This window comes from Achromobacter sp. ACM02 (assembly GCF_014851605.1).
Lineage (GTDB): Bacteria > Pseudomonadota > Gammaproteobacteria > Burkholderiales > Burkholderiaceae_B > Achromobacter > Achromobacter aegrifaciens.
Genome location: NZ_JACUZY010000003.1, coordinates 681422 through 739092 on the forward strand (window position 1 = coordinate 681422; position 57671 = coordinate 739092).

Annotated in this window: 49 protein-coding genes (2 of these 49 running past the window's edge); 29 read left to right on the forward strand and 20 right to left on the reverse strand. The window is 67.0% G+C overall.

All coding sequences use genetic code 11. The annotated features are described in order from the left end of the window. The 9 genes from zapE to IB258_RS12035 form a co-directional block, all read left to right on the forward strand. Window positions 1–411, forward strand: partial view of a cell division protein ZapE gene (gene zapE, locus IB258_RS11995; protein ID WP_059374633.1) — the end only. It extends 681 nt beyond the left edge of the window; only the last 411 of its 1092 coding nucleotides appear in the window; its start codon lies off the left edge, out of view; its stop codon occupies window positions 409–411. A gap of 110 nt (window positions 412–521) precedes the next feature. Beyond that, window positions 522–1055: a sigma-70 family RNA polymerase sigma factor gene (locus IB258_RS12000; protein WP_082400675.1), complete on the forward strand. Its 534-nt coding sequence runs from the start codon at window positions 522–524 to the stop codon at window positions 1053–1055. Next, window positions 1048–2007, forward strand: a complete 960-nt coding sequence (locus IB258_RS12005; protein ID WP_175163666.1) for a FecR domain-containing protein — start codon at window positions 1048–1050, stop codon at window positions 2005–2007. The genes IB258_RS12000 and IB258_RS12005 overlap by 8 nt, the downstream gene beginning before the upstream one ends. A 139-nt stretch (window positions 2008–2146) precedes the next feature. Next, complete coding sequence (locus tag IB258_RS12010) at window positions 2147–4600, forward strand: TonB-dependent siderophore receptor (RefSeq protein ID WP_370539825.1); 2454 nt, start codon at window positions 2147–2149, stop codon at window positions 4598–4600. A gap of 104 nt (window positions 4601–4704) precedes the next feature. Continuing rightward, window positions 4705–5337, forward strand: coding sequence for a DUF4198 domain-containing protein (locus IB258_RS12015; protein WP_119450933.1), 633 nt, complete (start codon window positions 4705–4707; stop codon window positions 5335–5337). A gap of 23 nt (window positions 5338–5360) precedes the next feature. Further along, window positions 5361–5642 (forward strand): DUF3649 domain-containing protein, encoded by a 282-nt coding sequence (locus IB258_RS12020; RefSeq protein ID WP_054450781.1) that lies wholly within the window; start codon window positions 5361–5363, stop codon window positions 5640–5642. Further along, entirely contained in the window at window positions 5639–7267 is a 1629-nt protein-coding gene (locus tag IB258_RS12025) for a PepSY domain-containing protein (protein WP_192352617.1), read from the forward strand. Before IB258_RS12020 ends, IB258_RS12025 begins: the two co-directional genes overlap by 4 nt. Then, window positions 7264–7587, forward strand: coding sequence for a DUF3325 domain-containing protein (locus tag IB258_RS12030; RefSeq protein ID WP_054450784.1), 324 nt, complete (start codon window positions 7264–7266; stop codon window positions 7585–7587). The genes IB258_RS12025 and IB258_RS12030 overlap by 4 nt, the downstream gene beginning before the upstream one ends. Window positions 7588–7643: 56 nt before the next feature. Further along, window positions 7644–8996, forward strand: a complete 1353-nt coding sequence (locus IB258_RS12035) for a tryptophan--tRNA ligase (RefSeq protein ID WP_054450785.1) — start codon at window positions 7644–7646, stop codon at window positions 8994–8996. Window positions 8997–9030: 34 nt separating this feature from the next. On the opposite strand, the gene IB258_RS12040 is transcribed toward IB258_RS12035, so the two are convergent. Both IB258_RS12040 and tex read right to left on the reverse strand, forming a co-directional pair. Then, a complete protein-coding gene (locus IB258_RS12040; protein WP_192352618.1) occupies window positions 9031–9537 on the reverse strand; it encodes a hypothetical protein in 507 nt (168 codons plus the stop codon). Between the two features lie 278 nt (window positions 9538–9815). Then, the gene (gene tex / locus IB258_RS12045) at window positions 9816–12191 is read right to left on the reverse strand and encodes an RNA-binding transcriptional accessory protein Tex (protein WP_054450789.1); all 2376 of its coding nucleotides are present in this window, start codon (window positions 12189–12191) and stop codon (window positions 9816–9818) included. A gap of 205 nt (window positions 12192–12396) precedes the next feature. Here tex and IB258_RS12050 point away from each other — a divergent pair, with 205 nt between their 5' ends. Then, window positions 12397–14493 (forward strand): ATP-dependent DNA helicase, encoded by a 2097-nt coding sequence (locus IB258_RS12050; RefSeq protein WP_192352619.1) that lies wholly within the window; start codon window positions 12397–12399, stop codon window positions 14491–14493. Window positions 14494–14562: 69 nt separating this feature from the next. Here IB258_RS12050 and IB258_RS12055 read toward each other — a convergent pair whose 3' ends face one another. Beyond that, window positions 14563–15774, reverse strand: coding sequence for an MFS transporter (locus IB258_RS12055; protein WP_119450931.1), 1212 nt, complete (start codon window positions 15772–15774; stop codon window positions 14563–14565). Between the two features lie 85 nt (window positions 15775–15859). Here IB258_RS12055 and IB258_RS12060 point away from each other — a divergent pair, with 85 nt between their 5' ends. Continuing rightward, on the forward strand, window positions 15860–16801 hold the full coding sequence (locus IB258_RS12060) for a GlxA family transcriptional regulator (protein ID WP_054450795.1): 942 nt from the start codon (window positions 15860–15862) through the stop codon (window positions 16799–16801). A gap of 48 nt (window positions 16802–16849) precedes the next feature. On the opposite strand, the gene IB258_RS12065 is transcribed toward IB258_RS12060, so the two are convergent. Beyond that, window positions 16850–17608 (reverse strand): outer membrane protein assembly factor BamD, encoded by a 759-nt coding sequence (locus IB258_RS12065; RefSeq protein WP_233564578.1) that lies wholly within the window; start codon window positions 17606–17608, stop codon window positions 16850–16852. Window positions 17609–17745: 137 nt separating this feature from the next. Here IB258_RS12065 and IB258_RS12070 point away from each other — a divergent pair, with 137 nt between their 5' ends. The 11 genes from IB258_RS12070 (at window position 17746) to IB258_RS12120 (ending at window position 28277) form a co-directional block, all read left to right on the forward strand. Next, window positions 17746–18744 carry an RluA family pseudouridine synthase gene (locus tag IB258_RS12070; protein WP_054450799.1) on the forward strand — a complete coding sequence of 333 codons (999 nt, stop codon included), beginning with the start codon at window positions 17746–17748 and terminating at the stop codon, window positions 18742–18744. After that, window positions 18732–19496 (forward strand): peptidoglycan editing factor PgeF, encoded by a 765-nt coding sequence (pgeF, locus tag IB258_RS12075; RefSeq protein WP_054450801.1) that lies wholly within the window; start codon window positions 18732–18734, stop codon window positions 19494–19496. Before IB258_RS12070 ends, pgeF begins: the two co-directional genes overlap by 13 nt. Before the next feature lie 124 nt (window positions 19497–19620). Further along, window positions 19621–21255, forward strand: coding sequence for a class I poly(R)-hydroxyalkanoic acid synthase (gene phaC / locus IB258_RS12080; protein ID WP_054450803.1), 1635 nt, complete (start codon window positions 19621–19623; stop codon window positions 21253–21255). A 77-nt stretch (window positions 21256–21332) separates the two neighbouring features. Further along, window positions 21333–22070, forward strand: coding sequence for an acetoacetyl-CoA reductase (gene phbB / locus IB258_RS12085; protein WP_054450805.1), 738 nt, complete (start codon window positions 21333–21335; stop codon window positions 22068–22070). A gap of 117 nt (window positions 22071–22187) precedes the next feature. Beyond that, entirely contained in the window at window positions 22188–22754 is a 567-nt protein-coding gene (gene phaR / locus IB258_RS12090) for a polyhydroxyalkanoate synthesis repressor PhaR (protein WP_042792481.1), read from the forward strand. A gap of 201 nt (window positions 22755–22955) precedes the next feature. Then, entirely contained in the window at window positions 22956–23966 is a 1011-nt protein-coding gene (locus IB258_RS12095) for a linear amide C-N hydrolase (RefSeq protein WP_370539826.1), read from the forward strand. A 165-nt stretch (window positions 23967–24131) separates the two neighbouring features. Next, a complete protein-coding gene (locus tag IB258_RS12100) occupies window positions 24132–24668 on the forward strand; it encodes an iron transporter (RefSeq protein WP_013392347.1) in 537 nt (178 codons plus the stop codon). Window positions 24669–24670: 2 nt separating this feature from the next. Next, entirely contained in the window at window positions 24671–25024 is a 354-nt protein-coding gene (locus IB258_RS12105) for a cupredoxin domain-containing protein (RefSeq protein ID WP_054450809.1), read from the forward strand. A gap of 13 nt (window positions 25025–25037) precedes the next feature. After that, complete coding sequence (locus IB258_RS12110) at window positions 25038–25889, forward strand: FTR1 family protein (protein ID WP_054450811.1); 852 nt, start codon at window positions 25038–25040, stop codon at window positions 25887–25889. 39 nt (window positions 25890–25928) lie between these two features. Further along, window positions 25929–27326 carry a 4Fe-4S binding protein gene (locus IB258_RS12115; RefSeq protein ID WP_175164111.1) on the forward strand — a complete coding sequence of 466 codons (1398 nt, stop codon included), beginning with the start codon at window positions 25929–25931 and terminating at the stop codon, window positions 27324–27326. A gap of 78 nt (window positions 27327–27404) precedes the next feature. Beyond that, window positions 27405–28277 carry a PhzF family phenazine biosynthesis protein gene (locus tag IB258_RS12120; RefSeq protein WP_119450927.1) on the forward strand — a complete coding sequence of 291 codons (873 nt, stop codon included), beginning with the start codon at window positions 27405–27407 and terminating at the stop codon, window positions 28275–28277. Between the two features lie 103 nt (window positions 28278–28380). On the opposite strand, the gene IB258_RS12125 is transcribed toward IB258_RS12120, so the two are convergent. The 5 genes from IB258_RS12125 to cphA (IB258_RS12145) form a co-directional block, all read right to left on the reverse strand. Further along, window positions 28381–28719, reverse strand: coding sequence for a BON domain-containing protein (locus IB258_RS12125; protein ID WP_013392352.1), 339 nt, complete (start codon window positions 28717–28719; stop codon window positions 28381–28383). A gap of 69 nt (window positions 28720–28788) precedes the next feature. Next, window positions 28789–28953, reverse strand: a complete 165-nt coding sequence (locus tag IB258_RS12130) for a DUF1328 domain-containing protein (protein WP_006389411.1) — start codon at window positions 28951–28953, stop codon at window positions 28789–28791. A 27-nt stretch (window positions 28954–28980) separates the two neighbouring features. Further along, window positions 28981–29181 carry a CsbD family protein gene (locus IB258_RS12135; RefSeq protein WP_006389412.1) on the reverse strand — a complete coding sequence of 67 codons (201 nt, stop codon included), beginning with the start codon at window positions 29179–29181 and terminating at the stop codon, window positions 28981–28983. Window positions 29182–29776: 595 nt separating this feature from the next. Beyond that, window positions 29777–32347, reverse strand: a complete 2571-nt coding sequence (gene cphA / locus IB258_RS12140; RefSeq protein WP_175164107.1) for a cyanophycin synthetase — start codon at window positions 32345–32347, stop codon at window positions 29777–29779. 62 nt (window positions 32348–32409) lie between these two features. Then, window positions 32410–35025, reverse strand: coding sequence for a cyanophycin synthetase (cphA, locus tag IB258_RS12145; RefSeq protein ID WP_054450818.1), 2616 nt, complete (start codon window positions 35023–35025; stop codon window positions 32410–32412). A 262-nt stretch (window positions 35026–35287) separates the two neighbouring features. On the opposite strand from cphA (IB258_RS12145), the gene IB258_RS12150 reads away from it, so the two are divergent. Then, window positions 35288–37573, forward strand: coding sequence for an ABC transporter ATP-binding protein (locus IB258_RS12150; protein ID WP_192352621.1), 2286 nt, complete (start codon window positions 35288–35290; stop codon window positions 37571–37573). Between the two features lie 21 nt (window positions 37574–37594). Beyond that, the gene (locus IB258_RS12155) at window positions 37595–38065 is read left to right on the forward strand and encodes a DUF1854 domain-containing protein (RefSeq protein WP_192352622.1); all 471 of its coding nucleotides are present in this window, start codon (window positions 37595–37597) and stop codon (window positions 38063–38065) included. A gap of 3 nt (window positions 38066–38068) precedes the next feature. On the opposite strand, the gene IB258_RS12160 is transcribed toward IB258_RS12155, so the two are convergent. Further along, complete coding sequence (locus IB258_RS12160; RefSeq protein ID WP_192352623.1) at window positions 38069–39205, reverse strand: GNAT family N-acetyltransferase; 1137 nt, start codon at window positions 39203–39205, stop codon at window positions 38069–38071. 99 nt (window positions 39206–39304) lie between these two features. Here IB258_RS12160 and IB258_RS12165 point away from each other — a divergent pair, with 99 nt between their 5' ends. The 4 genes from IB258_RS12165 (at window position 39305) to IB258_RS12180 (ending at window position 42909) form a co-directional block, all read left to right on the forward strand. After that, entirely contained in the window at window positions 39305–40126 is an 822-nt protein-coding gene (locus IB258_RS12165) for a ferritin-like domain-containing protein (RefSeq protein WP_192352624.1), read from the forward strand. Between the two features lie 9 nt (window positions 40127–40135). Further along, window positions 40136–41380 carry a lytic murein transglycosylase gene (locus IB258_RS12170; protein ID WP_119450923.1) on the forward strand — a complete coding sequence of 415 codons (1245 nt, stop codon included), beginning with the start codon at window positions 40136–40138 and terminating at the stop codon, window positions 41378–41380. Window positions 41381–41461: 81 nt separating this feature from the next. Then, window positions 41462–41908 (forward strand): YidB family protein, encoded by a 447-nt coding sequence (locus tag IB258_RS12175; protein ID WP_225589308.1) that lies wholly within the window; start codon window positions 41462–41464, stop codon window positions 41906–41908. A gap of 20 nt (window positions 41909–41928) precedes the next feature. Further along, the gene (locus tag IB258_RS12180) at window positions 41929–42909 is read left to right on the forward strand and encodes a DUF4434 domain-containing protein (RefSeq protein WP_192352625.1); all 981 of its coding nucleotides are present in this window, start codon (window positions 41929–41931) and stop codon (window positions 42907–42909) included. A gap of 30 nt (window positions 42910–42939) precedes the next feature. Here the strand turns inward: IB258_RS12180 and IB258_RS12185 are convergent, their stop codons facing one another. The 8 genes from IB258_RS12185 to IB258_RS12220 form a co-directional block, all read right to left on the reverse strand. After that, window positions 42940–43290: a hypothetical protein gene (locus IB258_RS12185; RefSeq protein ID WP_225590357.1), complete on the reverse strand. Its 351-nt coding sequence runs from the start codon at window positions 43288–43290 to the stop codon at window positions 42940–42942. Window positions 43291–43425: 135 nt separating this feature from the next. Beyond that, complete coding sequence (locus tag IB258_RS12190) at window positions 43426–45756, reverse strand: hypothetical protein (RefSeq protein ID WP_175181955.1); 2331 nt, start codon at window positions 45754–45756, stop codon at window positions 43426–43428. Further along, window positions 45753–47456, reverse strand: coding sequence for a glycosyl transferase family protein (locus IB258_RS12195; RefSeq protein ID WP_054450835.1), 1704 nt, complete (start codon window positions 47454–47456; stop codon window positions 45753–45755). Before IB258_RS12195 ends, IB258_RS12190 begins: the two co-directional genes overlap by 4 nt. A 12-nt stretch (window positions 47457–47468) precedes the next feature. Then, window positions 47469–49682 (reverse strand): cellulose biosynthesis cyclic di-GMP-binding regulatory protein BcsB, encoded by a 2214-nt coding sequence (locus IB258_RS12200; protein WP_192352626.1) that lies wholly within the window; start codon window positions 49680–49682, stop codon window positions 47469–47471. Window positions 49683–49713: 31 nt separating this feature from the next. Then, the gene (gene wecB / locus IB258_RS12205) at window positions 49714–50868 is read right to left on the reverse strand and encodes a non-hydrolyzing UDP-N-acetylglucosamine 2-epimerase (protein ID WP_119450919.1); all 1155 of its coding nucleotides are present in this window, start codon (window positions 50866–50868) and stop codon (window positions 49714–49716) included. A gap of 146 nt (window positions 50869–51014) precedes the next feature. Further along, window positions 51015–51719 (reverse strand): SDR family NAD(P)-dependent oxidoreductase, encoded by a 705-nt coding sequence (locus tag IB258_RS12210; RefSeq protein WP_192352627.1) that lies wholly within the window; start codon window positions 51717–51719, stop codon window positions 51015–51017. A 30-nt stretch (window positions 51720–51749) separates the two neighbouring features. After that, the gene (locus IB258_RS12215) at window positions 51750–53075 is read right to left on the reverse strand and encodes an MFS transporter (protein ID WP_192329990.1); all 1326 of its coding nucleotides are present in this window, start codon (window positions 53073–53075) and stop codon (window positions 51750–51752) included. A gap of 89 nt (window positions 53076–53164) precedes the next feature. Next, window positions 53165–54778 carry an FAD-dependent monooxygenase gene (locus IB258_RS12220; RefSeq protein ID WP_233564575.1) on the reverse strand — a complete coding sequence of 538 codons (1614 nt, stop codon included), beginning with the start codon at window positions 54776–54778 and terminating at the stop codon, window positions 53165–53167. Window positions 54779–54894: 116 nt separating this feature from the next. Between IB258_RS12220 and IB258_RS12225 the strand changes: the two genes are divergently transcribed. Then, entirely contained in the window at window positions 54895–55791 is an 897-nt protein-coding gene (locus IB258_RS12225; RefSeq protein WP_054450843.1) for a LysR family transcriptional regulator, read from the forward strand. Here the strand turns inward: IB258_RS12225 and IB258_RS12230 are convergent. Together IB258_RS12230 and IB258_RS12235 are read right to left on the reverse strand one after the other, a co-directional pair. After that, complete coding sequence (locus IB258_RS12230; protein ID WP_054450846.1) at window positions 55788–56612, reverse strand: enoyl-CoA hydratase/isomerase family protein; 825 nt, start codon at window positions 56610–56612, stop codon at window positions 55788–55790. The genes IB258_RS12225 and IB258_RS12230 overlap by 4 nt on opposite strands. A gap of 62 nt (window positions 56613–56674) precedes the next feature. Beyond that, a protein-coding gene (locus IB258_RS12235; RefSeq protein ID WP_192352628.1) for a CaiB/BaiF CoA-transferase family protein crosses the window boundary here: on the reverse strand, window positions 56675–57671 show its 3' portion. It continues 134 nt past the right edge of the window; 997 of the gene's 1131 nt are visible here — the last part of the coding sequence; its start codon lies off the right edge, out of view — the gene reads right to left on this strand; the stop codon is at window positions 56675–56677.

Here is a 57671-nt window from a genome sequence, read left to right on the forward strand (position 1 = left end):
AGCCTGGCCGACACGCCGCCCCAGGATCCGGTGCTGCATATCGAGCACCGCGAGATCCGCGCGCTGGCGCTGGGCGGATCGGTGGTGTGGTTCGATTTCGCCACGCTTTGCGGCGGGCCGCGTTCGCAGAACGATTATCTGGAGTTGGCCAACCGCTTCCATGCGGTGATCCTGTCGGGCGTGCCGCGCATGGGACCGCGCCAGGCTTCGGAGGCGCGCCGCTTTACCTGGCTGATCGACGTGTTCTATGACCACCGCGTCAAGCTCATCATGTCCGCCGAGTGCGAACCCGAGGAGATCTACACGGAAGGCGCGCTGGCCAATGAATTCCACCGCACGGTCTCGCGCATCCTGGAAATGCAGTCGCGCGAGTACCTGGAATCGGAACGCCGCCACACCGTGTCGTTGTAGTCGCGCCGCATCTGTCCGAATTTTCCGGGCAGATCGCGGTTGAAATTGGTAATACAAGTCATTATCAATTAAGATTTGGAGACTTCTGGTCCAGCACCGCAGTTTCCAACGTGTCTTCCACCCTCTTGTCCGCATCGGCCGCGCGCACCGACCCTTCCGCCGCGCCCGTCGATGGCCTGTACCGCGATCACCGCCCCTGGCTGTTCGGCTGGCTGCGCCGCAGGCTTGGCTGCGAGCACCGGGCCGAAGACCTGGCGCAAGACGTGTTTCTGCGCGTGATCCAGGGCCGCAAGGCGGTGCGCGCCGGCGAAGCACGCGGACTGCTGACCACCATTGCCAAGGGCCTGGTGGTGGACCACCAGCGGCATGCGGCATTGGAACGGGCCTATCTCGCCTACCTGGCCGCCATACCCGAGGCTTATGCGCCGTCCCCCGAAGAGCAGACCGAGCAACTGCAATCGCTGGCGCGGCTGGACCGTCTGCTGGACGGCTTGCCGCCCAAGGCGCGTTCCGCGTTCCTGCTGTCGCAGCTCGACGGGCTGACCTATCCCGAGATCGCCCAGCGGCTTGAAGTCTCCTTGAGTTCGGTGCAGCAATACATGGTGCGCGCCATGACCGCGTGCTACGCGGCCTTTGATGACTAGCGCCGCGGACCCCGTCGCCGACCAGGCGATCGCCTGGTGGGTGCGGCTGCAATCCGGCCTGGCCGGTGCGGCAGAGCGGCAGTCCTGCGAGGCATGGCTGGCGCAGGATCCCGCGCATCGCTGCGCGTGGGATCGCTTGCAGCGCATCAGTCAGGATGCGCGGCGCGTGCCGGCGGCGTTGGCGCATGACGCGCTGACGCGTTCTGCATCGTCCTCGCCCCGATCGGCCGGCCGTCGCACGGTATTGCGCGGATTGCTGGCTGTTGGCGGCACGGCTTTTACCGGTTGGGCGGGCTACCGGCATACGCCGTGGCAGCGACTGGCGGCGGACCTCAGCACCGGCACAGGCGAACGGCTGGCCGTTGCGGTGGCTGATGGATTGCACATCACCTTGAACAGCGACAGCGCGGTGCGCCTGCACTTGCAGGACGATGCCCGCGGCCTGGACCTGTTGCGCGGCGAAGTGCTGGTGCGGACCGAAATGCGGCCCGCCATGGCGGCTCTGCGCGTGGATACCGGGCATGGCGAACTGCGCGCCGAACGGGCGCGCTTTGACCTGCGGCGCACCGCCGAAGGCGCGCGCTTGGGCGTGTACGAAGGCAGCGTGACGCTACTGCGCGGCGGCGTGGCTACGCATGCGGAAGCCGGGGAGCGCCTGGAATTCTCCGAGCATGGCGAAGTCGGCCGTCTTGCCTCCGATCCCGACCGGCTGGCCTGGACCGACGGGCTGGTGGTGGCCAAGGACTGGCGCCTGGACTACTTCGCGCAATACCTGGCTCGCCAGCGCCTGGGCATGATCCGGGTGGATCCGGCGGTGGCCGGTCTGCGGCTGTCGGGCGTATTTCCGCTGGATGACGCCGAGCGTGCGCTCAAGGCACTGGAGCCCGCCTTGCCCATCCGCGTGACGCGGCATACGCAGTATTGGCTGCAGGTCGGTCCGCGCGAGGCCTGAGTGTTACAAATTTTTTTGCCTGCGGCTTGCAGGTTTTCCGATCCCGTACGGAAGGCAGGGATAGATACCACCGTACAGGGAGAGTTTTGTGTCCGCTTCATCTCACTCGCGCTTGCGCGCCCCCTTGTCTGCCGGCCGCATGGCCCTGCTGGCCGCCATGTGCGCGGGCGGGCTTGCCGCCGGCATGCCGCAGGCCTGGGCGCAGCCGGCGCCCGCTACCGCGAACGCGCCGCGCAGCTACCAGATCGCTGCCGGCTCCTTGGCCGATGCCCTGACGCAGTTCGCGCGCAGCGCTGGCGTGGTCCTGTCGTTCGATCCGGCGCTGGTGCGGGGACGCCGCTCGGACGGGTTGGACGGCGCCTACTCGGTGGGCGCGGGATTCGCCCGCATCCTGTCGGGCAGCGGTTTGCAGGCGCGTGCGCAGTCGGGCAATACCTGGACGCTGGTGCAGGTTGCCGCACCCGCGGGCGACACGCCCACGCTGGCGCCGGTGACCGTGTCGGGCATGTCCGACAGCGCAATCACGACGGTGGGCTACGTGGCTACGGTGAGCGCCAGCGCCACCAAGACCGACACGCCGCTGATCGAAACGCCGCAGTCGGTATCGGTTGTCACGCGCGAGCAGATCACGGAGCAGGGCGCGCAGACACTGAACCAGGTGCTGCGCTACACCGCGGGCGTGGCCACCGAATCGCGCGGCGCCACCGCCACGCGCCTGGACCAGTTCAGCGTGCGCGGCTTTCAGGCTTCGTCCTACCTGGACGGCTTGCGAGTATTCGGCGGGCGCGACGCCTTGCCGCAGGTGGACACCTATCGCCTGGAGCGCGTGGATGTGCTGAAGGGACCGGCCTCCGTCATGTACGGGCAGGGCGGTCCGGGCGGCGTGGTCAACCAGGTCAGCAAGCGCCCGCTGGAAGAGACGCTGCGCGAGGTCGAGGTGCAGGTCGGCAACTATGACTATCGTCGCGCCAACTTCGATTTCGGCGGTCCGGTCGATGAAGGCGGCAAGTTCCTGTACCGCCTGGTCGGTTCGGGCTACATGTCCGACGGCCAGGTCAAGGACACCAAGGAACGCCGCTACTTCGTGTCGCCGGCCTTTACCTGGAAGCCCAGCAGCGACACGACGCTGACGGTGCTGACCAACTTCCAGCGCGATCCCGACATGGGTTCCTATGGCAGCGTGCCGGCCATGCGCACGCTGCTTTCCGCGCCCGACGGCATCCGCCTGCCGGCCGATTACTACGACGGCGACGCCAATTTCGAAAAGAGCGACCGCAAGAGCTATTCGCTGGGCTATGTGCTGGAGCACCGCTTCAATGACAACATCAAGGCATCGCAAAGCCTGCGCTGGACGCGCGCGGAAGCGCAGTACCGCAGCATCTACGGCGCGATGACCAATAACTACGGCTATACCGACAAGACCTACCGCTACCAGCAGCGCGCGTCGATCGCGACTGATGTGGACGTGGGCGCGCTGGTGCTGGACAACAATGTGCAGGCGCGCTTCAACACCGGCCCCTTCGCCCACACCACGCTGCTGGGCTTTGACTATCAGCACGTCAAGACCGACACGCTGTCCGGCTTTGGCACCGCGCCCGCGCTGGATGTGCTGAACCCGAACAATCATCAGAACATCCCGGCTCCGGCGTTCTCGACGGATGCGACCAACAAGCAGTACCAGACCGGCCTGTACTTCCAGGACCAGATCAAGATCGATCGCCTCTCGGTGTTGCTGGGTGGCCGCTACGACTGGTCGCGCACCGTGGGCGAGACCACCACGATCGCCACCGGACGGGTCGCGCCGTCCTCGCTGAATGCGGAGAAGTTCACGGGCCGCCTGGGTGCGATCTACAACTTCGACAACGGCGTGGCGCCGTACTTCAGCTATTCGGAATCGTTCGAGCCGCAGTCCGGCACGGGCTGGCAGAACAAGCCGTTCAAGCCGATCGAAGGCAACCAGTACGAGGTCGGCATCAAGTACCAGCCGCCGGGCAGCGCCACGCTGCTGTCGTTTGCGGCGTTCGACATCCGCCGCGAGAACATGACCACCACCGATCCGGATCCGACCCACATCTGCGGCACGGCGGGCGGACGCTGCTCGATCCAGGCGGGCGAGCTGCGCACGCAGGGCATCGAGCTCGAAGCCAAGACCGAGCCCCTGCGCGGCCTGACGCTGGTGGCTGCTTACTCCTTGATGGACAACGAGTACTCCAAGGGCTATCCCAACGCCGCGGGCATGAACCTGAAGGGCAAGACGCCGGTGGGCGTGCCTTCGCAACAGGCGTCCGCCTGGGCCCGCTACCAGTTGCAGGACGGTCCGCTGGCGGGCGTGGGGGTGGGTGGCGGCGTGCGCTACATCGGTTCCTCGTATGCCAACGAGACCAACACCCTGAAGGTGCCGTCGGTCACGCTGTTCGACCTGATGCTGGACTACGACCTGGGCCGCGCGTCGCCGTCGCTCAAGGGCATGCAGGTGGCGCTGAACGTGCAGAACCTGTTCGACAAGGAATACATCGCGTCGTGCTCGGGCGATTCCTGGTGCTGGTACGGCTACCAGCGCTCCATCAAGGCCAGCCTGCGCTATCGCTGGTAAGTCTTGCTGCTAGTTCGAAGTGAGAATGGTTATAATTTAAAACCCTCCGAATCGGGCTTGGGCCGCGGGGCTGGTCCGATCCGGTCCTCTAAAGGAAATCAATAATGACATTCGCAAGAACCTTGGCCGCCATTGCCCTGTTGGGCACGGCGGGCGCCGCGCAGGCGCATTTCGTTTGGTTGGAACGCAGCGCCGAGGGACCGGCCAAGGCGTATTTCGGGGAATGGGCGGATGACGTGCGCGAAAAGCGTGACGGCCTGCTCGGCAAGATCATGGTCGCGCCCGTCGTTACGGGCGCCGATGGCAAGCCGCTGAAGGCCTCGGGCGAAGGCGCCGACTTCCTCGAATTCGCGGCGGCGGGCAAGGGCGACGTGCGCTTGCGCCAGGCCTACCAGTTCAAGGACACCCTGGTGCAGTACGGCGCCAAGGCCGGCCGCGCGGACACCGAGGGCAAGCTGGACCTGGAACTCGTGCCGGTCGCGGCGGGGACCAACGCCTTCGTGCTGCAGTTCAAGGGCAAGCCGCTGGCGAAGACGGAAGTCACCGTATTCGGCCCGCCCAAGTGGGAGAAGCGCTTCCACAGCGATGAGAACGGCCGCATCGAAATCACCACCCCGTGGCCCGGCCAGTACGTGCTCGAAGCCGCCCACGTCGAAGACAAGGCGGGCGAGGCCGACGGCAAGGCATACGCCAAGATCCGCTACGTTTCCACTACTACCTTCAACGTGTCCCAGTGAAAGCTCCCGCTGCCGGCGCAGGCATGATGCGCTACCGTCTGGCCGTCTTTTCTAGGGCGGCGGCCGCCATCCTGGGCGGCTATGTTCTGGCGTCGGCGGCAGCCGCCTGCCTGGCGATCTGGCTGCCCATGCGGCGGCCGGACGCCGTGGTCACGGCGCAGATGCTGTCCTTTGTGTTCTACGCCTGCGGCGTGATCTGGGTTTTTGCCACGCGCAATGCCTGGCGCGCCTGGGCCGGCGTGCTGGCGCCCGCCGCGCTCCTGGGCGGGCTGTTCGCGATCGGCCGCGCGATGGGGGCGGCATGAAGGCGAAAGTGGAAAAGGCGCCGGGCGAGGAAGGCCTGCGCCAATCCATGTCCTGGCTGCACACCTGGTCGGGACTGATCTTCGGCTGGGTGCTGTTCGCGATGTTCCTGACCGGCACGCTGGCGTTCTTCCGCCCCGAGATCACGGCCTGGATGCAGCCCGAGATCCAGACGCGGCCCGCGCCTGCGGCGCAGTCCGTGACTGCTGCACAGAACTACCTGGCGGAACATGCGCCCGACGCCACGCGCTGGTTCATCACGCCGCCGTCCGACCGCGAACCGCTCATCCAACTGCTCTACCAAGTGCCCAAGCCCAAGCCGGGCGAACGCGGTTTCGTGCGCGTGAAGCTGGACCCCGCCACCGGCCAGGCCCTGACCGCGCGCGAGACGCGTGGCGGCGACTTCTTCTACCGCTTCCATTTCGAACTGGAAACCGCGTTTCCCTGGGGGCGCTGGCTGGCCAGCATCGCCGGCATGTTCATGCTGGTGGCCATCATCAGCGGCATCATCACCCACAAGAAGATATTCACCGACTTCTTCACGTTCCGGCCCGGGAAAGGCGGGCAGCGCGCCTGGATGGACGGCCACAACGCCTTGTCCGTGCTGGGGCTGCCGTTCCACCTGATGATCACGTTCAGCGGGCTGGTGCTGTTCATGGCCATGCTGATGCCGGCCGGCACACTGGCCGTCTACGAGAGCCCCAGGCAGTATTCCGACGAGGTCTTCAAGTCCTTCAGGATCACTCCCGCGCGCAACGAGCCCGCGCCGCTGACCGCGCTGGCGCCGCTGGTGGAGCAGGCGCAGCAGCACTGGCAAGGCGGCCGGGTGGGGCGCATTACCGTCAATCATCCCGGCGATGCCGGCGCGACCGTGACCCTGGTGCGCGACGCCGCGGATGGCGTGTCGTTCGGCAAGCTGGCGCCCTACATGCGTTTTGACGGCGTCACGGGCGCATTCCAGGAAGGCGAGGACGAGCTCGGCGCCACGGCGCGTACGGCGGGCGTCATCGTCGGCCTGCACCTGGGATTGTTTGCCGAACCGTTTTTGCGCTGGCTCTATTTCCTGGTCAGCATGGCGGGCACGGCGATGGTGGGCACGGGCCTGGTCCTGTGGATCGCCAAGCGGCGGCAGAAGGCGCGTCCGGGGGCGCGCGAAGCGTTTTCGTTGCGCCTGGTCGACGCGCTCAACGCCGGCACGGTCGCTGGCCTGTTCATCTCGATCGCCGCCTTTTTTTGGGCCAACCGCCTCCTGCCGATCGACCTGGCGGGCAGGCAGTTCTGGGAATCGCGCGCCTTCTTCGCCGTCTGGGGCTTGTCGCTGGTCTACGCCTTCCTGTTCCAGCGCAGCAAGTGGCGCGACCTGTTGGCCGCGGCCGCGGCCTCCCTGGCGCTGGTGCCGGTGGTCAACGCCCTGACGACCTCGCGCCATCTCGGGGTGTCGCTGCCTGCGGGCGATTGGGTCATGGCTGGTTTTGACCTGACCTGCCTGGCCGGGGCGCTGCTGCTGGCCTGGATGGCGCGCAAGGCGGCCCGCGCCAGCAAAGCGGGCGCCAAGGCGCCCGCCAAGGGCCGCGCCGCATCCAAGCCGTCCCAGCCCGCCTACGAACCTAGAGGTGATACGCCATGACGCTAGCTGCCTTCTGCCTGGCCTACGCGGGCTTTTCCGCCCTGTGCCTGGGCATGGACCGCCACTACGAAGACCTGTTCGACCGCGCGCTGCCGCGGCGTCACAGGTTGCCTTTGCGCCTGTTCGGCTGGGGGGCGCTGGCTTTGTCCTTGTGCGCCTCGGCGGCGGTCTGGGGCTGGAGCTACGGCACGGTGGAATGGATCGGCATTCTGAGCATCGCCGGGCTGCTCCTGATCTGGTTCCTGACGTTCCGGCCGCGCGCCGCGCTGACCGCGGGCGGGCTGTGCGCGCTGGCGGCGCCAGTGTTGGCCGTCCTGTAGCCGCGCGCCCGGCAAGTTACACTGGGCGTTTCCCCCAGCAAACGCCTCTTCGCCTCATGAATACCCGCGTCCTCACCGGCATCACCACCTCTGGAACTCCCCACCTCGGCAACTACGCGGGCGCGATCCGTCCCGCCGTTCAGGCCAGCGCGCAGCCCGGCGTGGACGCATTCTTCTTCATGGCGGATTACCACGCCCTCATCAAGTGCGACGACCCTGCCCGCGTGGCGCGCTCGCGCCTTGAAATCGCCGCGACCTGGCTGGCGGTGGGCCTGGACCACGAGCGCGTGACCTTCTACCGCCAGTCGGACATCCCCGAGATCCCCGAGCTGACCTGGCTGTTGAACTGCGTCACGGCCAAGGGCCTGATGAACCGGGCGCACGCCTATAAGGCGTCGGTGGACCAGAACACGGAAAAGGGTCTGGAACCGGACGATGGCGTGACCATGGGCCTGTTCTCGTACCCGGTGCTGATGGCCGCTGACATCGTCATGTTCAACGCCAACAAGGTGCCGGTGGGCCGTGACCAGATCCAGCATCTGGAAATGGCGCGCGACATCGCCCAGCGCTTCAACCACCTGTACGGCCGCGACTATTTCACGCTGCCGGAAGTGGTGATCGAAGAAGACGTGGCGACCTTGCCGGGCCTGGACGGCCGCAAGATGTCCAAGAGCTACAACAACACCATTCCGCTGTTCGAGGGCGGCGCCAGCGCGCTGCGCGCGGCGGTGATGCGCATCGTGACCGATTCGCGCGCGCCGGGCGAACCCAAGGACGCCGAGAACTCGCACCTGTACACCATCTACCGCGCCTTCGCCACGCACGAACAGGCTGCCGCGCTGCGCAAGCAGCTCGAAGAAGGCATGGGCTGGGGCGAAGCCAAGCAGGCGCTGTACGACCACCTGGAAAACCTGCTGGCGCCCATGCGCGAGAAGTATTTCGACCTGATGGCCAACCCTGGCCGCATCGAAGACATCCTGCAGGCCGGCGCCGCCAAGGCGCGCAAGCTGGCCACGCCTTTCATGCAGGAACTGCGCCAGGCCGTGGGCCTGCGCAACCTGGAAGCCGGCTCGGGCGCCAAGGCCGCGCAGCCCAAGAAGGAAAAGGGCAAGGGCGCGCGCTTCGTCAGCTTCCGCGACGAGGACGGCAGCTTCCGTTTCCGCCTGCTGGCAGCGGATGGCGAGGAACTGCTGTTGTCGCAGCGTTTCGCCGATCCGAAGGAAGCCGGCGCGTTGATGCGCCGTCTGCAAGCGGAACCGGCCGATGCGGTGCTGAAGGCCGATGGGCAAGGCTATGCCGCGATGATCGACGGCGTGGCCGTGGCCACCGCGCCGGCTGGCGCGCAAGACGAATCCGGCGCCTTGCTGGAACGCGCGCGCGCCGCGCTGTCGTCTTTGTCGCAGGAATAAACCCAAGGGGCCGGCGCGCAGCCGGCCCGGCGGTTCAGGCCGCGCGGGCGCTGGCTACGATGCGCCCGTCGCGCACCTCGAAGCGCTGGGCGCTGCCCTGTCCGGCGATTTCCAGCATGTCGCCTTCCGTGTAGCCCGTGACATTCGGGCAGTCCAGCCATTCGGGGTTGATGAACGGGAAGTACTTGAGCGTGCCGCTGCCCTGGCTGGCAAAATCGAAGGTGGTGTTGGCGACCACTTCCGGATCCCATTGGCTGGCATCGAAAGTCAGCGCGCAACCCGCGCCGATACGGTAGGTGATGCTGGCGCCCATGCTGGCGAATCCCAGTGCGCCGACGTGCAACTGCGCCCCATTGCTCAATTCGATGATGCGGCTGCCCAGCCGCTCCAGCGTGATGTGCTTGAAACTGACTTCGGCGCCATCGACAAGCAGGTGCGAATACTGGCCCAGGGTGATTTCGCTGTAGACGCCGCTGGCGTTGGCTTCCTTGGCGGTGAGGGTTGCCGTTTCATTGGCGGCAAGCGTGATGGTATGGGACATGGCTGGGCGGATCTCCGGTCGTTCGGGGCAGGGCGCTGTTGTTCTTGTGCTGCTCCCCGGCAGGCGCTATGCGCCTTGGCTCGCCTGCTCGCGGGGGGCTTGTGCCGCCTTGCGGCCTGGCGCCGCCGGGTTTTATTATTTGGACACAATTAGATATTTTCTATCATTTTTGATAGGTTTGGCTTGAGAGAAAACAAGTAACCCGCCTCTTTACGGGTAAGCCCTAGGTAAAAAAAACCGGCGCATCAGGCGCCGGTTTTCCGTGGGGCGGGTCTCGCTCAACGCTTGAGCTTGGCGAACGCGTCCGCCATGGCGCTGTTCATGCCGGCGCCGGCCCCGGCGCCGCCGCGGCTGCCGTCGCCCTGCGGACGGCGGTTGCGGTCGCCGCCCTTGGGGGCGTCGCCGCTGCGGCGGGCGGGAGCTGCGGTGTCGTTCAGGCGCATGGTCAACGCGACGCGCTTGCGCGCCACGTCCACTTCCAGCACCTTCACGCTGACCGTCTGGCCCACCCGCACGACGTCGCGCGGATCCTTCACGAACTTTTCGGCAAGGGCCGAGATGTGGACCAGGCCGTCCTGGTGCACGCCGATGTCCACGAACGCGCCGAAGTTCGCCACGTTGGTCACAACGCCTTCCAGCACCATGCCCGGGTACAGGTCGTTCAGGGTTTCGACGCCTTCCTTGAACTGCGCCGTCTTGAACTCCGGACGCGGATCGCGGCCGGGCTTTTCCAGTTCGGCGAAGATGTCGCGCACCGTCGGCAGGCCGAAGCGCTCGTCGGTGAAGTCGGACGGCGACACGCCCTTGAGCGCTTCGCGCTGGCCGATGATCTGCTTCACCTCGGCCTTGATCTTGGCGACGATGCGTTCGACCACCGGATAGGCTTCGGGGTGGACCGACGAGGCGTCCAGCGGGTTGTCGCCGTTGGGAATGCGCAGGAAGCCCGCGGCTTGTTCGAATGCCTTGTCGCCAAAGCGCGGCACCTTGCGCAGGATCTCGCGGGTCGGGAAGGCGCCGTTCTCGTCGCGCCAGGCGACGATGTTCTTGGCCAGCAGCGAATTCAGGCCGGACACGCGGGCCAGCAGGGCGGCCGACGCGGTGTTCACGTCCACGCCCACGGCGTTCACGCAATCCTCGACCACGGCGTCCAGCGAACGCGCCAGCTCGCGCTGGTTGACGTCGTGCTGGTACTGGCCCACGCCGATGGCCTTGGGATCGATCTTGACCAGTTCGGCCAGCGGATCCTGCAGGCGGCGGGCGATGGATACGGCGCCGCGCAGCGTCACGTCCAGGTCGGGGAATTCCTGGGCCGCGGTTTCAGACGCCGAATAGACGGAAGCGCCGGCCTCGGAGACCACCACGCGGGTGACCTTCAGGTCCGGGAAGCGTTCCATCATGTCGCCCACCAGCTTCTCGCTTTCGCGCGAGGCGGTGCCGTTGCCGATGGCGATCAGGTCGACCTTGTGGCGCGCCACAAGGGCGGCCAGCGTGTTGATGGTGCCGTCGCGGTCGCGGCGCGGTTCGAACGGGTAGACGGTGGTGGTGTCCACGACCTTGCCGGTCTGGTCGATCACGGCGACCTTGCAACCGGTGCGGATGCCGGGGTCCAGGCCCAGCACGGCCTTGGGGCCGGCGGGCGCGGCCAGCAGCAGGTCCTTCAGGTTGGCGGCGAACACCCGGATGGCTTCGGCTTCGCCGCTTTCGCGCAGGCGGCCGATCAGCTCGCTTTCGAACGCCGTCAGCAGCTTCACGCGCCAGGTCCAGCGGCAGACTTCGCCCAGCCAGCGCGCGCGCGGCGTGGCGTCCAGCGCGAACAGGCCGTTGCCCAGCTTGAGGAAGCCGGCGATGCGGGCCACGCAGGGATGCGGCGTCTGCGCTTCCAGTTCGGCTTCCAGGCCCAGGCGCAGTTCCAGCACGCCTTGCTGGCGGCCGCGCAGCAGCGCCAGGATACGGTGCGAGGGCAGGGTGCGCAGCGGTTCGTTGAAGTCGAACCAGTCGCGGAAATTGGCGCCCTCGGTTTCCTTGCCGTCGACCACCTTGGAATGGATCAGGCCGGTGGACCACAGGTGCTCGCGCATGTCGGCCAGCAGATCCGCGTTTTCCGCGTAGCGCTCGGCCAGGATGTCGCGCGCGCCGTCGAGCGCGGCCTTGGCGTCGTTGATGGACGCTTCGGGATTCAGGTATTGCGCGGCGAGCGCGGCGGGGTCGCAGGCGGGATCGGCGAGGATGCCGTCGGCCAGCGGCTCCAGGCCCGCTTCGCGGGCGATCTGGGCGCGGGTGCGGCGCTTGGGCTTGTACGGCGCGTACAAGTCTTCCAGGCGCTGCTTGGTGTCGGCCGTGGCGATTTCCTGCTGCAGCGCTTGCGTGAGCTTGCCCTGTTGCGAGATGGATTCAAGAATGGAGCCGCGGCGCTCTTCGAGTTCGCGCAGATAGCCCAGGCGCACTTCGAGATTGCGCAGCACGGTATCGTCCAGGCCGCCCGTGGCTTCCTTGCGATAGCGGGCGATGAAGGGCACGGTGGCGCCATCGTCCAGGAGTTCCACCGCCGAAGCGATCTGGGAGGCGCGCGTGCCCAGCTCGGTGGCGAGCTGCGCGACGATGCGGGCGTTGTCGACGCCGGCGGCGACGTACGTGATAGCGGAAGTTTCAGACATCTCGATACGACGACAAAAAGGAAAAACAAGGGGCGGATTGTGCCATAAGCCGCTGTTACAAAACGTGCCAGGGTGGACGGATATGTCCCCCTCGCGACGGCCTGGCGGCCAATCCGCGGCCCGGCAGCGGGTATCATTTGGTCCTTTCCCACCCAAGTGTCTGGCGCCCGAACCGCAACCGGCACCGGTTCACCGTTGACTCGCTATGCTGGACCTGGATATCTCCGAATTCTTCGACGCCGACGGGCCTTTGGCCACGGCTTTGCCCGGCTACAAGCCCCGGCCTTCACAGGTCGAACTCTCGCAGGCCATAGGGCAGGCCATCCAGGACCGCGCCACCTTGGTGGCGGAGGCAGGCACCGGCATCGGCAAAACCTGGGCCTATCTTGTACCCGCCTTCATCCAGGGCGGCAAGGTGCTGATTTCCACGGGTACGCGCACCCTGCAGGACCAGCTTTTCGCCCGTGACCTGCCGCGCGTGCGCGCGGCGTTGGCCGCGCCGGTGACGGCCGCGCTGCTCAAGGGCCGCGGCAACTACGTCTGTCATTACCACCTGGACCGCCTGCAGGGCGACGAGCGCGCGCTGAAGTCGCGCACCGAAATCCAGCAGTTGCGCCAGATCCAGGTGTTCGCGGGCATTTCCAAGACGGGCGACCGCGGCGACCTGGCGCAGGTACCGGAAGACGCCGACATCTGGCAGCGCGTGACCTCCACGCGCGAGAACTGCCTGGGCCAGGAATGCCCGCGCATCCGCGACTGCTTCGTGGTGAAGGCGCGCCGCCAGGCGCAGGAAGCCGACGTGGTGGTCGTGAACCATGCCCTGTTCATGGCCGACCTGGTGCTGCGCGAAGAGGGCGTGACCGACCTGCTGCCCGAAGCGGACACCGTGATCTTCGACGAAGCGCACCAGTTGCCGGACACGGCCACCCGCTTTCTGGGCAGCAGCGTGTCCACGCACCAGTTGCTGGATTTCGGCCGCGCGCTGGAAGCGGCCGGCCTGGCCTACGCGCGCGAAGCCGCCAAATGGAGCGACGTCAGCCGCCATGTGGAAACGGCGGCGCGCGAGCTGCGCCTGGTCTGTGCGCCGCTGGACCGTATGCCCGGCCGCAAGGCGACTTTCGAGGTCATCCCCAATCCCGAGGAATTCGACGAAGCGCTGTTGGCGCTGCGCGAGGCCGTGGACGGCGCGGCCAAGGCGCTGGGCGCGGTGGCCGAAAAGCACCCGGACCTGATGGCGGCCGCGCGCAGCGGCGCCGAGATTTCGGTGCGGCTGAAGCGCTGGGCCACGCCGGGCCGGGCGGGCGCAGACCATTCCGACGAAGGCTGGGGCCGCGACGACCAGGCGTCCGAACCCGTCGTGCAACCGGCGCTGGGCGATGGACTGCCCACGCCTGCCGCCATCCTGGAGGGCGCGGCCGCGGCGGAACAATGGACCGGCCCGGCGGTGCGCTGGGTCGAACACGGGCAGCACCACGTGCGCCTGCATTCGGCGCCGCTGTCGGTGGCCCAGGCTTTTTCCAAGTACCGCAAGCCGGGCCAGGCCTGGATCATGACCTCGGCCACGCTGTCCGTGAACGGCGAGTTCACGCACTTCACCAGCCAGCTGGGGCTGGAGAAGGCGCGCACGGGCAAATGGGAATCGCCCTTCGACTATCCCGAACAGGCCTTGCTGTTCGTGCCGCGCGGCATGCCCGAACCGCAATCGCCGCAGTTCCTCGACCGCTTCGTGCAGACCCTGCTGCCGCTGCTGGAGGCCAGCCCTGGCGGCACGCTGGTGCTGTGCACGACGCTGCGCGCGGTGGACAAGGTCGCCAACCTGCTGGCCGACGCCTTCGACGATGCCGGCCATGAATGGCCATTGCTCAAGCAGGGCGAGGGCACGCGCCGCGATCTGCTGGACCGCTTCTGCAAACTGGAGCATCCGGTGCTGGTGGGCAGCGCCAGTTTCTGGGAAGGCATAGACCTGCCCGGCGACGTGCTGACCCTGGTGGCGATCGACAAGCTGCCGTTCGCGCCGCCCGACGATCCGGTCATCGAGGCGCGCCTGCGCGCCTGCCGTGCGCATGGCGGCAATCCCTTTGCGGAATACCAACTGCCCGAAGCCGCGATCTCGCTCAAGCAGGGCGCGGGCCGTCTGATCCGTACGGAATCGGACTGGGGAGTGCTCATGGTGGGCGACGCGCGCCTGGTCGAAAAGCCTTATGGCAAGCGCCTGTGGCGCGGTCTGCCGCCGTTCGCGCGGACGCGCGAACTGGAAGAAGTACTGGCGTTCTACCGGCGCAAGCAGGAACCGCAGGACTAGCGGCCGTTCACGCCACAATCAGCCAGCCCTGGGGGCTGCCCGCGCCAGCGGGCCCCCCTGCCAGCCGCCTCAGGCCGCGACCCGTTCCGTCCGCCGCGACATCGCCCACCACCCGGTCATGACCGCGGCCAGGCCCACGATGGGCAGCATGGCGGCGTTCAACGTTTCCCAGCCCATGCGCACGAGGGCCGGACCCGCGGCCAGCGTGGCCAGGGCGGTGGTGGCGTAGCGCAGCATTTCGGCGGCTCCTTGTACGCGCGCCCGTTCGGCGGGACGGTAGGACTGCGCCAGCAGCGTGGTGCCGCCGACGAACATGAAGTTCCAGCCCACGCCCAGGCAGAACAATGCCGCGTGGAAGGCCGTGAGCGAAGTCGATTGCATCGCGATCAGCGAGCAGGCCGCGTTCAACGCCATGCCCATGCCAAGCACGCGGGGCAGCCCCAGCCGGTTGATCAGCGCGCCGGCGAAGAAGGCCGGGGCGTACATGCCGATCAGGTGCCACTGCATGATGCTGGCGCCATCGGCGATGCTGTGCTGGCAGGCGACCGCGGCCAGCGGCGCGGCCGTCATGACAAACATCATCGACACCGAACCCACGACATTGTTGGCCAGGGCCGCCACGAAAATCGGCTGCCGCATGACCTCGCCCAAAGGACGGGCCGGCAGGCCTGCGGCCTGCGTGTCGGCGGGCTGGCCGCCTTCGCCTTCCTGGTCGCGGTAGGCGATGAGCAGCAGCGCGCTGGCGGCTCCCAGCAGCGCCACCATCAGATAGGCGCCGGAGAAGATCGCGGCGGGAAAGATGTCCTTGGCCCAGGCCGCCAGCGCCGGCCCCGCGATGGCGGCGATGACGCCGCCCGTCAGGACCACGGATATGGCGCGGCTCTTGGCCTCGGCGGGTACCGCGTCGGCGGCGGCCAGGCGGTAGTACTGCGCAAACGCCTGGAACACGCCGACCAGCGCCGTGCCCAGGCAGAAGAGCCAGAAGTCGCTGGCGAACACCGCGGCCACGGAAATCAGCCCGCCGGCCGCGCCCGCCAGCGATCCCAGCATGAAGCCCGCACGGCGGCCGATGCGCTGCATGAGCAGCGATGCATACCAGGTGACCGCGGCGCCCGCCACGGTGATCAGCGCGAACGGCAGCGTGGCCAGGGCCGGATGCGGCGCCAGCATCTGGCCGGTCAGCGCCGTCAGGGTCAGGTCGATGGAGATCGCCGCGATGTACAGGCCCTGGCAGACGGCGAGGATACGGGCATTGCGCAGGCCGCGCGTGGAGGAGGTCATGGCTGTGGGAGTCCGGAGGATTGACAGGCCCCACTCTAGCGCCGGAAACTATGGCAAGAATGACTATTTTCCCTCATTTCATGCCATGACCCATCGCGTTTGCATCCTGCCCGTACCCAACTTCCAGCTGCTCGACATGGCAGGCCCGCTGTCGGTCTTCCAGATCGCTGCCGAACTGGTGCCGGGCGCCTACGAAGTGGCCGTGGCGTCGGCCGAAGGCGGCCTGGTCCGCTGTTCGGCCGGCGTGCCCGTGCTGACGCGGCCCTGGCGCGGTCTGCGCGCCGACACCGTGCTGGTGCCGGGCGGCCAGGGCGCGCGCGAACCCCAGGCGGCCCCGGCCATGCTGGCCTATCTGCGCGCCGCGCATGCGCGCGGCCGGCGCGTGGCCAGCGTCTGCACCGGCGCGTTCGTGCTGGCGCAGGCCGGCATCCTGCAAGGGCGCCGCGTGACCACCCACTGGCGTCATGCCGCCGAACTGCAGCAGCGCCATCCTGCGCTTGCGGTGGAAGCGGACCGCATCTACGTCGAGGACCGCGCGGTCTGGACCTCGGCGGGCATCACGGCCGGCATCGACCTGGCGCTGGCCATGGTGCAGGCGGACCACGGCGAGGCGGTCGCCCGCGCCACCGCCCGCGAGATGGTGGTCTATCACCGGCGCACGGGAGGGCAGTCGCAGTTCTCTGCATTGCAGGACCTGGCGCCAGCCAGCGGACGCATGCGCGAGGTGCTGGCCCATGTGGGCCAGCACCTGGACGAAGTCCTGGACATCGAGCGCCTGGCCGGCGTGGCCTGCCTGAGTCCGCGCCAGTTCTGCCGCCAGTTCAAGCTGGAAACCGGGCAGACCCCGGCCAAGGCCGTGGAGCGCGTGCGCGCCGAGGCTGCGCGTGAACTGGTCGAGGAAGGCGAGGCCGGCATGGATGCCATCGCGCGCCGGGTGGGCTTCGGCGATACGGAGCGCATGCGCCGCGCCTTCATCCGCATCTACGGGCAGCCGCCGCAAGCGCTGCGGCGCGGCGCGCCGGCATGAAAAAGCCCCTGCGTGGCAGGGGCTTTGCTTGGTGCGGCGGGCGTTACGTCAGTTGAACGGGTTCCACCAGCTCTTGTCGGCCTTCAGGCCCTTGGTCTTGAATTCGCTGTTGGGGAAGTTCTTGTCGTACACGCGCTGCGAGTCGTTCTTCAGTTCGGTCAGGCCGAGCTTGTCGTAGGACTCGACCATCAGATAGAGCGCTTCCTCGGTGGCGGGGGCGCCTTCGAAGTCGGTGATGACGGTCTGCGCACGGTTGGCCGCGGCCACGTAGGCGCCGCGCTCGTAGTAGTAGCGGGCGACGTGCACTTCGTTCATGGCGATGGTGTTGACCAGCCAGGCGACGCGCTTCTCGGCATCCACCGTGTACTTGCTGTCCGGGTAGCGCTTGATCAGCTCGTTGAACGCGTCGTAGGACGCGCGCAGGCCCTTGGGATCGCGCTCGGCGGGATCCTGGCCGGTGATGCTGCTCATGAAGGCGCTGGCCGGGGTGAAGTTGATCAGGCCCTTCAGGTAAAGGGCGTAGTCGGTGCCGGGGTGATTGGGGTAGAGCTGCTGGAAGCGGTCGATGGCGGCCAGGGCCTGCTCGTTTTCGCCGTCCTTCCAGTTGACGTAGGCAAGCTCAAGCAGGGCTTGCTGGGCGTAGACGCCGAAGGGGTAGCGGCTTTCGATCGCGGTCAGGCGTTCGCGCGCTTCTTTCCAGCCGCCCGAGGCCATTTCCGCCTTGGCGTCTGCGTAGAGCTGTTCGGCGCTCCAGTTGGTGGTCTTGTCGTACTTGCTGTTGCTCGAGCCGCAACCGGCGATGACCATCACGGCGAGCAGCGCGATAACCACGCGCAAGACCGGCCCGCTTCGGGAGGCGGGATTCGAGGGAGCTGCGGAGTGGTGAATCACGAGAATCGTATCCTTGGTGTTAGCATGCAAGGCTGATTATATGATTTGTCTCCATGTCTGATACAGCCTCCGGCGCGGATCTCGTTTCCGACGACGAACTCCTGGGTATTTCCGAAGAAAACCCGCAGGGGGAACCGCAATTTGTAACAGTGCCTTCCGGCACGCGCGCCGACCGGTTGGACAAGGTGCTCGCGGGGCTGATGCCCGAGCATTCCCGCAGCCGGCTGCAGGGCTGGATCGAGGCCGGCAACGTCCACGTGAACGGCAAGCCCGGCAAGATCCGCCAGACGGTCGGACCCGACGACGAACTCACCGTCTGGCCCCAGCCCGCGCCCGAAACCCTGGCCTTCGCGCCCGAACCCGTGGAGTTCGCGGTCGTGGCCGAAAGCCCCGACTGGATCGTGGTGAACAAGCCCGCCGGCCTGGTGACGCATCCTGGCGCCGGCAACTGGAGCGGCACGCTGCTCAACGGCCTGCTGTACCGCTATCCCGAACTGGCGCAGGTGGCGCGCGCCGGCATCGTGCACCGCCTGGACAAGGACACCTCCGGCCTGATGGTCGTGGCGCGCAACGAAACCGCCCAGACCCACCTGGTGCGCCAATTGCAGGCGCGCAGCATGGGCCGCGAGTACGTGGCGCTGGTCCACGGCTGGCTGGCCGCGGCCGGCAAGGTCGATCGTCCCATCGGCCGCGATGCGCGCGTGCCGGTCCGCATGAGCGTGGAGCGCCCGGTGGCGCCCAAGCCCGCCATCACCCATTACATGCCCGCCCGCCGCGGCGAGGCTGATCCCGGCGGCCGCGTCACCGAAGTGGTGTGCCGCCTGGAAACCGGCCGCACCCATCAGATCCGCGTGCACATGGCCAGCCTGGGGCATCCGCTGCTGGCCGATACCATCTACGGCGGCAAGAACATTGCGGGCGCGCAGCGGCAGATGCTGCATGCGCGCGCGCTGCATTTCGAAGATCCGGGCGGTCGCGGCGAAGTCGACTTCACCGCGGCCGTGCCTCCCGACATGAGCTTGGTCCAGGAAGAGATTGCATGGAACGCGTAGTGGCAGGCTTGCCGGTGGTGACGGGCCCGCAATGGCCGGGCGTGAACTACTTCTGCACGACCCGGGCAGGGGGCGTGGGCGTCGCGCCGCACGACACCTTGAATCTGGGCCGCCGCGCCGGGGACGATCCGGACACGGTGACTGAGAACCGGCGCCGCGTGCGCGCTGCGCTGCCGGCCGAACCCCTGTGGCTGCGTCAGGTCCATGGCAGCGTAGTGGTGGATGCCGATCAGGCCGACCTGCCGGACGAGCCGGCGGTCGACGCCAGCGTCACGGCGCAGCCCGGCCGCGTGCTGGCCGTGATGGTTGCCGATTGCCTGCCCGTGGTCATCGCCGATGCGCAAGGCACGGTGCTGGGCGCGGCGCATGCCGGCTGGCGCGGCTTGTCGGGCGGCGTGCTGGAGAACACGCTCGCGGCCATGCGCGCCAAGGCGCCGCAGGCCTCGGGCTGGCGCGCCTGGGTCGGCCCCGGCATCGGCCCGCAGGCGTTCGAGGTCGGGCAGGACGTACTGGACGCGTTCACCAAGGACGATCCGGCAACCCTGCGCTACTTCACGCCGCGGCCGGGCATTTCCGGAAAATGGCTGGCCGACCTCGCCGGATTGGCTGATTTCCGCCTGCGCCGCGCCGGAGTACAAGAAGTGTCCTTGAGCGGGATGTGCACGGTGGCCGGGGCGGACCGGTTCTTCTCGTACCGCCGCGACGGCGAAACCGGACGCATGGCTTTGCTGGCCTGGCTAGGCCCGGTTTGATCTGGCGCAAGGCCCGCAGCCGGCCTTGCGTCATACCCTGTCAGGCCTCCTTGTATACCCGCATTGACAGTCCCGGACCCGGAATGCAACATCAATCGCGTAGTTTCGATAACAAGGTGTCGAAGTGAATGCCAATCTCTCCGCAGGGCCCATTCCGGTGAGCGTGGCACCGGAAGTCCTGGCCGACATTCAGGCCGAATTCTCCCGCGAGTGGCAGCGCCTTTGCGATGACGCCCGCCGTGGCGCGCTTGCGCCGCCGCCAGACCGCCGTTTTTCGGGTGATGCCTGGGCCTCCAATCATTCGCACCTGCTGCTGGCGCATACCTATCTGCTGTCGGCCCGCGCCATGTCGCGCATGGTCGACGCGGCCCAGGTCAGCGAGCCCATGCGCGATCGCCTGCGCTTTTCCATCATGCAATGGGTCGACGCGTTGTCGCCGTCGAACTTCCTGGCGTTGAACCCGGATGCCCAGCAATCCATCGTCGAAAGCGCCGGACGCGCGCTCAACGAAGGGCTGGCCAATCTGCTGGGGGACGTCAAGAAAGGCCGCATCACGCAGACCGACGAATCGCAGTTCGAGATCGGCCGCAACGTCGCCGTGACGCCGGGCGAAGTGGTGTTTGAAAACCGGTTGTTCCAGCTCATCCAGTACGCGCCGTCGACCGCCACCGTGCACGAACGGCCGCTGGTCATCGTGCCGCCGAACATCAACAAGTTCTACATCCTGGACCTGCAGCCCGAAAATTCCTTCGTGCGGCACGCGGTGGACCAGGGCTATACGGTATTCCTGATTTCCTGGCGCAATCCGGTGTCCAGCGACACCGATGGCGTGGACCGCGCGACTTGGTCCGATTATCTGGACGACGCGGTGCTGCAGGCGCTGCGCGTGGCCAGCGACATCACCAAACAGCCGCAGGTCAATGCGCTGGGCTTCTGCGTGGGCGGCACGATGCTGGCTTCCGCGCTGGCCCTGGCCGAGGCGCGCGGCGAGCATCCGGTCGCGTCGCTGACCCTGTTGACCTCGCTGCTGGATTTCCACGATACCGGCATCCTCAACGTCTTCGTCGACGAAGCGCACGCGCTGCTGCGCGACCACCAGTTGGGGCAGGGCGGGCTGATGCCCGGGCGCGATCTCGCCACCACGTTCTCGTTCCTGCGGCCCAACGAGCTGGTCTGGAACTATGTGGTCGGCAACTACCTGAAAGGCCAGAAGCCGCCCGCGTTCGACCTGCTGTTCTGGAATGGCGACAGCACCAATCTGCCCGGCCCGTTCTTCTCCTGGTATTTCCGCAATACCTATCTGGAGAACAACCTCAAGGTGCCGGGCCGCGCGCAGGCCGCGGGCCTGCCGCTGGACCTGACGCGCCTGGAAATGCCGGCGTACATCTTCGGGTCACGCGAGGACCATATCGTGCCCTGGGTTTCGGCGTATGCGTCGACCCAGGTGCTGCGCGGACCGCAGCGCTTCGTGCTGGGGGCGTCCGGCCACATCGCCGGCGTGGTGAACCCTCCGGCGAAGAAGCGCCGCAGCTACTGGGCTGCTGACAAGCTTGAACAGTCAGGCCATCATCTGCCTGGCGACCCGAACACCTGGTTCGCGCAAGCGGTCGAGACGCCGGGCAGCTGGTGGCCCGATTGGGCCGGCTGGCTGTCGGGCCATTCCGGCAAGCAGGTCAAGGCGCGTGAAAAATTGGGCAATGCCAAGTACCGGCCGATAGAGCCGGCGCCTGGCAGATATGTGAAAGTCCGGGCAGCCTGAAGCCGCGACCAGCGGTTAGGCCCAGACGAGAAGAAGGTTAATCAACGAGGCGTCCGTCGCACACAGGAGGAAGTCCAATGAGCGGAAAACTGGCTTACGTTACAGGCGGGATGGGCGGTATCGGCACCTCTATTTGCCAGCGCTTGGCCAAGGATGGCTTTCGCGTGGTGGCAGGTTGCGGCCCCAGCCGCAACTACCAGCAGTGGCTGGATGAGCAGGCAGCGCAGGGCTACACGTTCTACGCGTCCGTGGGCAACGTGTCCGATTGGGACTCCACGGTAGAAGCCTTCGAACGGGTCACGAAGGAGCTGGGCCCGGTCGACGTGCTGGTCAACAACGCGGGCATCACTCGCGATGGCCTGTTCCGCAAGATGAGCGCGGACGATTGGCGCGCGGTCATCGACACCAACCTGAACAGCTTGTTCAATGTGACCAAACAGGTGATCGACGGCATGGTCGAACGCCAGTGGGGGCGCATCATCAACATCAGCTCGGTGAACGGGCAGAAAGGCCAGTTCGGCCAGACGAACTATTCGACCGCCAAGGCCGGCATCCATGGCTTCACCATGGCGTTGGCCCAGGAAGTCGCCAGCAAGGGCGTCACCGTCAACACGATTTCGCCCGGCTACATCGGCACCGACATGGTCCGCGCCATCCGTCCCGACGTGCTGGAAAAGATCGTCGCCACCATCCCGGTGCGCCGCCTTGGCACGCCGGAAGAAATCGCGTCCATGACGTCGTGGTTGGCCTCGGACGAGTCCGGCTTTTCGACGGGCGCGGACTTCTCGCTCAATGGCGGCCTGCACATGGGCTGACCCATCGCGGGCCGCCAGCGGGCGGCCCGTCGGCGCCGGAGGGCCTCGGGGAGAGGGCCCTCCGGATTACACTAACCCTATCCGAAGCCTTAGAGATCGCCCGATCCGGGGACAACCATGACGCAAGCACAAACCGGCGCCAGCCTGCGCCTGATTAAAAAGTACCCCAACCGTCGCCTGTACGACACCCGGACCAGCACCTACATCACCCTGGCAGATGTCAAGCAACTGGTCCTGGCAAACGAAGAATTCCAGGTCGTCGATGCCAAGAGCAGCGAAGACCTGACGCGCAGCATCCTGCTGCAGATCATCCTTGAAGAGGAAAGCGGCGGCATGCCCATGTTCTCCTCGAACATGCTGTCGCAGATCATCCGTTTCTATGGCCATGCCATGCAGGGCATCATGGGTTCCTACCTGGAAAAGAACATCCAGGCCTTCATGGAAATCCAGCAACGCATGGCGGAGCAATCCAAGGGCCTGTACGGCAGCCAGTTCGGCCCCGAGGCCTGGGCCCAGTTCATGAACGTGCAGACGCCCATGCTGCAGAACATGATGAACAACTACATCGACCAGAGCAAGAATCTGTTCGTGCAGATGCAGGACCAGATGCAGGATCAGACCCGCGCCATGTTCTCGACCTTCCCGTTCACGCCTGGCGGCACGCAAGGTCCCGGCCGCAAGTAATGGTGGGGCCGTGCCTGGCGCGGCCTCATCGATCAGCACCCCAAAAGCCGGACAGAGATCTGGTTCTTGGGGTGTTTTTTCATCACCGCGTGCAGGTTCTGCTCGCGCGGCAAGCAAGTACAGATACCTCGGAGAGCAAGCATGAGACTGAACAAGGCGTTTTCCCGCCTGGCCTGCGCGGCACTGGCAGGCTTGACGGCCATGTCCGCGTCGCCCTCCGCTTGGGCTTGCACACGCGTGGTCTTCCATGGCGCCAACCAGCAGGTGGTTACCGCACGCTCCATGGACTGGAAGAACGACATCACCAGCAACCTGTGGGTATTGCCGCGCGGCATGGCGCGCAGCGGCGAGGCCGGCCCGAACTCCCTGCGCTGGACTTCGCGCTACGGCAGCGTGGTCACGTCCGGCTATGACGTCTCCACCACCGATGGCGTGAACGAGGCGGGCCTGAGCGCCAATCTGCTGTGGCTGGCCGAATCGCAGTACCCGCAATTCGATGCGAAGAGCAAGCCCGGCCTGACCATCGCGGCGTGGGCGCAATACGTGCTGGACAACTACGCCACCGTCAAGGAGGCCGTGGCGGCGCTGGAGCAGGAACCCTACACCATCGTCTCGGACAACGTGCCGGGCGAGGACCGCCTGACGACGCTGCACCTGTCGATCTCGGACGCCAGCGGCGACAGCGCCATCATCGAATACATCGGCGGACGCCAGGTGATCCACCATAGCCGCGACTACCAGGTGATGACCAACTCGCCTCAGTTCGAGCAGCAGCTTGCGCTCGATGCCTACTGGCAGCAGATCGGCGGCACCACCATGCTGCCGGGCACCAACCGCGCAGCCGACCGTTTCGTGCGCGCATCGTTCTACATCAACGCCATCCCCAAGGATCCCGATCCCAACAAGGCGCTGGCCAGCGTCTTCAGCGTGATACGCAACGTCTCCGTACCCTATGGCATCAGCACGCCCGGACAGCCCAATATCTCGTCCACCCGCTGGCGCACCGTCTTCGACCACCAGCGCAAGCTGTACTTCTTCGAATCGGCCCTGACGCCCAACACGTTCTGGGTGGACCTGAAGGCCCTGGACTTCAGTCCGGAAACCGGCAAGGTGCTGAAGCTGGACCTGGGGCCGGATCAGCGCCACACGTTTGCGGGCGACGCCACGCGCGACTTCCAGCCCGCGGCGCCGTTCAAGTTTCTCGGGCTCTGAAAAAAGGTCAGGGCCTTTTTCGCCGCTTGATCAAACGCAATGATCCGCAGATTTTCCTGATCCGAGGTTCAGGGTTCTGTCAGTTGATTTGGTTACATTAATGAAAACGGTTCTTGTTTGTATTTTAGGAGCCGTCGTCTCATTTGTGTCTCAAGGATTATGCACATGATCAAGAAAGCCTTGGCCCTGGCCATTGTCGCCCTGAGCGTTTCCGCCGCGAACGCGGCCGAATACCCCATCGGCAAACCGGTGGAAAAGGGCGGCATGGAAATCGGCGCGGTGTATCTGCAGCCGATCGAAATGGACCCCCCGGGCATGATGCGCCCGGCCAAGGATTCGGATGTGCACCTTGAGGCCGACATTCACGCCACCGCCGGCAACAAGACGGGCTTCCCCGAAGGCGAGTGGGTGCCTTACCTGGTCGTGAAGTACGAAATCCAGAAGGTCGGCAGCCAGAACGTGCAGAAGGGCACCTTCATGCCGATGGTCGCCAACGACGGTCCGCACTACGGCGAGAACGTCAAGCTGGAAGGTCCGGGCAAGTACAAGCTGAAGTACTCCATCCTGCCGCCGACCGCGGACAAGATGAGTCACTTCGGCCGTCACGTCGACAAGGAAACCGGCGTGGGGCCGTGGTTCGAGCCCTTCGACCTCGAATATGAATTCGTCTACGCCGGCACCGGCAAGAAGGGCGGTTACTGATCGTGCGCAGCCTGCTTCGCGTTGCCGCCGCATTGCTGATCGGCCTGGCCGGCCTGGCCGGCGGGGCGCCCGCGCAGGCTGACGAACTACCCACGTTCACGCTGACCTTCAAGCCGAACGGTACGTTCGAGCCCGCCACGCTGGAAGTGCCGGCGGGCCGCTTCAAGATCGAGCTCATCAACGAGAGCAACGAGCCGGTGGAATTCGAAAGCATTCCGCTGCGCAAGGAAAAAGTCCTGGGGCCGGGTGTGAAGTCTTTCGTGGTGATCACCATTTCCCGCCCCGGCGAGTATCCATTTTTTGATGACTTTCACCAGAGCGTGAAAGGCACCTTGGTCGTCAAACCCAAGGAATAAGCGGTAGCAATATATGGAACAGGTCCTCTTTATCGTCTGGCGTGAAAGCGTCGAAGCCATGCTGGTGGTGGGCATACTCTACACCTGGCTGCGCTCCACGCCGGAGGGCAAGCGCGGCCTGAACTACCTGTGGGGTGGCGTCGCGGCAGGCCTGGCGCTGGCCGTGGCCCTGGCGCTGGTGCTGCTGGGCGTCTCCTCCTGGCTCAGCGACGAAGGCCAGGAATGGTTCCAGGCCATCATGTCGCTGGCCGCGTGCGCGCTGGTGGTGCAGATGGTCGTGTGGATGAAGAAGCACGGCCGCACGCTCAAGGGCGAACTCGAAGGCGGGGCCCGCGCTTCCGTCGCCAGCGACAACTGGTGGGGCCTGTTCGTGCTGGTGGCCATTGCCGTGGCGCGCGAAGGCAGCGAAACCGTGGTGTTCCTGTACGGCACCGTGTCGGCGGGCGAGGGCGGCAGCGACATGCTGATGCTGGCGCTGGCTGGCGTGGCCGGTTTTGTGGTGGCGTTGCTGACGTTCTGGCTGTTGCAATTGGGCGGCAAGCTCATCACCTGGCGCCGCTTCTTCCGCGTGACCGAAATCCTGTTGCTGCTGTTGGCCGGCTCGCTGCTGGTGGGCGGCCTGGATCACCTGATTTCGCTGGACGTGCTGCCGACCATCGTGGATCCGGTCTGGGACAGCTCGTGGCTCTTGAGCGACAGCACCGGCGTGGGCAAGGTCCTGGCCGACTTCGCCGGCTACCGCGCGCTGCCTGCGTTGATCTCGGTGCTGTTGTGGGTGGCTTACTGGATCATTGTGTGGGCGCTGCTGCGCTGGGTGGGGAGCAAGCCTGCAGGCGCTGCCACCGCCGCCCGCAGCGCCACCTGAACCCGACTGTTGCCGGACTGAATATTTGAAGGTTTGACCATGGCAGCTGCACTCGGGAGGGCGACCTCCCGTATCGCCGACTTTCTCCGTGACCATGCCCCGCTGTTGCGCAAGCTGCAGTGGGGCATTGTTGCGATATACGCGTTCCTTTTGATCGTGCCCGCGATCCTGCCCTTGCCGGACAACGCGGCCTCGGTCTTCAACAATCTGACCATCGTCGCTCAGTTCGCGTTCTGGGGCGTGTGGTGGCCGTTCGTGCTGATTTCCATGCCCATCCTGGGCCGGGCCTGGTGCGGCTGGCTCTGTCCCGAGGGCATGCTGACCGAATGGGCCAGCGAGCGCGGCCAGGGCCATGCGATTCCGAAATGGATGCGTTGGGGCGGCTGGCCTTTCGTCGCGTTCGCGTTGACGACCGTCTACGGTCAACTGGTCAGCGTCTATCAATATCCGCTGGCGGTGCTGGCGGTGTTGGGCGGGTCCACGGTGGCGGCCATGATCGTCGGCTGGCGCTACGGCCGCAGCAAGCGCGTGTGGTGCAAGTACCTGTGCCCGGTCAACGGCGTCTTCAACCTGTTGGCCAAGCTGGCTCCCTGGCACTTCAAGGTCGACGAAGAGAAGTGGCGTCATCCTGTCATCCGCATCGAGCCCATCAACTGTGCGCCGCTGGTACCGCTGCGCCACATGAAGGGCGCGGGCGACTGCCATGTCTGCGGACGCTGCAGCGGCTATCGCGGTGCGATCGAGCTGACGCCGCGTTCGCCCGAAGAAGAAATCGTGCATGTCACCCATGGCGATCCATGGCAGACGGCGCTGCTGTGCTTCGGCCTGATGGGCATCGCGATCGGCGCCTTCCTCTGGAGCGCCAGCCCCTGGTACGTGACCGCCAAGCAGTGGGCCGCGACCTGGCTGGTCGAACACGACATCATGTGGCCGCTGCTGGACAACGCGCCCTGGTTCATCCTGACGCATTACCCGGAAGTGAACGACAGCTTCTCGTGGCTGGACGGCGCCGGCATCCTGATGTTCGTCGTCGGCGCCACGATCTGTGTCGGCGGCGCTTCCTTCCTGTCGTTGTGGATCGCCGACCGCCTGGCGCCCGCCGCGCCGGTGGAAGGCGAACCCGCGACGCGCTGGGGCCGTCCTGGCCTGCACAAACTGGCGCAGGCCCTGATTCCTTCCGCCGGCATCGGCGTGTTCCTGGGCCTGTCGGCCACCACCGTAAATCTGCTCAAGCACGAAGGGATGCAGGCCGCCTGGGCCGCGCCGGTGCGGTTCACGCTGCTAAGCCTGGCGGTGCTGTGGACGCTGCGCCTGTATGCGCGCCTGCTCAAGCCGCGCGCGGCAAGCGGTTGGCGCAAGGGGCTGGCCTGGCTGGTGCTGGCAGCCGGCCTGGCGCCGTTCTGCCTGGCATGGGTGTTGTTCTTCGCGGTCTGGTAGTCCGGGCCCGAGGCTTGCGATAAAGTAGGGAACGCGCCGGCTCAAGCCGGCGCAATGTTTTCAACTATCGCTACCGCCATGGCCACCTACGCTTTCCGCCTGCTCAACGTTTTCGCTTCCTCCACCTTCAGCGGCAACCAGCTCTGCGTGTTCGAAGACGCGCGCGGCATGGACGACGCCACGATGCTGAATCTGGCGGCGCAATTCAATCTGTCCGAAACGACCTTCATCCTGCCCTCCGACAAGGCGGCAGCGCGCGTGCGCATCTTCACGCCGGGCTTCGAGATGAAGTTCGCGGGCCATCCCACCATAGGCACCTCGCAGGTCGTGCGTGACTTGCGGCAGACGGGCGATGCATTGACCCTGGAGTTCGCTGCCGGCGTGGTGCCGGTGACGGCGCGCGGCGATGCCTGGACCTTTACCGCGCCGTGCCCGGATGGCGTGCGCACCGCCGCGCCCGCGCTGGAGCGAGGCGAAATCGCCAGCCTGCTGGGTCTGGATGCGAGCGATCTGCTGGACGATCCGATCTGGCTGGACACCGGCGCCGATCAACTGCTGGTGCCGCTGGCCAGCGTGGACGCGGTACGCCGCGTTGCGCCCGATGCCTCGCGGCTGGACCGTTGGCAGGCCAACAGCCTGGGCCGCAAGGTCATGTATGCCTACGCTTTCGACGACAGCCGCCAGCAGGATGGGCGCCAGGTGGTGGTGGCGCGCTATTTCTACGCCAAGGCGGGCGGCGGCGTGAACGAAGACGCCGGCACGGGTTCGGCCTGCGCCAATCTGGGCGGCTGGCTTTTGCATCAAAAGCGACCCTTGCCCGCCAGCATCCTGGTGGAGCAGGGCGACCAGATGGGCAGGCCCTGCCGGTTGTTGCTGGACGTCCAGGCCGATGGCCGGATCCAGGTGGGCGGACGCGCCCTGGAGATAGGCCGGGGCGTAGTGGACGTCTGATCAGGACCGCCGCGCGGGACGCGGCGCAAAAGCAAGGCGGCGCCTGTGTCGGACACAGGCGCCGCCTTGTTTTCAAGACCGGGCCGAAGCGGCCCGGTCGGGCTTACTTCTTGTTCTTGGCCGGGTCGACCTTGATGTTGTTCATCACCTGCTTGACGCCTTCGACGCCGCGCGCCACGGTGGCGGCATGATCGGCTTCGGCTGCGGTGCCGACGGTACCCGTCAGCTTGGTGACGCCCGCATTGGTCTCCACGGCGATGTCCAGCGCGCTCAGCTGCTTGTCGGCCACGATGGCAGCCTTGACCTTGGTGGTCACGGTGGCGTCGGACGCGTACTCACCCACGGACTGTTTCGGCTTGCCGTCATCGGCGGCAAAAGCCATGGAAGTGAAGACGGCGCCCGTGCCCAGTGCAGCGGCGGCGATCAGCTTGCGGAATTCCATAGTCATGCTCCTTGTTAGTGGTTCAGCGCGTCGGGACGCGAGGATTGTGTGGTGTCTTGGGTCCGAGTTCTATTTTTTGCGGAAAGCGCCGCCGAGGATGGACAGCAGCGCCAGTACCAGGAAGACGAAGAACAGGATCTTGGCGATGCCGGCAGCGCCGGCGGCGATGCCGCCGAAGCCCAGGACAGCCGCGATGATGGCGATGACGAAGAAAACTACGGCGTAGTGCAACATGTCAGCTTCTCCTGGTGGTTTATCGGATCAAGGATTGCGGTCGAAGAAGTCGCGGACTTCTTTTTCAGCTTGTTCCTTGGTCTTGCCATAACGCTCCTGGATCAGGCCCGCCAGACGTTCGGCGTTGCCTTCGGTGCGGGTCAGCTCGTCGTCGGTGAGCTCACCCCAGGCGGCCTTGGCCTTGCCCGTCAGTTGCTTCCATTTGCCAGCGATGATGTCGTTGTTCATGGTGACCTCTCCTGTTGCTAGCGGCATCCGGTTTGCGGCCTGTAAACCGGGTTGTCGCGGTTGAGTGGGACACTGATCAGCTAGGGCCTGCCGGTTCAAGAAGTTGCCGTGCAGGCCATGTACTTACCGTACGAGCCTGCGGCATGGCCGTCAAACCTGGCTGTGGGCAAATGTAACGGCCTGGCGGCGGCAAAATGGCCTGGTTTCCGGCGGGAGGAGATTGCAGGCGCACTAGGTGCCGCAGTTACATTCCGGCAATGTCTTGTCCCCTTTTGAGGGAGGCTGGTAACTGGATCTGCAAGTCTGGATGCGGGCATGCGCGCTTGGCTTGCCGACGCGCGCGCCGGTATAGTGTCCGCGGAACCCGCAAGCAGGTTCGGCCACAGAATATGGAAAGAGGAACTCGCATGACGCAACGACTTTGCCGCGCTATCTTGCTGACGCTGGCCGCGATGGCCGCGCTCGGATGCACGCACGTGACGGACCGTTATCAGGCCGCTGCGCCTGTGGTGTCGTCCAGCAGCTGATCGGCGCGCGCCGAAGCAAACGGGGCGCCCTTGGGCGCCCCGTTTGCACTTCAGGAACCGCGTACGGCTCAGGCTTGCGCGATGCGGCGCGCGATGTGATCCAGCGCCTCTTCGACCTGGTCGACCAGGATCAGGCACAGGTCGCCTGCGCCCAGGCGCGCCAGCGCCGTGTCGATGGCGAGAAACTCGCCGTGGATCTCTTCGACGTGCTTGCTGCGCGTGGCGTTGGCCAGGCCTTGTTGCAGCAGGGCCAACACTTCGCCGTCGGCGCGGCCGCGCTGGCATTGGTCCTGGTAAAGCAGCACGTCGTCGAAGGCTTCGCCGAGGATCTCGGTCTGCATCCGGATGTCTTCGTCGCGCCGGTCGCCCGCGCCGCTGATGACCACGGAACGGCGCTTGGCCGGCATGGCGTCCACCGCGCGCACCAGGGCCAGGATGGCATCGGGATTGTGGCCGTAGTCGGCGATCACCGTGGCGCCGCGGTAGTCGAACACGTTGAAGCGTCCGGGCGCTGTCTGGGCGTCGTTGACGAAGCTGGCCAGGCCGCGGCGGATGATGTCCGTGTCCAGACCCAGCGCCCAGGCCGCGGCGATTGACGCCATGGCGTTTTCCACCTGGAAGGTGATCGTGCCGTTGCGCGTGAGCGGAATGGCGGCCAGCGGGTAACGGGTTTCTTCGCCGCCCTGCGCGGTGACGATGGAGTCGCCGTCGCGGTACACGCAGCGCAGGCCTTGCGCGCGATGCGTGGCCAGCACGGGATGATTGCGGTCTTCGGCGAAGTAGGTGATGGAACCCGGGCAGCTCGCCGCCATTTCAGCCACGATGGGATCGGCCGCGTTCAGCACCGCGGTGCCGCTGGGGTGCACGTGCTGCACGATCACGCGCTTGACCACGGCCAGGTCCTCGACCGTGCTGATGTAGCCCAGGCCCAGGTGGTCGCCCATGCCGATGTTGGTGACGATGGCCACATTGCAGCGGTCGAAGGCCAGGCCTTCGCGCAGGATGCCGCCGCGCGCGGTTTCGAACACGGCCGCGTCGACGTCCGGGTGCATGAGCACGCTGCGGGCGCTGCGCGGGCCGCTGCAATCGCCGGTGTCGATGCGCAGGTTGTCGACGTAGACGCCGTCGGAATTCGTCATGCCGACGCGGTTGCCGGCGACGCCCAGGATGTGGGCGGTCAGGCGCACGGTGGTGGTCTTGCCGTTGGTGCCGGCCACGGCCACGACCGGGATGCGGCCGTCGTCGCCGTCCGCGTACATGTTGGCGATGATGGCCTCGCCCACGGCGCGGCCCTTGCCGAAGGACGGATTCAAGTGCATGCGCAGGCCGGGGGCGGCGTTCACTTCCACCACGCCGCCGTTCTGGTCTTCAAGCGGGTAGAGCACGCTTTCGGCGACCACGTCCACACCGCAGATGTCCAGCCCGATCATGCGGGCCGCCGACACCGCGCGCGCGGCCATTTCCGGATGCACTTCGTCGGTCACGTCGGTGGCCGAGCCGCCGGTGCTCAGGTTGGCGTTGTTGCGCAGGAAGATCAGGGTGCCGGACGGCGGCACGGAGTCGGCCTCGAAACCCTGCTTCTTGAGAGTCGCCAGGGCAATGTCGTCGAAGCGGATCTTGGTCAGCGAGGTCGCGTGGCCGTCGCCGCGCAGCGGGTCGGCGTTGACCTGGTCCACCAGTTGGCGGATGGTCTGTACCCCATCGCCCGTGACCTGCGGCGGGTCGCGGCGCGAGGCCGCGACCAGTGCGCCGCCGACCACCAGCAGGCGGAAGTCGTGGCCGGGGATGTAGCGCTCGACGATGACCTCGGAGCTGATTTCCTCGGCCACTTCAAAGGCCTGGATCACGCGCTCGCGGGATTCGATGTTGACGGCGACGCCGCGGCCCTGGCTGCCGTCGCGCGGCTTGACCACGACCGGGCCGCCCAGTTCCTCGGCGGCGGCCCAGGCTTCCTCGGCGGTGGTCACCGAACGGCCCATGGGCACCGGCACGCCGGCGGCGTCCAGCAGCATCTTGGTCAGGTCCTTGTCCTGCGCGATTGACTCGGAGATGGCGCTGGTCAGGTCGGTTTCGGCGGCCTGGATGCGGCGCTGCTTGCTGCCCCAGCCGAACTGCACCATGCTGCCCTGGGTCAGGCGGCGGTAGGGGATGTTGCGGGCGGTGGCGGCATTGACGATGGAGCCGGTGCTGGGCCCCAGGCGCACGTCTTCGTCCAGTTCGCGCAGGCGCTTCAAGGCGTCGGCGAGATCGAAGGGGGTGTCGTCCAGCGCGGCGCGCACCAGCACTTGCGCCAGTTCCATCGCCAGCTTGCCGACTTCTTCCTCGCTGTACTCGACCACCACCTGGAACACGCCAGGCTCGATGGTGGAGGCGGTGCGGCCGAACGTGACGGGGCAGCCGGCATGAGCCTGCATCGTCAGGGCCACGATCTGCAGCACGTGCGCGATGGAGACCGCGCCCTGATGGCCTTCCGGACGCAGCAGCCCGGTCTGCGGCAGGCGCGCGCGCAGGCGCGCTTCGAAATCAGGCAGGTTGTCGATGGAGCATTCGGCGTCGGCGCAGGAAACGATGGCCTCGATCGCGGTGTTCTTGCTCCACAGATTGGGGCCGCGCAGTGCTCGGATACGGGAAACTTCCATGGCAGGTATTCCTGTCTAGCTCACGCGCGCCCGCGCTAGTGCGAGGGCGCGCGCAGATATTGTCAGTATTGCTGAATCCAGCGGCGGACCAGGTCGATGGTGGGACCGGAGAAGGCTTCGTCGGACTGCAGCAGGACGAAGTCGCCTGCGGCGATGGCGTCGAGCTGGCTCTGGATGGCCTTGCCGTGGTCGGGTTCGTCCTGGATGTCCTTGACGCGGGAGCCTTGCGCCAGGCCCTGGCGCAACAGCGCGCGCGCCTCGCCTTCGGGACGCTTGCTGCGCACGGTCAGGTCGTCGTAGAGCACCACGCGGTCGAAGGCGTCGCCCAGCAGCTTGCCCTGTTCGATCAGGTCCGCGTCGCGGCGGTCGGCGCCGGCCGAGTAGACGGCGGCGCGCGTGGTCGACGGGAACTGGTCGATGGCGGCGATCAGGGGGCGCAACGCCGAGGCGTTGTGCACGTCGTCGACCACCACGGTGCTGCCGTTGCGTTCGAACAGCGTGAACTGCCAGGGAGCGTCGGCCTGGTCGATGTCGAAGGTCTCGATGCCGGCGCGGATCAGCTCCACGGGTATGTCCAGCGCCCAGGCCGCGCCCACTGCGGCCAGCACGTTCTCGACCTGGAAGGCCACGCGGCCGCCATGGGTCAGCGGGATCGAGGCCACCGTGGCCAGGCGCTCCTCGCGGGTGCCATGCGCCAGCACGATGCCGCCGTCGCGCACGAACACGGCGCGGCCGTCTTGTTGCAGGTGAGCGACGATGGCGGGCAGGGCGGGATCGATGCCGAAGAAGATCACGGCGCCGTCGGATAGCTCGGCCATTTCCACCACGCGCGGATCGCGCGCGTTCAGCACGGTGGAGCCGCCGGGCAGCACCACGTCCACCTGCGTGCGGAACACGTTGAACATGCGCTCCGTTTCATTGATGTCGAAGTCGCCCAGGTGGTCGGCGTCGTCGATGTTGGTGACCACGCCAACCTGGCAGCGGTCGTAGGCCAGGCCTTGGCCCAGGATCACGCCGCTGTCGTTCTCGATGACGGCGGCATCCACGTTGCGGTTCATCAGCAGGCGCGTACCGGAAGCGAAATCGGCGCGGTCGCCCTTTTGCACCAGGCGGCGGTCCAGGTACAGGCCTTCACTGCAGGCCAGGCCGGTGCGCTTGCCGGACAGGCTCAGCAGGCGGGCCACCAGGCGCGCCACCACGGTTTTGCCGTTGGTGCCGGTAACGCCGACGATGGGGATGCGGCCCGCATCGCCTTCAGGGAACAGGTGGTCGACGATGGCGCGGCCGACCGGACGGGGCGTGCCGTCGGCAGGCTTCAGATGCATCAGCAGGCCGGGGCCGGCGTTGACTTCGACGATGGCGCCGCGCTGTTCTTCCAGCGGGCGCGAGATGTCCTCGGCCACCAGGTCCACACCGGCGATGTCCAGGCCGACGATGCGCGCGGCCAGGGTCACGGTGGCGGCGATGCTGGGATGCACACGGTCGGTGACGTCGAAGGCGACGTTGCCGCTGCGTTGCACCAGCACGCGCTGGCCTTCGGGCGGAACGCTGTCTTCCGACAGGCCCTGGCGGGCGATTTCCAGCCGCGCGGCGGAATCGAGGCGCACCGGGTTCAGCGGGTGGTTCTCGGTGCGGCCGCGGCGCGGGTCGGTATTGATCTGGCTGTCGATGAGTTCGGTGATGGTGGACTTGCCGTCGCCCGTCACCCAGGCCGGTTCGCCGGCGGCGGCGGCCACCATGCGGTCCCCCACGACCAGCAGGCGGTGTTCGTTGCCCAGCACGAAGCGTTCGACGATGACGCCGCTGCCTTCGTCCACGGCCACGCGGTAGGCCGACACCACTTCCTCGCGCGTCGTCAGATTGGTGAACACGCCGCGGCCGTGGTTGCCGTCATAGGGCTTCACGACCACCGGCAGGCCGATGTCCTCGGCAGCTTCCCAGGCGTCGTCCTCGCTGCGTACGAGGCGGCCTTCGGGCACGGGCACGCCGCAGGTCGACAGCAGTTCCTTGGTCAGGTCCTTGTCGCGCGAAATGCCTTCGGCGATGGCGCTGGTGCGGTCGGTCTCGGCAGTCCAGATGCGGCGCTGGGCCGAGCCGTAGCCGAACTGCACGAGGTTGCCCTCGAACAGGCGGATGTAGGGAATGTCGCGGTCGTCGGCGGCATCCACGATGCAGGCGGTGCTGGGGCCGAGACAGTGCTTGTCGATCAGGCTGCGCAGCTTGGCGATGGCGGCGGGCACGTCGAAGGGGCGGTCTTCGATGCCGGCCATGACCAGGTCGCGGGCTTCGTTCAGGGCGGTGCGGGTGACCTGTTCCTGCCAGGCGCGCACGACGACCTTGTAGACGCCGCGGGTGGAGGTTTCCCGGGCCTTGCCGAAACCGCCGCGCAAGCCGGCCAGGTTCTGCAGTTCCAGGGTGACATGTTCAAGTATGTGGCCGGGCCAGGTGCCTTCTTTCAGGCGCGACAGGAAACCGCCCCGGACTCCCGGACTGCAGCGGTGCTCGATCAGCGTCGGCAGCCATTCCGTCAGGCGTTCGTAAAAGCCGGGAATGGTGTTGGAGGGATAATCCTCCAGTTCACCGATATCCACCCACGCTTCGAGTACCGGACGGTACGTCCAAATGTTCGGGCCGCGCAAAGCCACGACATCGAGAAATTCAATGTCTTTCTTTTTCATGTTTTAATTTACGAGAGAAGCAGGTTGGCACGCGCGGACGCCCCTATGCAAGACCGCGAATTTATTGGGGTTGCGCCTTTAGAATAATGCCAACGAGTGGGGGATCCCAGATATTCCTAATTAGAAAAATCGGCTGCTACTATACGACGCCTTCAAGGCGTGAAATCGTTATGTTGTAAGGAAGGGACACGTTTGCCGCCAGTCCTGGTTGCGAACCGGTTGCCGCCTAGTAGGGCAGAGTCCTGGCCCGGCATGCGTACCAATGAAAAAACCAAACCTGCTTTCCGGCCTTGCCGAAGCCTTTCCTGCCCGCTGGCGCGATGAAATCAGCGCCGAACTGGCGGACGGCGAAACCTTGTTGGCCTGGGTTGAAATAGACCTGGATCAGCGCCTGAAGTTCCGTCCGGGGCTTATCGCCGCCACCGACCGCCGGCTGTTGGCGCGCCATCCCGACGAACCGCGCTGGGAATCCTGGGCATATGGCCCCCAATTAAAACTGAGCCTCACCGACCACGCTGGCGCCGCGCTGCTGGAATTGCACGACGACGGCTCCCGCCTGGGCGCGTGGCGCTTCACGCTGGCGCGCAATCCGGCCGCGTTGCGGCTGCTGGCGCAGTTCGAAACGCAGCAGGCCATCCGTTTGTCCGGCCATCAGGGCGAGGATCTGGCGGAGCGCACCTGCACCGTCTGTAATAACGTCATCCCGGCGGGCGAGGAAGAATGCCCGACCTGCAACCAGGAACAGGCAGCGCCATCCACCACTTGGGCGCTGCTGCGCCTGTGGCGTTTCGCCCGCCCTTACCGCGGGCCGCTGCTGGCGGGTTTCGTGCTGACCCTGCTGGGCACCGCCGCCACCCTGGTGCCGCCGTACCTGACCATGCCGCTGATGGACGACGTGCTGATTCCGTTCCAGAACGGCGCGCCCATCGATTACGACAAGGTCCGCCTCTATCTGGGCGGGCTGCTGGCCTCGGCTTTCCTGGCCTGGGGGCTGGGCTGGGCCCGGACCTATATCCTGGCCTGGGTCAGCGAGCGCATCGGCGCGGACCTGCGCACCACCACCTATGAGCACCTGCAGCAGTTGTCGCTGGAGTATTTCGGCGGCAAGCGCACCGGGGATCTGATTTCCCGCATCGGCAGCGAAACCGACCGCATCTGCGTGTTCCTGTCGCTGCACTTGCTGGACTTCGCCAACGACATCCTGATGATCTGCATGACCGCGGTCATCCTGGTGTCCATCAACCCGTGGCTGGCGCTGGTCACGCTGGTGCCGCTGCCGTTCATCATCTGGATGATCCACGCGGTGCGCGACCGCCTGCGCCATGGCTTCGAAAAGGTCGATCGCATCTGGTCAGAGATCACGAACGTCCTGGCCGACACCATTCCGGGCATCCGCGTGGTCAAGGCTTTCGCGCAGGAAAAGCGCGAAGTCGCGCGCTTTCGTGAAGCCAACAACCGCAACCTGGAAGTCAACGACCGCGTGAACACCACCTGGTCGCTGTTCTCGCCCACCGTCACGCTGCTGACCGAAGTGGGCCTGCTGGTGGTGTGGATCTTCGGCATCTGGCAGGTGTCGCAGAAGCAGATCACCGTTGGCGTGCTGGCCGCCTTCCTGGCCTATATCGGGCGCTTCTACATGCGTCTGGATTCGATGAGCCGCATCGTCTCGGTCACGCAGAAAGCGGCGGCTGGCGCCAAGCGCATCTTCGACATCCTGGACCATGTCTCCAGCGTGCCGGAACCGCAGAATCCCGCCAAGCTGCCGCACATCAACGGCCGCATCGAGTTGCGCGACGTGGGCTTCCGCTACGGCAACCGCCAGGTCATCCGCGGCTTGAACCTGAACATCGCGCCGGGCGAGATGATCGGCCTGGTGGGCCACAGCGGCTCGGGCAAGAGCACGCTGATCAACCTGATCTGCCGCTTCTACGACGTATCCGAAGGGGCGGTGCTGGTGGACGGCGCCGATATCCGTTCGGTGCGCGTGGCGGACTACCGCCGCAACATCGGGTTGGTGCTGCAGGAGCCGTTCCTGTTCTTCGGCACCATCGCCGAGAACATTGCCTACGGCAAGCCGGACGCCACCCGTGACGAAATCGTGGCTGCGGCGCGCGCCGCGCATGCGCATGAATTCATCCTGCGGCTGCCGCACGGCTACGACTCGCTGGTCGGCGAACGTGGCCAGGCCTTGTCCGGCGGCGAACGCCAGCGCATCTCGATCGCGCGCGCGCTGCTGATCGATCCGCGCATCCTGATTCTGGACGAAGCCACCTCGTCGGTGGACACCACCACCGAAAAGGAAATCCAGAAGGCGCTGGACAACCTGGTGCGTGGCCGCACCACGATCGCCATCGCCCACCGTCTGAGCACGCTGCGCAAGGCGGACCGCCTGGTGGTGCTGGACCGCGGCCAGATCGTGGAGCAGGGCCCGCACGAAGAACTGATGGCCCGCGAGGGCGCCTACTACCGCCTGTACCAGGCGCAGGCGCGCCAGGCCGAGGCCGACGCGCAGGCGTCGGGCAGCGAAGACATGGCCGCCGTGGCCTGACGCGGAACCGGAATTATCGTCATGACCTTGCCGTCTTTTCAGCTGCGCCGCAATGCCTTCGGGCGCCTGGAGTTCCAGTCCGCCGATGGCCAGAACCACGAGGGCGTGCTGCCCGTGCGCGCCTTTCCCATCAGCGAACCGGGCCGCGGCCTGTCGCTCGTGACAGTGGACGGGCGCGAACTGCTCTGGATCGAGCACCTGTCCGATGTGCTGGCTCCGCAGCGCGAGTTGATCGAGGAAGAACTGGCAAGCCGGGAATTCATGCCCGAGATCCGCAAGCTGGCCAGCGTCTCCACTTTCGCCACCCCCAGCACCTGGCAGGTCGATACCGACCGCGGCCCCACCTCGTTCACGCTGCGCGGCGAAGAGGACATCCGCCGCCTGAGTCCGCAGACCCTGTTGATCGCCGACAGCCACGGCATCTTCTATCTGGTGCGCGACATCCAGTCGCTGGACAAGCACAGCCGCAAGCTGCTGGACCGCTTCCTCTAACCCTCAGCCTTCCCGCGGCCGCTTGAACGGGGAGTGCGTTTCCAGCTCTCCGAGATAGTCCGTCACCGCGGCGGTTTCCTCGTCCAGGAAGTTCTGGATCGCGTCCGCGAAACCGGGGTGCGCGACCCAGTGCGCCGACCAGGTGGGCGTGGGCAACAGCCCGCGCGCCATCTTGTGTTCGCCTTGCGCGCCGCCCTCGAAGCGCGCGATGCCGTGGGCAATGCAATAGGCGATGGACTGCATGTAGCAGGTCTCGAAGTGCAGCCCCGGCACGTATTCGGTCGCGCCCCAGTAGCGCCCATACAGCGCGTCGCCGCCCGCCAGGTTGAGCGCGGCCGCCACCGGCTGGCCGTCGCGCTCTGCCAGGATCAGCACGAAGGCACCGGCCTGTTCGCGATACGCGCGGCGGAAGAATTCGTGGCTCAGGTAGGGTGGATTGCCATGGCTGAAGTAGGTGCGGCAATAGCATTCGTAGAAGAAGTCCAGCTCGACCGCGCCGATCTCGGCCCCGCGCAGCCAGCGGTACGACAGCCCGGCGGCCGCGACCTTCTTGCGGTCCTGGCGGATCTTCTTGCGCTTGTCGTGGCTCATCGTGGCCAGAAAGGCGTCGAAGTCCGCGTAGCCCGGATTGGTCCAGTGGAACTGCACGCTTTCGCGGATCATGAAGCCGGCCTCGCGCAGCGCGCGCATGTCGGCCTCGGCGGGGAACAGCAGGTGCAGCGAAGACACCTTGGTCTCTTCGGCGAAGGCGACCAGCCCGCGCACCAGCGTGGCGCGATCCTCATCGTTGCCGGCCAGCAACCTGGGGCCGGTGACCGGCGTGAAGGGAATGGCCGACAGCAGCTTGGGGTAGTAGCGCAGCCCGTGGCGCTGGAAGGCGTCGGCCCAGGCGTAGTCGAATACGTACTCGCCGCGCGAATGGGATTTCAGGTAGAGCGGCGCAGCAGCCGCCAGCGCATCGTCGCGCCACAGCGCCAGGTAATGCGGCGCCCATCCGGTCTGGGGCGCGGCGCAGCCGGTCTCGTGCAGCGCGCGCAGGAATGCATGGCGCAGAAAGGGCTGGTCGCCCGCCAGCGCGTCCCATTGCTGGGCGTCGATGCGGGACAGGTCGGTCTCTATGGTCAGGCGCAGGGAATCCATGGGTGAATGATAAAGTCTCCGTGTATGCGCGAGGCCTGCGGCCACGGCGCTTTCAAGGGATTTCGGGCGGGCGCGAGGCCGCCCGGCACAGAGAAGCATATGGATAGCAACACGACGCCCGACGCGGCCGGGCATCGCCAGGATTGCCTGCGTGGGCAGGCGCTGGCGGCCCTGGCCGCCACGGCCTGGCAGGACAAGCTGGCGGCAGTGCGCGCCATGTCGGATGAGACGGTGCTGGACTGCGAGCAGGCCTACACGCCCACGGCGGAACTGCCGGGCCGCCCGGCGCGGCCTGAGCTGGTGGTCCCCGCCCAGGTCAAGCAGCGTTCCATGGCCACCGAGGAAGGGCGCGCGGCGCTGCTGCACGCGCTGGCGCACATCGAATTCAATGCCATCAACCTGGCTCTGGATATCATGTGGCGCTTTGCTGGCATGCCGGCAGCCTTCTACCGCGACTGGCTGCGCGTGGCGCGCGAAGAGGCCTATCACTTCGATCTGCTCAGGCAGCGTCTGGCCGCCATGGGCTACGCCTATGGCGACTTCCCCGCCCACAACGGGCTGTGGGACATGGCGCAGCGCACGCAAGACGATCTGCTGGCCCGCCTGGCGCTGGTGCCGCGCACGCTGGAGGCGCGCGGCCTGGATGCTTCCCCCGCGATCCGTGCCAAGCTGGCGGGAGCGGGCGATGCGGAAAGCGCTGCCATCGTCGACATCATCCTGGCCGACGAGATCGGCCACGTGGCCATCGGTAATTATTGGTACAAGCAGCTGTGCGCGCAGGCGGGCAAGGATCCCGTGTCCTGTTATGCCGAACTGGCGCAGCGCTATGACGCGCCCCGGCTGCGCGGTCCCTTCAACCTGGAGGCGCGCCGCGCCGCCGGCTTCGACGACGCCGAGCTTGCCGCGCTGCAGGCCGGCTGACTGGACGACATGAACAACCATAACTTCTTCAAGACGCTGCGGGCCCGCCCGCTGCGCGCGCTGGCCTGCGCCCTGGCCGGCGGCGCCCTCATTTCGCTGGCGCCCGCGGCGTCGGCCGCCGACGCGTTCGCGGCCTGCCTCGCGCAATTGCGCGGCGCGGCGCTCAAGGCCGGCGTGTCCGGCGCCACGTTCGACACCCAGACCGCCGGGCTTGCACCGGACATGACAGTGCTGGATCTGCTGGACGCCCAGCCGGAATTCAAGACGCCTATCTGGGACTACATGGCGGCCCTGGTCGACGACGAGCGCGTGGCCGACGGCCGGGCCGGCATGGCGCGCTGGCAGTCCGACTTGGACCGCGCCGCGTCGCGCTACGGTGTGGACGCAGCCACCATCGCCGCGGTGTGGGGCGTGGAAAGCAACTACGGCCGCACTCTGGGCGGCCGGCCCCTGCTGACGTCGCTGTCCACGCTGTCCTGCTTCGGCCGGCGTCAGGCATATTTCCGCGGCGAATTCTTTGCCACGCTGAAGATCATCCAGGACGAGCACATCGCGCCCGAACGCCTGACGGGCTCCTGGGCGGGCGCTTTCGGCCAGACCCAGTTCATGCCCTCGACGTACTTGCGGCTGGCGGTGGACTTCGACGGCGACGGCCGCCGCGACCTGGTCGACAGCGTGCCGGACGCGCTGGCATCGACAGCCAATTTCCTCAAGCGCGCGGGTTGGAACAGCGCGCTGCAATGGGGCTATGAAGTCCGCTTGCCGGCGGGTCTGGACACTTCAGGCGCGGGCCGCAAGAACAAGCGCGCGATGTCGTACTGGGCGGGGCGCGGCGTGACGCGCGCCGACGGCCAGCCGCTGCCCGCGGGCGACACGCCGGCGGGGCTGCTGCTGCCGGCGGGCAGCAAAGGTCCTGCCTTCCTGGTCACGCGCAATTTCGATGCCCTGTATTCCTACAACGCAGCCGAAAGCTACGCGCTGGCCATCGCCCACCTGTCCGACAGGCTGCGCGGCGGCGGCCCGCTGGTGCAAGCCTGGCCAACCGACGATCCAGGCCTGTCGCGGGCGCAGCGGCGGGAATTGCAACGGCTGTTGATTGCCCGCGGCTATGAGATCGGCGAACCCGATGGCATGATTGGCGCCCGCACCCGGCAGGCCTTGCAGACGGTGCAGCGCGAACTGGGCCTGCGGCCGGACGGCCGCGCCGGCCTGAAGTCGCTGCAGGCCTTGCAGGCGGGAAAGGCCGTCGACTGACGGGATGCAATCGACAAGCTTTGTAAAGATGCCGGGTGTCATCCATCGGATGACAGGCGGGGCGGCAGGCATGGGCCTATACTGGATCTCCGTTTTTTCAGGAGCACGATGATGAGCCTATTGGATACCTTGGCCTCGATGGCCGGCGGCGGTCAGCAAGGGGGCTCGGCTTCGCTGCTGCCCGCGTTGATCGAGCAACTGAACAAGTACCCGGGCGGCCTGACCGGCCTGATCGCCAGCTTCCAGAAGGGCGGCTTGAGCGAGATCGTGGCCTCGTGGGTGGGCACCGGCCAGAACATGCCGGTCAGCGCCGATCAGCTCGGTTCCGTGCTGGATCCCGGCGTCGTCAACGAACTGGCCGCCAAGACCGGTCAGGACACGGACTCCGTGCTGGGTTCGCTGTCCTCGCTGCTGCCGCAACTGGTGGACAAGGCCACGCCCAACGGCGAGGTCCAGGGCGAACAGCAATTCAACCCTGCCGACCTGCTGGCGTCCCTGTCGGGCATCTTCGGCAACCGCGCCGGGTAAATCCTATCGCCAGGCAGCCCATGCAGGCGTCTGCGCCTGCTTCCACCGGCCGGCGACGCCTGTTGCAGGGCCTGGGCGTGGCGGCGCTGGCCGCCAGCCTGCCCGCCTGCGCGCCGGCCTGGTCGGTGCAAAGCACCTTCTGGCAGCTTTGGCCCAGCCACCTGGAATTGAGCCCGCAGGCGTGGCGCGAACGCATCGCCGCCATGCACGCGTTGGGATTCCGCGAGATCATCATTCAGTGGGTGGGCGCCAGCGGCGGGGCGCAGCCCTGGCAACTGCCCGCGTCCACGCTGGCGCTGATCTTCGACGAGGCCGAGCGCCTGGGCATGGGGCTGCAGTTGGGCCTGCCCTACGACGAGCGCTGGTGGCGACAGTTGGGCAATCCGGATGACGCCGCGCTGGCCGCATTCCTGCAGGCCGCGCAGGCGCTGGCGCTGGCTTATGCGCAAGCGTCGAACGCAACCGGGCTTGCCGCTTTCCGCGGCTGGTACATCCCTTACGAGATCGAGCAGCACAGCTGGGCCGCGCCCGGCCGCCAGGCGCGGCTGGCGCAATGGCTGCGCGAGCTGTCCGATCCGCTCGCGCAACAGACGGGACGCGTGCCCGCCATCTCCACGTATCACAGCAAATTGCCGGGAGCGCTGAGCCTGGCCGACCTGTGGAACGGATTGTTGGATGTGGTCAGGCTGAGGCCCATGCTCCAGGACGGAGTGGGCGTGTCCGGCATGGCGGCGTATGAGGCGTTGGAGCCCTTGCATCGCATGCTGCTGGCGCGTCGTGCGCCGTTCGACCTGATCGTCGAACTATTCGAGGAACTGCCGTCCGAACGCCAGGACGGCACCACCTTCAATGCCCGCTCCGCCGACTCGGCGCGCGTGCGCCGGCAGTTGCGCATCGCGCGGCGCTACCGCGCGCAACGCGTGGTCGCCTTTGCGGCTGATCCCTGGCTGGTCGGGCCTACGCCCGAGGCCGAGCGCCTGAAGCGGGAATGGCCGCTCTAGGCGGCCGATCAGCGGTCTGACGCGGAATGGCTAGCGCGGTTGCGCCGCGGCCATGGCCTTGAGCTGCGCGCAGGTCTTTTCCTTGTCGGCCGCGCTCAACGTGCCCAGTTGCACCTTGGCTTGGCTGTAGGACTTCGAAAAAGCGGCGTCGAAGTCCGCCGCCGACATGCCCTGGGCGCTGGTCGCAGTCTTCTGTTGTTGCTTCATCTGCTCGAGCTGCGCTGCCGTGTAGGCGCCGCAGTACTCGGCGGCGGCATGCATCTCGCCACTCACGGCCGCCAGGTTGGGCATCTGGCCCTGCATGGTCTGCTGGGCAAGGGCGGCGCCGCTGGCCAGGGTCAGGGCGGCGGCGGCCAGGGCGATACGGGCTTGTTTGAACATCGGCAATTCAATCTCCAACGCGGTGAGGGATGAGGTTTGCACGCCTGGCGATCGCTCAGCCTGCGTGGCGCGGAGCACTATGCCCGATTCATTGTTATAGGCTTATGAACCGATGTAATCGTGTGTATCAGCGGCTCAGTACGACAGCGTCATGTTCATGAACCAACCCTTGGCGCGGTCGCTCTCGCCCCCGCCCAGGCTGGTACGGTACTGGACGCCGAAGTCCAGGTAAGAGCGCGGCGCGTTGTAGTGGTCTTCGCGGAACCAGTAGCGCACGTTGAAGCCCGGCCCCACGCCCAGCGACCAAGAAGTGCCGTGGTCGGACAGGACCACCGACTGGCTGCCGTAGCCGGGCAGGTCGTCCAGCTTGGCCACGCTCTTCTGCCACAGCCAGTCCGCGCCGACCACCGCGTACGGAAACAGCACCAGCTTGTCGCTGATGCTGGTGGCGCGGAAGCTGCGGCCCACGCGCAGTTCGCCGGACAGGAAGGCCTGGTCGCGCTTGAGGCGGCCCGAGGAACTGCCCAGATCCTGCTGACGCTGGCCCTTGGAGTCCACCGAATAGGCGGTATAGCGGGCGCTGTTGTCGTCCCAGGCGTAGCCGGCCTGCGCATAGCCTTCGATCGTCAGCCAGCTGGGTACGTCCACGCGCAATTCGCGGCCTTGGTAATAGCCGTAGGTGACGTAGGACATCCAGCCCCCGGCATTGCCGTTGAGTTTGTAGCGCGCCACGGCGCTCTGGTCCTGCAGATTGGGATAGGCGTTGTGGAAGGCCTGCTGCGCCGCGCACTGCACCGCGCTGGATTCGGGGTAGGCATAGCCCTGGCGGGTGGCGGATCCCAGAAAGAAGCGGCGTTCGATCCCGAAAGTTATGCCGGTATCGGCCAGCAGATAACGCAGGCCCAGCGCGCCGATCGTGCTGGGGATGCCGGATGAGGTGCTGTTGTTGCGGAAGCGTTCTTCGTTAGAGCGTTCGTCCGGGGTGCTTTCCCCGGTGCAAGGGTCGACATTCCTGCGCGACTCGTAGGTGCTGCCGCTGTCGTACAGCGTGTTGGAGCTGCGCGCGTACGCCTCGAGCATGCCCCAGCGGTTGTTCAGTTGCGGCGGACGCCAGAAGATTTCCGCAGTGCTGAAGATCACGTCGCCAGGGGTGTTGATGGCGGCCCCGCCCAGGCTGGAGCTGGCCGGCCGTGCGCCGCGATAGGATGCGGAGAACGAGCCGCCCCATTCGCGCGACAGGGCGGCGACGCCGCTGCGCGTGTTGTAGCGCTCCAGCGGCGTGAGGCCCAACTGGCCGGCATCGTCCATGTCGATGGCTTGCTTGAGCGAGTCGGTGGCGGCGCGGTTGTCGCCCATTGCCGACTGCGCATAGGCCTGGTCCAGGATCAGGCGCGGCGGCGCCTGGCCGGTGGCGCGCGCGGCCGCGAAGTCGGACGCCGCACCCGCGGGCTGGCCCAGGCGCTGGCGCGCATAGCCGCGCTGCGCAAGCAGCTGGGCCGAGTCCGGCTGGCGGGCGATGGCGTCGCTCAGCCGGGCTTCCGCCTCGGCGGCTTGCGCCTTGTTGCCCGCGGCCAGCGCGGTCGTCAGCAGCTGGGCATAGCTCTCATTGTCCGGCGCTTGCGCCACGGCCTGGCGGGCCAGCGTGATGGCTTCCTGGTAGGCGCCCTTGTCGTAGGCGGCATAGGCGCCCGTGGCGGCCTCGCTACCCGGAGCCGGCGCCGCGGGCGCCTGGCTTGCGGCGATCTGCTTCTGATAGGCCTGCTGCCTCGCCTGCAGCGCCGCCTTGTTGGGCGCGCCCAGCGCCAGCGCCGTGTCGACGGCCTGGCTGGCGGCTTCGTAGCGCTGTTGCGCGCCCAGCGATTCCACCCACAGCAAGGCCCATTCGCCTTGCCTGGGCACGGCGCGGAAGGCGCGTTCGGCGCCTGCGGCGGACGCGGCGTAATCCTGGCGTCCATAGTCCGCATAGGCGCGCGCCGCCACGGGATAGGCGCGCTGGTACGGGGTTTGCGGCGCGGGCTTGCGGACAGGGGCGGGCGTCTGCACGGGCGTCTGCCCGGAAGCTTGCGCAGGCGTTTGCGCCGCGGGCTGTGTGGGCGTGGCGGCCACGGCAGGCGGGCGCTGCAGGTTGGCTTTGGCCTGCCGCAGTTCCGGGGTGCCCAGGCCGTCGGCGATCGCCGCGTCGGCCGCACGGGCGGCCTCCTGCCGTTTGCCTTGCTTTTCCAAGGCATAGACCAGCAACAGGCGCAGGCGAGCCACGTCGGGCCGCAGGCGGATGGCGTTCTCCGCCATGATCTGGGCGGTTTCGTAATGGCCGGCGTCGTACTGCTTGTAGGCCTGGTCGGCCAGTTGGTAGGCGTCGCCTTCCAGCGGACGTTCGGCTGCGGCGGCAGGTTGCGCGGCCGCTACAGGGACTGCGGCCACGCACAGCAGGGCGCTGAAAGCCAGCGTACGGGAAAGGACGGTCATGGAGGAGTGGGCCTGTGCGATAGCGGGTCCGCGGGGTGTTCGGTTTGCGTCGGGGCGCCTTGCTGGAATGACAGCGCTTCGTGCAGCGTCTTTTCGTCGAGCCAGCCCCGCTCCATCAGGATTTCGCCCAGCGGCCGCTTCTCGCGCGCCTGGATCTCCAGCGCCTGCTCCAGCATCTGATGATCGATGGCTTGCCAGGACAGCAGCAGGTCGCCCAGGCGCTGGCGCTGCTGCGCCAACTGGTCGGTGGAGGGGAAGTCATGCATGGTCTTGTCCCAGGCCAGCCGCTTTCCGGTGATCAGGTGGCCGATGAACAGGCGCCAGGCCCGCGCCGCCGCCATGGCGTTGATGAAGTTGCCGACGATCATGCGCGGCATGGACAGCAGGGCGTGCTCCCAGCCGTACATGCGGCCGACGAAGTACGCGCGCTGCACCACGCGCAGCAGCAAGGCTCCCGCGTTCAGCCACATCAGCGTCACCAGCCAGCCGCCGGGGCGGAAGTAGGAAGGGTAATAAACCTTCCACCAGCCAAAGCGGTCGGCCAGATAGAAGAGAAAGAAGTTGGCCAGCAGCAGATAGGCCAGTATCGCGATGAACGACGTGAACAGTCCCTTGCGGTCGCGGAACAGCAGATACTTGGTGGCCAGCGAGCCGGTCCACCCCACCTGCTGCCAGCCTTGCAGGCCGATGCCCAGCGTCCAGCGCGCCTTTTGCCGGTAGGCGGTGCGGAAGGTGTTGGGGAAGTATTCGCGCACGCCCAGCGGCATCCTGATGGCGGAGATCTTCTCCCGCCCCAGGCCGAACCATGAGCGGCGGCGCGTCACGTACTCGACCTCGAATTTGCCGAAGATCTGGCGCATGCCGCGCTGGGCCAGGCGCGCGCCGATGTCGTAGTCCTCGGTCAGCGTGTCGGTATTGAAGGGCTGGTTGTTGGTCTCTGCCGCCAGCACCTCCAGCGCGTGGCGCGAGAAGCAGGTGCCGACGCCGGCGGACGGCACCATCTTGGACAGGCTTTCCCGCACCACCAGGTCCTTGGTGTGCCATTCGGCGAACTCGTCCATGTAGGTGCCGGCGACCAGCTCGTGCCACTCCCGTTCCAGCGACGTGACTGGCAACTGGATGAAATCGATGCGCGGCAGCAGATAGTTGTAGTACTTGAGTTCCAGCGGGTGCAGCACGTCTTCGCTGTCGTGCAGGATCACGCCGGCGAAGGGCTCGGGCTGCATGGCGTTCTGCGCGAAGATGGCCTGCACGATCCAGTTCAGGCAGTCGGCCTTGCAGGTCGGCCCGTCGTGCGGCACTTCCACCCGTATCAGTTGGCGGTAGCGCCGCCGCATGCGTTCCACTTCCTTGATGGTGCGCTCGTCGTTCTGGTACGTGCCCGCGAAGATCATGTAGTTCTTGTATTCCAGCGTCGACACCATGTTCTCCAGCATGGGCGCGATCACGTCGTACTCCAGCCAGGCCGGCACCATGATCGCCAGCGGCTGTTCCCGCTTGGCGCGCAACTGCTCGGCGGTCAGCGGCGCATACTGGCGCTTGACCGTCAGCCCGCGGCGCAGTTCGCGCAGCCAGAACCAGCCGTCGATGAACAGGTCGTCCAGGCTGGACAGCAGGATGATGACGCCGACTACCGCCGTCACGATCTCCAGGCCGCGGTAGTAGTCGGCGATGAGGTAGGGCCAGTAAAGCGAGGACATGGCGCCTCCGGGTTACTTGCTGTCCTTGTTCTTCCTGCGGGTGACGCGCAATGCGGCGATCAGGATCAGGAGCAGGACCAGCAGGCCCACGCTCAGCGCCGGGACGCTCCACGACAGGTAGTTGCGCCATTCGAAGAAGGCGCTTGCGCCCGCCCCCGGCGGCTGGCCCGCCGCGGGATTGGCGCTGTCGATCCAGGCCAGCGGCCCTGCCGCGCCGATGATGGCGATGTTGCCGCGGTTCAGCACGAAGGGCGCCTGCGGCATGACCGGGCGCTGGCCCAGCGTGTGCCACAGCAGGCCGTCCTGGCCGCCGGCGTGCACCACTTCGGCCGTGCTCAGGTTGTCCAGGCCGGAAACGTCGAGCCAGGGCGCGCTCTTGCCGTCCACCGTCAGCTGCTTGCGGTCCGTGACCTTGACCATGGGCTTGGCGCCGTCGACCGCGACTTCCATCGCCACGAAGGGGCCGCCGGGCTTGGCCGCCTGGCCCGCCGGCGTGAGCGACAGCGCCGCGCGCGTGGCGGACAGGCCGCTGGCCGTGGCGATGCCGATGACGCGTTGCAGGCTGGCCGGCGCGTCGGCCAGATAGCCGTCGGGGATCAGCAACTGGGGGCTGCCGGCCAACAGCGGCAGCAGCCCCACGAAGGTGCCGTCCGGCTGCGCGCGGCCCGGCTTCACATAGCTGGTGGGCAGCACGTTGACGGGGTAGCCTTGCGGGATTTCATTGCAATCCACCGATACCGGCTGGCGCTGGAACGTGACGCGCACCGCGTTGGTAAGGCCCAGGGCGTAGCCGGGCACGCGCGCCGTCAGGCGTTCGGGATGGCCGTCGGCGTCCATCTGCTTGGCGGCCAGCAGGATGCCATTCCAGAACACCGAGGCGACCGGCCGGGTGGCGGACGCACCCGGCGCGGCGGCCAGGTCCATGACCAGTTCGTCCGGCATGCTGCCGTCCGCCGACACCGCGGCCAGCGCGAACGTGGCGTTCCAGTCGCCGCGCGCGACCACGTCGAAGCTGGCGGACGATCCGCCCAACGCGGTCAGGCGCATGCCATCTTCGCCCGAAGCCTGCGGCGGCTCCGCCGTCTTGACCTGCGCCTGGCGCGTGACCAGGATGCGGCGCCAAGCCGTGTCGAAGGCGCCCGCGCCTTGCGCGCCGGCGTCGGCGGCCACGGCGATGACCGCCTGCCGGCCCAGCGGCGCCAGGCGGATCTCCTTGGAGGGCAGGTCCTGGCCGGCCAGGGGCATGCGCCGTTGGCGCCAGGCCTGGAAGGCCTCGGCGGCGTCGCCGTCCTGCGCCAATTGCGCCTGCAAGGCGTCCAGCGCCTCGTTGTAGCGGGCGCGCAGCGCGGCGTCGGCGATCACCACGTCGCCGCTGACGGCGGGGGCGCCCATGACCAGCAGCGCGCCGATCTCCGCGGCGTTGGCCAGCTTGTGCTTGTCCTTGCCCGCCAGGGCTGCGAACGCCTGCACTTGCCCCAGTCCGTTCGGGGCCTGCAGGCCGCGGGTGTCGATCTCGTCGCCCACCGCCGGGAAGGCGCGGACTGCGACCCGCTTGCCGCTGCGCTCCATCGCCACGCCCATGCGCCAGGCGCTGTCGAAAGCCTGCTGGTCGAGCTTGGCGCCCGCCACCATCAGCACGGGCTTGCCGGGCAGGGTGCTCCAGGCTTCGTCCAGGCTGCCGATGGCCGAGGCGTCGTAGCGGTAGCTCAGGCGCGTGCGCGGCGACACTATCAAGGCGTTGGCGGTGGCGCGGTTGCTTTCGCACTGGCGCTGCGCGATCTCCGATTGCCAGTCCACCGCCAGGCGCACGAAGCCGGTGTCGCGCACGCGTTGCTCCACGTTCAGCTTGCGCGTGGCCGACCCCTCGCCGTCGGCGATGCGCTGCGCCGTCTGCGGCACGCCGTCCACCCACAACACCATGCTGGCGCGGCCCGGTTCGCCCTTGATGTAGCGCGCGTCGAAATCGAGCGCGGCGTCGGCTATCGGCACGCCGCGGGGTACCGGCAGGTAGAACTCCTGGCGCGCATCGCTGTTGCTCAGCACCACCGGTTCGCGGATGCCCAGGTCTTCCAGGCTGGTGTCGCGCGTGACCCAGTCGTCGCCCAGCAAGCGCCGCAAGGCGTCGCCCGCGGGACTGGCCATCGCTCCCAAGGGGAGCAGCAACCCGGCGGCGATCAGCGCGCGGCAGAGGGTGCGGGCGGCGGGGGAATGCGGGGCATGGGGCATGAGGGCTCCGGTGGTGAGGGGCATGGGGCGGCTAACGGGCCGCGGCCGGTGCTTGGGGCGCAAACTCGGATACGGCGCGGCCGCAAAGCGCATCGACGATGCGCTGGCTGGCGAGGCCGTCGCCATAGGGATTGATGCGGCGCGAGAACGAAGCGTGCAGTTCCGGGTTGTCGAGCAAGCGGTTCACTTCGGCCAGGATGCGCTGCGTATCGGTGCCGACCAGCGTCACGGTGCCGGCCTGCACGGCTTCCGGGCGTTCGGTGACGTCGCGCATCACCAATACCGGCTTGCCGAGGTAAGGCGCTTCTTCCTGCACCCCGCCCGAGTCGGTCAGGATCAGGTAGGCGCGCTGCATGAACCAGACGAAGTCCAGGTAATCCAGCGGGGCGATCAGATGCACCCGCGACAGGCCGTCCAGTTGAGCCATCACCACGTTGCGCACCTGCGGATTCAGGTGTACGGGGTAGACGATCTGCAGGTCTTCGCGCCGCGCCAGTTCGGCCAGGGCGGCGCAGATGTTCCGGAAGCCCTCGCCGAAGCTTTCGCGCCGGTGTCCGGTCACCAGCAGCAGGCGTCGCTGCGGATCCAGCCAGCCGTAGCGTGCCGCCAATTGCTGCGCCAGCGCACCTTCGGGCGCGAGCTTGGCGCAGGTCATGGCCAGCGCGTCGATCACGGTATTGCCTGTGACCGTGATGCGGCCCGAGAGGTTTTCGCGCAACAGGTTGGCGCGCGATTGCGCAGTCGGCGCGAACAGCCAGTCGCCCACCGCGTCGACCACGCGGCGGTTCATTTCCTCGGGGAAGGGCTTGGCCAGATCGCCGGTGCGCAGGCCGGCTTCGACGTGGCCGATGCGCGCGCGGCGGTGGAAAGACGCCAGCGCGCAGGCCGATGCGGTGCTGGTGTCGCCGTGGACCAGCACGCAATCGGGCTGCTCCGCCTCCAGCACGCTGTCCACCCGGCTGATCAGCCGCGCGTACAGGCCGTTGAGCGTCTGGTTGGGCACCATGATGTCCAGGTCGTGCTGCGCCCGCAGGTCGAACAGGGCCATCACCTGATCCAGCATCTCGCGATGCTGGCCCGTCACGCAGACGACGCTCTGGATCCGGGGTTCGCCTTGCAGCGCGGACACCAGGGGCGCCATCTTGATCGCTTCGGGACGGGTCCCGAATATGGAAAGGACTTTCATCGCAAGAGCGGGCCCCCTACGCCGGTGGCATTTTCTTGCGTAGATTATGGATTGAAAGTAATCGTAATATGTGACGGTTTATTTCAATAAAAGGGGATTGCCGGAAAATTTGGGGACAAACTGTTGCTTTCGCGCGATACCCCGAACTATTTACCCAGCGTCATGCCGCCGTCGATGGTGACGACCGAACCCGTCATGAACAGGAACGGCGGCCTGGTCAACGCGATGATCGACGCCGCGATTTCCTGGGTAGTCGCCAGGCGGTTCATCGGATGCATGGCCGCAAGCCGCGCTTCGTCCAGTTCGCCCGCGTCGATGGAATGCTGGATCAAGGGCGTCTTGACGTAGCCCGGCGCCACCGCGATGACCCGGATGCCGTCCTCGGCCCATTCATTGGCCAGCGACCGCGTCAGCGTCGCCACGCCGGCCTTCGATACGGCGTAGTGGGCGCGGCCCTTCATCATGACCATGCCGGCCACCGACGCGATGTTGACGATGACGCCGCCGCGGGCGCGCAGCGCCGGATACAGGGCATGCGCGCAATGGAAGGTGCCGTTGAGGTTCACCGCCAGGACCTGGGCCCATTCCGCGGGGTCCTTCTCCGCGACCGGGGCACGGCTGCCGGCGATGCCGGCGGCGTTGATCAGCAGGTCTACGCCGTCCAGCTGTGCCGCCGCGCGGGCTACGCTGGCGTAGTCCGAAACGTCGACGGTCACGGCGTCATCCGCGGCGCTCCGGTCCCACACCACGACCTGCCAGCCTTCGGCGCGCAGTTGCCGCGCGCATTCCTGGCCGATCCCGCTTGCGCCGCCGGTGATGACGGCGGTCCTTGCTTGAGTGTTCGTGCTCATGTCTGGCTCGCTATGTAGGTTGTGTCGATTTCAGGTGCCGGAGGCCGCTGCTTGCGCGGCCGGCGCCGCGCGCCGGTTGCGCACGCACAGGATCGCCAGGCCCGCGCTCGCCAGCGTCGCCAGGGCGAACACCTGGGCCGCGAGTTCCCATTCGCCGCCGCTGGCCTGCATGACCGCGCCGGTCAGGGTCGGGCCGAAGAAGCCACCCAGCGAGCCGATGGTCGTAACCAGCGCCAAGGGGCCGGCGCTCGCGCCGATGTAGTTCTGCACCGCGGCATTGAGCGGACCGTAGTACGCGATGGTGTAGCCGGTGATGATGGACACCACGGCCAGGAATGCCGCCAGGGACACCATCGCCGCGCCGTGCAGCATCAGGAAGCCGCCCGCGCCCGCCAGGCAGACGACCGCCAGGTGCCAGCGGATGTCGCCGGTGCGTTCGCTGCTGCGTCCGACCACGTAGCTGAACACCAGCGCCACGACGTTGGGAATCATCAGCAGCGCGCCGATTTCCAGCGGCGTGATGCCGTACAGCTGCTTGAGTATGGTCGGAAGAAAGTACGCCAGGGCAAAGGTCGCGGCATACGCGGCCAGCAAGATCAACAGCAGGCCCCACAGCATGGGCTGGCGGAAGACGGCGAATCCGTGCGTCCAGGAAGCGGAGGGGAAGGCCGTGCGGGCCGGAGCCTCGTGTTCCATGACGGCGCGCAAGCCCTGGCGCTGGCCGTCGCTGAGCCAGCGGGCCTCCTGCGGCGTGCCGGGCAGGTAGCGCAGGATCAGCAAGCCCAGCAGCATGGTGGGCAGGCCTTCGATGAGGAACAGCCAGCGCCAGCCCGGCATGCCGGCGTCGATCTTCAGCAGCGCGCCCGCCAGTGGCCCGCCGAAGATCATGGCCAGCGGCAGCGCCATGATGAAGATCGAATTGATGCGGCTGCGGTAGCGCGGCGGAATCCAGGATGCGATGTAGAAGTTGACGGCGGGAATGAAACCGCCTTCCGTCACGCCCAGCAGGAAGCGCAGCGCGTAGAACGATTTTTCACCGTGCAGCGCGGCCATCAGGCAGGAGACCAGGCCCCAGGCCAGGAACATGCAGGCCAGCCAGCGCCTGACGCCGAAGCGTTGCAGCGCCAGGTTGGCGGGCACGCATACGCTGGCATAGCCGATGAAAAAGAGGCCCGCGCCGAACCCGTAGGCCGCCAGGGAGATGCCCAGGTCCGCGCCCATCTGCAACTGCGCATAGCTGATGTTGGTGCGGTCCAGGAAGTTGAGCAGATATCCTGCGAACAGCAAGGGCAGGACGCGGTTGCGAAAGCCGGCGACAGCCTGTTCGGCATGCGCCAGATCTTCATTGCGGATCATGGTAGGTCTCCTGTCGTCCGCCTTGGTGGCGGATCTCTCTCTAGGCTGGGATGGCGGCGGCGCGGGGCAGCGCAGCGCCGGCTGTGGTTTCAGTTGCGCCCTGTCACCCGGGCGTACAGGTCGGTATCCGGCCAGGCGGCGCCGCGCCAGGCGACGTGCTGATCGGGCCGGATCAGGGTGAGCGGGGCGGGGTAGAGGTTGGCCACGCCGCCTTCGTCCGGACGGATCAGCGTCAAGGGCACGCCCGCAGCCTGCGCTGCGGATACGGCGGCATCGACGTCGCGGGCGGCTGCCGTGGGCAAGGCCAGCAGGGTAAAACCCGGGCCGAAATGGTCGTACAGCGAGCTGCCGTCATGCAGCCAGGCATGCGGCGCCAGGGCGCCGGGACGGGACGAGGGCGTGTAGTTGATGAAGTCCCGGGCCGGCTCGGGGCTGCCGTCGGGCACGATGACGGGAGAGTCCGCGTACTGGTAGCCCAGCACCACGCCCAGGGTGGAGAACTCGCGCATCTTCGCCGCGCGGATGCGCGCGCCGGCTTCCTGGCGCGCCCGCTCGCCTGCGGCGCCAGCGTCTTCAAGATGGTCCGCCAGCAAATGATTGCCGAGGATCGAATGGTTGTGTTCGGCTTCGTCGAGCACCCATTGGTGCACGGGCCGGCGTTCCCGTTCATAGCTGTCGATGAGGGCGGGGCCGCCCCAGCCTTGCAGCGCCGCGGCCAGCTTCCAGCCCAGGTCCACGCTGTCGGCCACCCCCATGTTCATGCCATAGCCGCCGAAGGGCGGATGCAGATGGCAGGCATCGCCCACCAGGAAGACGCGCCCTTGGCGGTAGCGGTCGCCCAGCAGCTTGCTGGCGGTCCACTCGTCGCTGCTGAGCACCTCGTATGGCAGGTCGATGCCGGTGGCGCGGGCGATCATGGCGCGCGCGTCGATGTCGCTGGCGCGTTGCTGCGGGTCCACGTGAGTGGGCATGAAGAACCAGGTGTCGCCGCTGTCCATCGGACCGATCAGGCTGGGCGCGTCGCCGTTGATCTGCCAGTACATGATGGCGGGGCCGTGCCGATGGGCCTGGGCCAGTCCGGGGGCGCGGAACACGATGTTGTAGTTGCGGGACAGCCCGTAGCTGCCTTCCATGCGCGTGCCGATCAGGTCCCGCACCAGGCTGCGGGCGCCGTCGGCGCCCACCAGGTAATCCACTTCCAGTTCGATGTCCCGGCCTTGCGCCAGATCGCGCAAGCGCGCGTGCACTCCGCCGGCATCCTGCGTCAGGTCCAGCAGCTCGGAGCGGAACCGTATCTCCACGTCGGGTAGCGAGGAGGCATGCGAACGCAAGACCTCTTCCACGGTGTACTGGGGTATCCACTGCGCGTGTTCCGAGTACAGCGGATTGCGGCCGGGGGCGCAGTACATGGCGTTCTCGTGCCGCCCGAGTTCGACGCCGGCCAGGCGGGTGCAGAACACGACGTTGGAGGGGTAGTACGCGCCCAGCGGCGACGCCGCGCGCAATCGGTCGGCGATGCCCCAGCGGCGCAGGTGTTCGCGCGTGCGCACATTGGTCGTCTTGGCGCGCGGCGCGTATCCCACGCGGTCGTTGCGCTCGATGAGCAGGCACGGAATCCTTCTGTGCCCCAGTTCGATCGCCAGACTCAGTCCGGCCGGTCCGGCGCCCACGATCAGCACGCGGGGCGAGGCTCGCTTCTCCACCTTCGGTCTCCTCGGTTGCCTGCTCATCTGCAGGCTTTGGAAGCATCCTAGGCCTATGTCCATGATGCCGAAAGATGGCAGAATTGGCTTGCCGATATCAAATTTGATTCACTTCCATGAAGCTCAACACCCTGCGGGATTTCCTGGCCGTGGCCGAACGCGGCGGCGTCAGGGCCGCGGCCCGCCATCTGGACGCGCCTCAGCCGGCCATCTCGCGCAGCATCCGCGAACTCGAGAAAGAGCTGGGGTGCGTGCTGTTCGAACGGCATGCCAAGGGCGTGCGCCTGACCCCCATGGGCGCCGTGTTCCTCAGGCGGGCCAACGCCATCCGCCATGAGCTGCAGCGTGCGCGCGACGAGATCGGCCAGTTGAACGGCGCGTCCCGCGGACGCGTCACGCTGTGCATGTCGACCGCGCCGCATCTGGGACTGTTCGCCGAAGTGTTGCGCGAGTTCCGGGCGCGCTACCCGGATACTCATCTGGAGATCATCGACGGGGTCTACCCGCTGGTGGAGGCGTCCCTGCTGGATGGCACCGTGGACTTCTACATCGGGCCGGTGCCCGCGCGCACGCCTGGCGAACTACAGGTGGAAAAGCTCTTCGACAACACGCGCGTGATCATCGGCCGCAAGGGCCATCCGCTGGCGCGCGCCCGTTCCCTGCGCGACCTGGCCGGGGCGCAATGGATCACCACCTCCATCACGCACAAGGCCGAAGAAGAGCTGGGTCCGCTGTTCGAGAAGCATGGCCTGCCGCCGCCGCACCTGGCCTTGAAGGCCCAGTCCGCGCTGACCTTCATCACGGCCCTGACCAATTCCGACCTGCTGATGATGCTGCCGGTGCAATGGCTGCAGTATCCGCTGCTGCAAGGCGTGTTCCAGGAAATCCGCGTCAAGGAACCGCTGCCCGCGCCGCCGGTATGTATCGTGCAGCGCGCCGGCCTGCCGCTGACGCCGGCGGCCGAGTACTACTGCACGCTGGCGCGGCGGGCAAGCGCGCGGACCTCGGGCTAGAGGCCGGCCGCCGGCCACTGGAAGCGTTGCGCCACCTTGTCGAGAAAGCGGCCGGCCGCCTCGCGGTGGTAGTCGGTGGAGCGGGCCACGCCCTGGCCCGCGGCTTCCAGGTCCAGCATCGCGTTCAGGTCGCTGTTGAGCGAAGCGTTGAAGCCGCGCTTGGTGATCGCCAGCGCCGCCATGGGCAGTTCTGCCATGGACAGCGCGATCTGCCGCGCGCGCTCGTGGATCGCCTCCTGCGGCTGGATCTCGAACACGATGCCCATGTCGCGGGCTTCCTGCGCCTCGAATTCGCGGGTGGAGAAGGCCAGTTCCTTGGCGCGTTGCAGGCCCACCATGCGCGGCAGCGTGTACATGGTGGCGCAATCGGGGATGGCCCCCAGCCGCAGGAAGGACAGGCAGAAGCGCGCCCGCGGCGAGGCCAGGATCAGGTCGGCGGTCAGGGCCAGGCCCAGCCCGGCGCCATAGGCCGGGCCGTCGACCGCCGCGATCACCGGCCGGTCCAGCGTGATCAGGCCTTCTATCGTCAGGAGCAGGCTGGCCATGCGTTCGCGCGCCTCTTCGGCGGAGCCGCCGGAGCCCATGGTGGAGATGTCGCCGCCCGAGCAGAAGGCGCCGCCCGCGCCGGCCAGGATCACGACGCGCACGCCGCGGTCGCGCCGGATCTCGCCCACCAGATGGGCCAGCTCTTCGCGCATGACCATGTCCAGCGCGTTGCGCTGGGCGGGGCGGTTCAGCGTGATGGTGGCGACGCCGCCTTCCACGGCATAGAGCAGGGTCTTGAACTCGCTAGAGATGACTTGCATCGGATCGGTCTCCATGTCTGCCTTCCATGATGGCCGGGCCGCGCCATGCGGATCCGGCCGCAAGCTGCCGCGGGCGCTCAGGCGATGGCGCCGCGTTCGCGCAGGGCCTGGATCTCGGCTGGCGCCAGGCCCAGTTCCGCCAGCAATTCTTCTGTGTGCGCACCGGGCGCGGGCACTGCGCGAGCCTGCCCGGGCGTGCGCGAAAGCCGCGGCGCGGGGGCGGGGTGCACGATGCCGCCGGTTTCGATGAAACTGTTGCGCGCCACATGGTGGGGGTGCCGCGGCGCTTCCTCGAAGTCCAGCACCGGCGCGAAGCAGGCATCCGTGCCTTCGAGCAGCGCGCACCATTGCTCGCGGGTGCGGCCCGCGATGATGCCGGCCAGCTTGGCGCGCAGCTGCGGCCATTGCGCGCGTTCCCATTGCTGCTGGAAGTCCGGGTCGTCGATGCCGCAACGCTCCAGCAGCAGGCGGTAGAACTGCGGTTCGATCGCGCCGATGGAAACGTACTTGCCGTCCGCGCAGGCATAGCAGCCGTAGAAATGGGCGCCGCCGTCCAGCATGTTGGACTGGCGCTGGTTGATCCAGCCTCCGTCTTGCAGTTTGCCGTGGTAGGCGCTCGCCAGCAGGGACGCGCCGTCGCAGATGGCTGCGTCCACCACCTGGCCCCGGCCCGTGCGGCCGGCCTCGAGCAGGCCGCAAAGCACGCCGAAGGCCAGCATCATGGCGCCGCCGCCCATGTCGCCGACCAGATGCAGCGGCGGCGTCGGCGGCCGGTCGGCATGTCCCATGGCGTGCAGCGCGCCGGTGATGGCGATGTAGTTCAGGTCATGGCCGGCCGCCTGCGCCAGCGGTCCGTCCTGGCCCCAGCCCGTCATGCGTCCGTACACCAGCCGCGGATTGCGCGCCAGGCATTCGTCCGGCCCCAGGCCCAGCCTTTCCATCACGCCCGGCCGGAAGCCTTCCAGCAAGGCGTCCGCCCGGTCCAGCAGCCGCAGCACGATGTCGGTCGCGCCGGGCTTCTTGAGATCCAGCGCGATCGTGCGCCGGCCCCGGTCGATGATGGTGCCGCCGCCG

Bases quoted from the DNA above. Each gene is read 5' to 3' on its own strand.
- cphA (WP_054450818.1), bottom strand. From the start codon at position 35,025: ATGAAAAAGAAAGACATTGAATTTCTCGATGTCGTGGCTTTGCGCGGC.
- phbB (WP_054450805.1), top strand. From the start codon at position 21,333: ATGAGCGGAAAACTGGCTTACGTTACAGGCGGGATGGGCGGTATCGGC.
- IB258_RS12165 (WP_192352624.1), top strand. From the start codon at position 39,305: ATGGATAGCAACACGACGCCCGACGCGGCCGGGCATCGCCAGGATTGC.
- IB258_RS12225 (WP_054450843.1), top strand. From the start codon at position 54,895: ATGAAGCTCAACACCCTGCGGGATTTCCTGGCCGTGGCCGAACGCGGC.
- cphA (WP_175164107.1), bottom strand. From the start codon at position 32,347: ATGGAAGTTTCCCGTATCCGAGCACTGCGCGGCCCCAATCTGTGGAGC.
- IB258_RS12115 (WP_175164111.1), top strand. From the start codon at position 25,929: ATGGCAGCTGCACTCGGGAGGGCGACCTCCCGTATCGCCGACTTTCTC.
- IB258_RS12040 (WP_192352618.1), bottom strand. From the start codon at position 9,537: ATGTCCCATACCATCACGCTTGCCGCCAATGAAACGGCAACCCTCACC.
- IB258_RS12120 (WP_119450927.1), top strand. From the start codon at position 27,405: ATGGCCACCTACGCTTTCCGCCTGCTCAACGTTTTCGCTTCCTCCACC.
- IB258_RS12020 (WP_054450781.1), top strand. From the start codon at position 5,361: ATGATGCGCTACCGTCTGGCCGTCTTTTCTAGGGCGGCGGCCGCCATC.
- IB258_RS12065 (WP_233564578.1), bottom strand. From the start codon at position 17,608: ATGGTCATCGCCGGTTGCGGCTCGAGCAACAGCAAGTACGACAAGACC.
- IB258_RS12005 (WP_175163666.1), top strand. From the start codon at position 1,048: ATGACTAGCGCCGCGGACCCCGTCGCCGACCAGGCGATCGCCTGGTGG.
- IB258_RS12230 (WP_054450846.1), bottom strand. From the start codon at position 56,612: ATGGAGACCGATCCGATGCAAGTCATCTCTAGCGAGTTCAAGACCCTG.
- IB258_RS12185 (WP_225590357.1), bottom strand. From the start codon at position 43,290: ATGTTCAAACAAGCCCGTATCGCCCTGGCCGCCGCCGCCCTGACCCTG.
- IB258_RS12195 (WP_054450835.1), bottom strand. From the start codon at position 47,456: ATGTCCTCGCTTTACTGGCCCTACCTCATCGCCGACTACTACCGCGGC.
- IB258_RS12160 (WP_192352623.1), bottom strand. From the start codon at position 39,205: ATGGATTCCCTGCGCCTGACCATAGAGACCGACCTGTCCCGCATCGAC.
- IB258_RS12155 (WP_192352622.1), top strand. From the start codon at position 37,595: ATGACCTTGCCGTCTTTTCAGCTGCGCCGCAATGCCTTCGGGCGCCTG.
- IB258_RS12055 (WP_119450931.1), bottom strand. From the start codon at position 15,774: ATGACCTCCTCCACGCGCGGCCTGCGCAATGCCCGTATCCTCGCCGTC.
- IB258_RS12135 (WP_006389412.1), bottom strand. From the start codon at position 29,181: ATGAACAACGACATCATCGCTGGCAAATGGAAGCAACTGACGGGCAAG.
- IB258_RS12210 (WP_192352627.1), bottom strand. From the start codon at position 51,719: ATGAGCACGAACACTCAAGCAAGGACCGCCGTCATCACCGGCGGCGCA.
- phaR (WP_042792481.1), top strand. From the start codon at position 22,188: ATGACGCAAGCACAAACCGGCGCCAGCCTGCGCCTGATTAAAAAGTAC.
- IB258_RS12030 (WP_054450784.1), top strand. From the start codon at position 7,264: ATGACGCTAGCTGCCTTCTGCCTGGCCTACGCGGGCTTTTCCGCCCTG.
- IB258_RS12170 (WP_119450923.1), top strand. From the start codon at position 40,136: ATGAACAACCATAACTTCTTCAAGACGCTGCGGGCCCGCCCGCTGCGC.
- tex (WP_054450789.1), bottom strand. From the start codon at position 12,191: ATGTCTGAAACTTCCGCTATCACGTACGTCGCCGCCGGCGTCGACAAC.
- IB258_RS12215 (WP_192329990.1), bottom strand. From the start codon at position 53,075: ATGATCCGCAATGAAGATCTGGCGCATGCCGAACAGGCTGTCGCCGGC.
- IB258_RS12060 (WP_054450795.1), top strand. From the start codon at position 15,860: ATGACCCATCGCGTTTGCATCCTGCCCGTACCCAACTTCCAGCTGCTC.
- IB258_RS12035 (WP_054450785.1), top strand. From the start codon at position 7,644: ATGAATACCCGCGTCCTCACCGGCATCACCACCTCTGGAACTCCCCAC.
- pgeF (WP_054450801.1), top strand. From the start codon at position 18,732: ATGGAACGCGTAGTGGCAGGCTTGCCGGTGGTGACGGGCCCGCAATGG.
- IB258_RS12025 (WP_192352617.1), top strand. From the start codon at position 5,639: ATGAAGGCGAAAGTGGAAAAGGCGCCGGGCGAGGAAGGCCTGCGCCAA.
- IB258_RS12070 (WP_054450799.1), top strand. From the start codon at position 17,746: ATGTCTGATACAGCCTCCGGCGCGGATCTCGTTTCCGACGACGAACTC.
- IB258_RS12130 (WP_006389411.1), bottom strand. From the start codon at position 28,953: ATGTTGCACTACGCCGTAGTTTTCTTCGTCATCGCCATCATCGCGGCT.
- IB258_RS12050 (WP_192352619.1), top strand. From the start codon at position 12,397: ATGCTGGACCTGGATATCTCCGAATTCTTCGACGCCGACGGGCCTTTG.
- IB258_RS12125 (WP_013392352.1), bottom strand. From the start codon at position 28,719: ATGGAATTCCGCAAGCTGATCGCCGCCGCTGCACTGGGCACGGGCGCC.
- IB258_RS12110 (WP_054450811.1), top strand. From the start codon at position 25,038: ATGGAACAGGTCCTCTTTATCGTCTGGCGTGAAAGCGTCGAAGCCATG.
- IB258_RS12180 (WP_192352625.1), top strand. From the start codon at position 41,929: ATGCAGGCGTCTGCGCCTGCTTCCACCGGCCGGCGACGCCTGTTGCAG.
- wecB (WP_119450919.1), bottom strand. From the start codon at position 50,868: ATGAAAGTCCTTTCCATATTCGGGACCCGTCCCGAAGCGATCAAGATG.
- IB258_RS12190 (WP_175181955.1), bottom strand. From the start codon at position 45,756: ATGACCGTCCTTTCCCGTACGCTGGCTTTCAGCGCCCTGCTGTGCGTG.
- IB258_RS12095 (WP_370539826.1), top strand. From the start codon at position 22,956: ATGTCCGCGTCGCCCTCCGCTTGGGCTTGCACACGCGTGGTCTTCCAT.
- IB258_RS12100 (WP_013392347.1), top strand. From the start codon at position 24,132: ATGATCAAGAAAGCCTTGGCCCTGGCCATTGTCGCCCTGAGCGTTTCC.
- IB258_RS12015 (WP_119450933.1), top strand. From the start codon at position 4,705: ATGACATTCGCAAGAACCTTGGCCGCCATTGCCCTGTTGGGCACGGCG.
- IB258_RS12150 (WP_192352621.1), top strand. From the start codon at position 35,288: ATGAAAAAACCAAACCTGCTTTCCGGCCTTGCCGAAGCCTTTCCTGCC.
- IB258_RS12010 (WP_370539825.1), top strand. From the start codon at position 2,147: ATGGCCCTGCTGGCCGCCATGTGCGCGGGCGGGCTTGCCGCCGGCATG.
- IB258_RS12200 (WP_192352626.1), bottom strand. From the start codon at position 49,682: ATGCCCCATGCCCCGCATTCCCCCGCCGCCCGCACCCTCTGCCGCGCG.